General features: G+C 51.9%; 47 protein-coding genes, 3 tRNA genes and 1 pseudogene (1 of these 51 running past the window's edge). 26 read left to right on the top strand and 25 right to left on the bottom strand.

Features of this window, described 5'->3' with window-relative positions:
* The 7 genes from nrdB to AYI96_RS09230 all read left to right on the top strand — a co-directional run.
* Positions 1 to 579, top strand: partial view of a class Ia ribonucleoside-diphosphate reductase subunit beta gene (gene nrdB, locus AYI96_RS09260; protein ID WP_025010421.1) — the 3' portion only. The gene continues 552 nt to the left of window position 1, outside the view; 579 of the gene's 1,131 nt are visible here — the last part of the coding sequence; its start codon lies beyond the left edge, outside the window; its stop codon occupies positions 577 to 579.
* Positions 548 to 883 carry a class I ribonucleotide reductase maintenance protein YfaE gene (gene yfaE / locus AYI96_RS09255; protein ID WP_039032991.1) on the top strand — a complete coding sequence of 112 codons (336 nt, stop codon included), beginning with the start codon at positions 548 to 550 and terminating at the stop codon, positions 881 to 883. Before nrdB ends, yfaE begins: the two co-directional genes overlap by 32 nt.
* Before the next feature lie 98 nt (positions 884 to 981).
* Positions 982 to 2,223 (top strand): glycosyltransferase family 4 protein, encoded by a 1,242-nt coding sequence (locus tag AYI96_RS09250; protein WP_144361489.1) that lies wholly within the window; start codon positions 982 to 984, stop codon positions 2,221 to 2,223.
* A 29-nt stretch (positions 2,224 to 2,252) separates the two neighbouring features.
* Positions 2,253 to 3,110 carry a hypothetical protein gene (locus AYI96_RS09245; RefSeq protein ID WP_039032992.1) on the top strand — a complete coding sequence of 286 codons (858 nt, stop codon included), beginning with the start codon at positions 2,253 to 2,255 and terminating at the stop codon, positions 3,108 to 3,110.
* Between the two features lies 1 nt (position 3,111).
* The gene (locus AYI96_RS09240; RefSeq protein WP_052247922.1) at positions 3,112 to 3,531 is read left to right on the top strand and encodes a hypothetical protein; all 420 of its coding nucleotides are present in this window, start codon (positions 3,112 to 3,114) and stop codon (positions 3,529 to 3,531) included.
* Positions 3,521 to 4,741 (top strand): glycosyltransferase family 4 protein, encoded by a 1,221-nt coding sequence (locus tag AYI96_RS09235; protein ID WP_186300046.1) that lies wholly within the window; start codon positions 3,521 to 3,523, stop codon positions 4,739 to 4,741. Before AYI96_RS09240 ends, AYI96_RS09235 begins: the two co-directional genes overlap by 11 nt.
* Entirely contained in the window at positions 4,741 to 5,706 is a 966-nt protein-coding gene (locus AYI96_RS09230) for a hypothetical protein (RefSeq protein ID WP_144361487.1), read from the top strand. Before AYI96_RS09235 ends, AYI96_RS09230 begins: the two co-directional genes overlap by 1 nt.
* 30 nt (positions 5,707 to 5,736) lie before the next feature.
* Here AYI96_RS09230 and AYI96_RS09225 read toward each other — a convergent pair whose 3' ends face one another.
* Entirely contained in the window at positions 5,737 to 5,928 is a 192-nt protein-coding gene (locus AYI96_RS09225) for a YciI family protein (protein ID WP_083399733.1), read from the bottom strand.
* A 118-nt stretch (positions 5,929 to 6,046) separates the two neighbouring features.
* The gene (locus tag AYI96_RS09220) at positions 6,047 to 8,068 is read right to left on the bottom strand and encodes an FAD-dependent oxidoreductase (protein ID WP_039033038.1); all 2,022 of its coding nucleotides are present in this window, start codon (positions 8,066 to 8,068) and stop codon (positions 6,047 to 6,049) included.
* Between the two features lie 196 nt (positions 8,069 to 8,264).
* Here AYI96_RS09220 and sppA point away from each other — a divergent pair, with 196 nt between their 5' ends.
* Both sppA and ansA read left to right on the top strand, forming a co-directional pair.
* On the top strand, positions 8,265 to 10,118 hold the full coding sequence (gene sppA / locus AYI96_RS09215; RefSeq protein ID WP_144361486.1) for a signal peptide peptidase SppA: 1,854 nt from the start codon (positions 8,265 to 8,267) through the stop codon (positions 10,116 to 10,118).
* Between the two features lie 107 nt (positions 10,119 to 10,225).
* Entirely contained in the window at positions 10,226 to 11,242 is a 1,017-nt protein-coding gene (gene ansA / locus AYI96_RS09210) for an asparaginase (protein ID WP_039032996.1), read from the top strand.
* A 66-nt stretch (positions 11,243 to 11,308) separates the two neighbouring features.
* Here the strand turns inward: ansA and AYI96_RS09205 are convergent, their stop codons facing one another.
* From AYI96_RS09205 to adhE, 6 genes are all read right to left on the bottom strand, one after another.
* Positions 11,309 to 11,590 carry a YeaC family protein gene (locus AYI96_RS09205; protein ID WP_039032997.1) on the bottom strand — a complete coding sequence of 94 codons (282 nt, stop codon included), beginning with the start codon at positions 11,588 to 11,590 and terminating at the stop codon, positions 11,309 to 11,311.
* Positions 11,587 to 11,904: a hypothetical protein gene (locus AYI96_RS09200; RefSeq protein ID WP_039032998.1), complete on the bottom strand. Its 318-nt coding sequence runs from the start codon at positions 11,902 to 11,904 to the stop codon at positions 11,587 to 11,589. The genes AYI96_RS09205 and AYI96_RS09200 overlap by 4 nt, the downstream gene beginning before the upstream one ends.
* 9 nt (positions 11,905 to 11,913) lie before the next feature.
* Entirely contained in the window at positions 11,914 to 13,041 is a 1,128-nt protein-coding gene (locus AYI96_RS09195; RefSeq protein ID WP_071476035.1) for a M14-type cytosolic carboxypeptidase, read from the bottom strand.
* Between the two features lie 135 nt (positions 13,042 to 13,176).
* On the bottom strand, positions 13,177 to 13,857 hold the full coding sequence (locus AYI96_RS09190; RefSeq protein WP_039033000.1) for a response regulator transcription factor: 681 nt from the start codon (positions 13,855 to 13,857) through the stop codon (positions 13,177 to 13,179).
* 227 nt (positions 13,858 to 14,084) lie between these two features.
* The gene (locus AYI96_RS09185) at positions 14,085 to 15,872 is read right to left on the bottom strand and encodes a DUF885 domain-containing protein (RefSeq protein ID WP_144361485.1); all 1,788 of its coding nucleotides are present in this window, start codon (positions 15,870 to 15,872) and stop codon (positions 14,085 to 14,087) included.
* A 470-nt stretch (positions 15,873 to 16,342) separates the two neighbouring features.
* Complete coding sequence (adhE, locus tag AYI96_RS09180; RefSeq protein ID WP_101096539.1) at positions 16,343 to 18,946, bottom strand: bifunctional acetaldehyde-CoA/alcohol dehydrogenase; 2,604 nt, start codon at positions 18,944 to 18,946, stop codon at positions 16,343 to 16,345.
* Positions 18,947 to 19,288: 342 nt separating this feature from the next.
* On the opposite strand from adhE, the gene AYI96_RS09175 reads away from it, so the two are divergent.
* Positions 19,289 to 19,921, top strand: a complete 633-nt coding sequence (locus AYI96_RS09175; protein WP_144361484.1) for a YchE family NAAT transporter — start codon at positions 19,289 to 19,291, stop codon at positions 19,919 to 19,921.
* Between the two features lie 190 nt (positions 19,922 to 20,111).
* Here AYI96_RS09175 and AYI96_RS09170 read toward each other — a convergent pair.
* From AYI96_RS09170 to astE, 7 genes are all read right to left on the bottom strand, one after another.
* Positions 20,112 to 20,199: transfer RNA gene (locus tag AYI96_RS09170), tRNA-Ser, on the bottom strand.
* Positions 20,200 to 20,365: 166 nt separating this feature from the next.
* Positions 20,366 to 22,366 (bottom strand): methyl-accepting chemotaxis protein, encoded by a 2,001-nt coding sequence (locus AYI96_RS09165; RefSeq protein ID WP_039033004.1) that lies wholly within the window; start codon positions 22,364 to 22,366, stop codon positions 20,366 to 20,368.
* 162 nt (positions 22,367 to 22,528) lie between these two features.
* A complete protein-coding gene (nadA, locus tag AYI96_RS09160; RefSeq protein WP_039033005.1) occupies positions 22,529 to 23,596 on the bottom strand; it encodes a quinolinate synthase NadA in 1,068 nt (355 codons plus the stop codon).
* A gap of 167 nt (positions 23,597 to 23,763) precedes the next feature.
* On the bottom strand, positions 23,764 to 25,368 hold the full coding sequence (locus tag AYI96_RS09155; protein WP_144361483.1) for a dihydrolipoyllysine-residue acetyltransferase: 1,605 nt from the start codon (positions 25,366 to 25,368) through the stop codon (positions 23,764 to 23,766).
* 10 nt (positions 25,369 to 25,378) lie between these two features.
* Positions 25,379 to 26,356 carry an alpha-ketoacid dehydrogenase subunit beta gene (locus AYI96_RS09150; RefSeq protein WP_039033007.1) on the bottom strand — a complete coding sequence of 326 codons (978 nt, stop codon included), beginning with the start codon at positions 26,354 to 26,356 and terminating at the stop codon, positions 25,379 to 25,381.
* A gap of 2 nt (positions 26,357 to 26,358) precedes the next feature.
* Entirely contained in the window at positions 26,359 to 27,537 is a 1,179-nt protein-coding gene (locus AYI96_RS09145; RefSeq protein WP_039033008.1) for a thiamine pyrophosphate-dependent dehydrogenase E1 component subunit alpha, read from the bottom strand.
* A 163-nt stretch (positions 27,538 to 27,700) separates the two neighbouring features.
* A complete protein-coding gene (gene astE, locus AYI96_RS09140) occupies positions 27,701 to 28,738 on the bottom strand; it encodes a succinylglutamate desuccinylase (protein WP_071476040.1) in 1,038 nt (345 codons plus the stop codon).
* 330 nt (positions 28,739 to 29,068) lie between these two features.
* On the opposite strand from astE, the gene msrA reads away from it, so the two are divergent.
* Positions 29,069 to 29,548, top strand: coding sequence for a peptide-methionine (S)-S-oxide reductase MsrA (gene msrA / locus AYI96_RS09135; RefSeq protein WP_144361482.1), 480 nt, complete (start codon positions 29,069 to 29,071; stop codon positions 29,546 to 29,548).
* 70 nt (positions 29,549 to 29,618) lie between these two features.
* Here the strand turns inward: msrA and pgm are convergent, their stop codons facing one another.
* Together pgm and seqA are read right to left on the bottom strand one after the other, a co-directional pair.
* Positions 29,619 to 31,268, bottom strand: coding sequence for a phosphoglucomutase (alpha-D-glucose-1,6-bisphosphate-dependent) (gene pgm / locus AYI96_RS09130; protein WP_144361481.1), 1,650 nt, complete (start codon positions 31,266 to 31,268; stop codon positions 29,619 to 29,621).
* A 37-nt stretch (positions 31,269 to 31,305) separates the two neighbouring features.
* Positions 31,306 to 31,860, bottom strand: a complete 555-nt coding sequence (gene seqA, locus AYI96_RS09125; protein WP_144361480.1) for a replication initiation negative regulator SeqA — start codon at positions 31,858 to 31,860, stop codon at positions 31,306 to 31,308.
* A gap of 300 nt (positions 31,861 to 32,160) precedes the next feature.
* On the opposite strand from seqA, the gene AYI96_RS09120 reads away from it, so the two are divergent.
* The 6 genes from AYI96_RS09120 to efp all read left to right on the top strand — a co-directional run bounded on the left by AYI96_RS09120 (position 32,161) and on the right by efp (position 36,008).
* Positions 32,161 to 32,937: an alpha/beta fold hydrolase gene (locus AYI96_RS09120; RefSeq protein WP_144361479.1), complete on the top strand. Its 777-nt coding sequence runs from the start codon at positions 32,161 to 32,163 to the stop codon at positions 32,935 to 32,937.
* A gap of 99 nt (positions 32,938 to 33,036) precedes the next feature.
* Positions 33,037 to 33,258, top strand: coding sequence for a DUF2788 domain-containing protein (locus AYI96_RS09115; protein WP_039033014.1), 222 nt, complete (start codon positions 33,037 to 33,039; stop codon positions 33,256 to 33,258).
* A 14-nt stretch (positions 33,259 to 33,272) separates the two neighbouring features.
* Positions 33,273 to 33,542: a LexA regulated protein gene (ybfE, locus tag AYI96_RS09110; RefSeq protein ID WP_025010403.1), complete on the top strand. Its 270-nt coding sequence runs from the start codon at positions 33,273 to 33,275 to the stop codon at positions 33,540 to 33,542.
* 54 nt (positions 33,543 to 33,596) lie between these two features.
* Positions 33,597 to 34,124, top strand: coding sequence for a flavodoxin FldA (fldA, locus tag AYI96_RS09105; RefSeq protein ID WP_039033015.1), 528 nt, complete (start codon positions 33,597 to 33,599; stop codon positions 34,122 to 34,124).
* A 78-nt stretch (positions 34,125 to 34,202) separates the two neighbouring features.
* The gene (earP, locus tag AYI96_RS09100; RefSeq protein ID WP_144361542.1) at positions 34,203 to 35,399 is read left to right on the top strand and encodes an elongation factor P maturation arginine rhamnosyltransferase EarP; all 1,197 of its coding nucleotides are present in this window, start codon (positions 34,203 to 34,205) and stop codon (positions 35,397 to 35,399) included.
* Positions 35,400 to 35,444: 45 nt separating this feature from the next.
* Positions 35,445 to 36,008, top strand: a complete 564-nt coding sequence (gene efp, locus AYI96_RS09095; RefSeq protein ID WP_039033016.1) for an elongation factor P — start codon at positions 35,445 to 35,447, stop codon at positions 36,006 to 36,008.
* Between the two features lie 82 nt (positions 36,009 to 36,090).
* Here the strand turns inward: efp and AYI96_RS09090 are convergent, their stop codons facing one another.
* Positions 36,091 to 36,708 carry a riboflavin synthase subunit alpha gene (locus AYI96_RS09090; protein WP_144361478.1) on the bottom strand — a complete coding sequence of 206 codons (618 nt, stop codon included), beginning with the start codon at positions 36,706 to 36,708 and terminating at the stop codon, positions 36,091 to 36,093.
* A gap of 33 nt (positions 36,709 to 36,741) precedes the next feature.
* Between AYI96_RS09090 and AYI96_RS09085 the strand changes: the two genes are divergently transcribed.
* The 4 genes from AYI96_RS09085 (at position 36,742) to AYI96_RS09070 (ending at position 41,349) form a co-directional block, all read left to right on the top strand.
* Positions 36,742 to 38,118 (top strand): MATE family efflux transporter, encoded by a 1,377-nt coding sequence (locus AYI96_RS09085; protein ID WP_039033018.1) that lies wholly within the window; start codon positions 36,742 to 36,744, stop codon positions 38,116 to 38,118.
* A gap of 138 nt (positions 38,119 to 38,256) precedes the next feature.
* Positions 38,257 to 38,333: transfer RNA gene (locus AYI96_RS09080), tRNA-Val, on the top strand.
* 11 nt (positions 38,334 to 38,344) lie between these two features.
* Positions 38,345 to 38,421, top strand: a tRNA-Val gene (locus tag AYI96_RS09075).
* 225 nt (positions 38,422 to 38,646) lie between these two features.
* A complete protein-coding gene (locus AYI96_RS09070; RefSeq protein ID WP_144361477.1) occupies positions 38,647 to 41,349 on the top strand; it encodes a bifunctional acetate--CoA ligase family protein/GNAT family N-acetyltransferase in 2,703 nt (900 codons plus the stop codon).
* 73 nt (positions 41,350 to 41,422) lie between these two features.
* Here AYI96_RS09070 and AYI96_RS09065 read toward each other — a convergent pair whose 3' ends face one another.
* From AYI96_RS09065 to dmeF, 3 genes are all read right to left on the bottom strand, one after another.
* Positions 41,423 to 43,048 carry a phosphoethanolamine transferase gene (locus AYI96_RS09065; protein WP_039033020.1) on the bottom strand — a complete coding sequence of 542 codons (1,626 nt, stop codon included), beginning with the start codon at positions 43,046 to 43,048 and terminating at the stop codon, positions 41,423 to 41,425.
* Positions 43,049 to 43,406: 358 nt separating this feature from the next.
* Positions 43,407 to 43,844 carry a MarR family winged helix-turn-helix transcriptional regulator gene (locus AYI96_RS09060; RefSeq protein WP_101096435.1) on the bottom strand — a complete coding sequence of 146 codons (438 nt, stop codon included), beginning with the start codon at positions 43,842 to 43,844 and terminating at the stop codon, positions 43,407 to 43,409.
* Positions 43,845 to 43,857: 13 nt separating this feature from the next.
* Positions 43,858 to 44,946, bottom strand: coding sequence for a CDF family Co(II)/Ni(II) efflux transporter DmeF (gene dmeF, locus AYI96_RS09055; RefSeq protein WP_144361476.1), 1,089 nt, complete (start codon positions 44,944 to 44,946; stop codon positions 43,858 to 43,860).
* Between the two features lie 253 nt (positions 44,947 to 45,199).
* Here dmeF and AYI96_RS09050 point away from each other — a divergent pair, with 253 nt between their 5' ends.
* The 3 genes from AYI96_RS09050 to AYI96_RS09040 all read left to right on the top strand — a co-directional run bounded on the left by AYI96_RS09050 (position 45,200) and on the right by AYI96_RS09040 (position 48,916).
* Positions 45,200 to 47,263 carry a PhoX family protein gene (locus AYI96_RS09050; RefSeq protein ID WP_144361475.1) on the top strand — a complete coding sequence of 688 codons (2,064 nt, stop codon included), beginning with the start codon at positions 45,200 to 45,202 and terminating at the stop codon, positions 47,261 to 47,263.
* Between the two features lie 275 nt (positions 47,264 to 47,538).
* The gene (gene eco, locus AYI96_RS09045) at positions 47,539 to 48,084 is read left to right on the top strand and encodes a serine protease inhibitor ecotin (RefSeq protein ID WP_144361474.1); all 546 of its coding nucleotides are present in this window, start codon (positions 47,539 to 47,541) and stop codon (positions 48,082 to 48,084) included.
* 136 nt (positions 48,085 to 48,220) lie between these two features.
* Positions 48,221 to 48,916, top strand: coding sequence for a tRNA/rRNA methyltransferase (locus AYI96_RS09040; RefSeq protein ID WP_144361473.1), 696 nt, complete (start codon positions 48,221 to 48,223; stop codon positions 48,914 to 48,916).
* 19 nt (positions 48,917 to 48,935) lie between these two features.
* On the opposite strand, the gene AYI96_RS09035 is transcribed toward AYI96_RS09040, so the two are convergent.
* The 4 genes from AYI96_RS09035 to AYI96_RS09020 all read right to left on the bottom strand — a co-directional run bounded on the left by AYI96_RS09035 (position 48,936) and on the right by AYI96_RS09020 (position 55,702).
* A complete protein-coding gene (locus tag AYI96_RS09035; RefSeq protein ID WP_260852980.1) occupies positions 48,936 to 50,390 on the bottom strand; it encodes an efflux transporter outer membrane subunit in 1,455 nt (484 codons plus the stop codon).
* A complete protein-coding gene (locus AYI96_RS09030) occupies positions 50,387 to 53,527 on the bottom strand; it encodes an efflux RND transporter permease subunit (protein ID WP_144361472.1) in 3,141 nt (1,046 codons plus the stop codon). Before AYI96_RS09030 ends, AYI96_RS09035 begins: the two co-directional genes overlap by 4 nt.
* Positions 53,528 to 54,790: an efflux RND transporter periplasmic adaptor subunit gene (locus tag AYI96_RS09025; RefSeq protein ID WP_083399774.1), complete on the bottom strand. Its 1,263-nt coding sequence runs from the start codon at positions 54,788 to 54,790 to the stop codon at positions 53,528 to 53,530.
* 117 nt (positions 54,791 to 54,907) lie between these two features.
* On the bottom strand, positions 54,908 to 55,702 hold the full coding sequence (locus AYI96_RS09020; RefSeq protein ID WP_100143713.1) for a tRNA-uridine aminocarboxypropyltransferase: 795 nt from the start codon (positions 55,700 to 55,702) through the stop codon (positions 54,908 to 54,910).
* Between the two features lie 570 nt (positions 55,703 to 56,272).
* Between AYI96_RS09020 and emrD the strand changes: the two genes are divergently transcribed.
* Both emrD and AYI96_RS09010 read left to right on the top strand, forming a co-directional pair.
* Positions 56,273 to 57,493 carry a multidrug efflux MFS transporter EmrD gene (gene emrD, locus AYI96_RS09015; RefSeq protein ID WP_260852978.1) on the top strand — a complete coding sequence of 407 codons (1,221 nt, stop codon included), beginning with the start codon at positions 56,273 to 56,275 and terminating at the stop codon, positions 57,491 to 57,493.
* 14 nt (positions 57,494 to 57,507) lie between these two features.
* Positions 57,508 to 57,671 (top strand): annotated as a pseudogene (locus tag AYI96_RS09010) (transposase); the annotation flags it as partial.

Here is a 57,671-nt window from a genome sequence, read left to right as displayed (position 1 = left end):
GTCACTACCCGCACCATCAAAAAAGCCCTCTATCTGTGCATGATGTCGGTCAATGCGCTCGAAGCGATACGTTTTTACGTCAGCTTCGCCTGCTCCTTTGCCTTTGCCGAGCGCAAACTGATGGAAGGCAACGCCAAGATCATTCGCCTGATCGCCCGCGATGAAGCTTTGCACCTGAACTCAACCCAGCACATTATCAACCTGATGCAGGGTGGCAAAGATGACCCTGAGATGGGTGAAATCGCCAAAGAGTGCCAGCAGGAAGCTTACGATCTGTTCCTGCGCGCCGCCGAGCAGGAAAAGGCCTGGGCCAAGTACCTGTTCAAGGATGGCTCCATGATAGGCCTGAACGAAACCATTCTCTGCCAGTATGTGGAGTTCATTACCAATCAGAGAATGAAGGCGGTTAACCTGGGCGCACCATACAGTGAGCAGAGCGATCCCCTGCCCTGGATGAAAAACTGGCTGGAAAGCGATGCCGTACAGGTGGCGCCTCAGGAAGTGGAAGTATCATCCTACCTGGTCGGCCAGATAGATTCGGCTGTCGATGACGATGAGTTCTCCGACTTTGACCTTTAACAAAGCCCCTATCGTGCTGCTGCGCGGAGAGCCCTTGCTGCTGTATACCACAGAGCACAGGACTCTCCTGGCAGCGCTTGAAGCCCGTAAGGTGAACATTTTTTCCGAGTGCCGCAGCGGGTTTTGCGGCGCCTGCAAGACCCGGGTGCGCAGTGGCTCGGTCACTTATCTGACCACGCCATTGGCCGAGTTAAAGGCGGATGAATGCCTGCCCTGCTGCTGTGTGCCTACGGAAGATCTGGACTTGGACCTCTCCAGCGAAGGTGCCGACATGCCGCTGCTGCGGGTTAAACATTTGGCCTGAAACAAGCGCAAAAAACGCCGTCAATGGCAGATCTCCTACAGTCAAACAAGCGTTTTTTCGTTGTAAATCCTGCCTGACTCCGGTACTCTGCCGGACTTATGAAATCAGACTCAAGTTATTCATTCAAAAGTCTTTATTGCGCTTTTGACCGCTACCCTCTGCCCAAAGGCGCTTCGACCCATATACGTTATATGGCGTCAACCCTGTTTGCCTTCCAGTCCCCCGGTATGCTCTATCTGCAAGGTGATCCCCAGATGCCTTCCTGGCAGAAAGAAACCCTGTCACTCGGCAGCAATCCCAGCGAGGTAAGCAGTGAGGTCAGTATCGTCAGGCACCAGCTAAACCCAAGTTCGGGCAATAACGTACTTGCCAAGGCGCTGGACTATGCCAATCAGCTTAGGACGCTGCTCAGGCAAAATCGCGATACCCTGACATTGGCGCAGTTTCGTGATCCCTGGGCGGGGGTGCCTTTGCTGGATCATCGCAAGGACAATCCAGCGCTCAAGCTAGTTTATGAGGTCAATGCCCTGCCCAGCATAGAGCTGCCTATTCACCTGTCGCTGCCGCGAAAAACCCTGGCCAAAATCAGCGCCTGGGAGCAGCGTTGCCTGGATGGTGCCGATCTGATTGTGACCCCATCAAGAATCACGGCTGCCGGCCTTGAAAAACGCACTACCACTCCAGTAGTCTATCTGCCAAACGGCGCCGAGTTGCCGCCTGCCGAGCCATTGAGGCAAGCAGAGGATGCGAGGCTACCCAGGCTCATCTATTTTGGTGCTGCCCAGCGCTGGCAGGGGCTTAGGGATCTGCTCAAAGCCTTTGCCTTGGTGCGTCAGCAGTTGGAGGTCGAATTGGATCTCTGCCTGTCACTCGAAAATCGCCAGGCCCGGCAGGTAAAGGCCTGGCTCAAGTCCATGGAACTGGAAGATTGTGTTTCGCTGCATTTTGGGCTGGACCAAGCCAGTCTCAGGCAAAAAATCCAGGCCGCGAGCGCGTCTTTGGCGCCGCTCACGCCCTGCAGGCGCAACATGCTTCAGGGATGCTGCCCTTTGAAAGTACTCGAATCCATGGCTTGTGGCACCGCAGTTATCGCCTCGGATCTACCTGTCATTCGTGAGCTGGTAACCCATGAAGTCCATGGGCTCTTGGTTCCCCCCTCCAGGCCCTCCGAGCTCGCCAGAGCCTGTATTGAGCTGCTCAGTCAACCGGCCAAGGCCAAAGATTTGGGCCTCAAGGGCCAACAAAGGGTGACAGAGCAGTTCCAATGGCAACAGATCTGCACTCAACTCAGCGACTTGTATCAACAGCTGAGCCAAGGCCCCATGCAAGCTACCGCTTAATAGCACCTGTTTAATGTCAAGGAAACGATATGGAAACAGCCATAAACCCTTTTAACGCCCCGCTTCACTACTGGCGAATGCGCAAAGTGTTCAAGCAGTTAACCCCGGTGGAGCAAGAATTTATCCGCACCAGGAAGTTGGATGCAACCCATTCGACCCAGCACTGGTTACTGTTTCTCAAGCGCCTGACCCGATTGGATCGTATGGGCAGCCCATTGAGACGCCAGTTTCGCCGCAGCCGCAATTGGTTAATAGGTTTCACTATTGTCAGCATATTCCTGCCCGTACCTCACCTGGTGGTGTATGCCTTGGTGGGTTTGACTCTGGCCTCGATATTATTGCTTCACAGCTGCAACAATATGGACGTCAACGACAATGTGCGCACCGGCCTTATCAAATTGATGCAGGTACTGGCGATGGAGACCAACAGCGTGCAACTGAAACTGGATCTCGACTCCATACACAAGCGTAAGCCGGCCCGAACCGAAAAGCCTGAGAAAAATACCCAACTGGCCTACTTTGAAGTGCCACTGTTGCAATTCAGGGCCAAACTCAAGGACGGCAATGAGCTGCAACTGCGGGTGGATGATGTTATCTGTCGTCGTAAACGCACCCGTCGCAACGCCCGAGGCAAAGTCAAAACCAAGATCAAGTACAAGGGACGGCGCAGCATTCGCAGCTGCCTGACGCTGAATGCTGAATATTATCATCTACGCCAGGGTAAACTGGCACCAACGAGCAAGGCACAGACTCAAAACGGCATCACCAAGGTGAAATCCAACTCCACCTTTAAATTTATCGGTGAGTCACGTTTGATGGATGCCGAGAATATTCTCAGAACCATCGCCAAGTCCTATCAACAGACCAGTATTCGAGCCAGGGGATAATATGAGTCAGTGTCAGTTAAAAGTCGGTTTTTTCACCCTCAGCCCTTGCGGCCAACCTGCCGTTGGCAGTTGCAGTGAGTGCCAAGCCAGTGTCTGCGAGCATCATCTGGATCCCAAAACCTGTCTGTGTTTCCAGTGCGCCGCCAAACCCTTGAAGGTCGGCAAGGAAGTCTATGAAGATCCACACTCAGGCACCAAGTATGAGCAATTGAGCCTACAAGGCGTTAAACCTGAGGATCCGCTTGCCGGTTTCGCCCTCAAGCAACTGTATCTCGGCAGTGCCTGGTACCAACTGCACACCAAACACGGCAGTTACAATAAAGAGTTTGATGCCGAGGACTTTGCCGCTTTTGAGCTCCCTGTCGACGAAGATGATCAGCAGTTGCCGGATTACGAGTACCGGGATATCTATGACAGCTAACCCCAGGCTACTGTGGCTGACTCAACACTACCCGCCGGCCAAAGGCGGCATGGCATTGTCCTGCGATAGACTGGTGCGCCATTTGCGGCGGCTCGGGGTACATATCACCCTTTATCATTTACGCTCCGGCGGCCTGGAAAAGGAGACCGGCTATTTTGCTGAGCAGGGTTGCGATCACAGCTTTCCCATGGGTACAAACCCGGCGCACTCGCTCAATCTTCTGTGGCACAAGCTGGAAGGTGAATATGATGCTGTCGTTGCCTATGGCTATCCCTTCTCCATGCATGCCGGGCGGGTCTTTGCCGCCTGGCTTGGGCTACCGCTCATCACATTGCTGCGCGGCAATGACTTCGACTTGAGTATTCTCGATCATCGTCGCTATCAAGTGCTGCAGGATACGCTGCAAGCCAGCGCGCTGGTATTGACCGTCAGCGCCGACAAGGCAAAACGGGTCAAAGCCCTGTGGCCGCAAGTCAGAGTGCACAACATGAGTAATGGCCTGGATAGCGAACGTTGGCGACCACTGCCGCTGGATAAAGAGCAAGCCAAAGCCTGGCGTTCCAATAACCTGGAAAATCCCAGTCAGCCTGTGATTGGCCTGTTCGGCCATTTGAAAGAGAAAAAAGGTTTGGCCTTTTTTATCGAGACCTTCAAACGCAGCCCCTTGGTACACAACTGCCATCTGTTGTTGATTGGCGAGCTGGATGAAAGCGCCGCCGAGCTATTGCAAACCCTGCCCGAGGGCAGTTACACCCTGGAGCCGTTTCTTGACAGGTATCAGCTGATAAGCCGTTATCTGGTATGCGACCTTATCGCCATTCCCTCTTTCTATGAGGGAACACCCAATGTGCTGCTGGAGGCGGCGGCGCTCAACATCCCTGTGCTCGGCGCCTGCTGCGGCGGTATGGCCGATCTTATCTTCGACAGCCTGCATGAGCGCGAAAAGCATGTCTTTGATGGCCGTTTGACTGACAGTGACGCAGCAAATAATCTCCGCGGCCAAACGGACTCAGGTTATCTGTTTCATCCAACTTCGGCGGAATCGCTTTTGGATGCGTTGGTGCGTTGGCAAACCGATACCGCTTCGATTCGCGCCGCCAAGAGCCAGGCTTTGTACCAAACAGTACTGAGTCAGTGCAGCGCCGAGGCTGAAGCCGAGCGTTATTTTTCTGTCATCAAGTCTCTGGTCGCTCAAACGGCGAGTCACTGATGCTTATCTATTACGCCCCCGGCGGCGGACTCGGGCACTTGAGCCGGGCACTGAAAGTGCTCGGCTTTATCAAGGCGCAGCAAGCGTTGGTGATCACAAGTCCACTGCCGTTAGCGGTCGACACGCTGCTACCAAAGGGCATTCAACACATAAGTCTGCCGCCCGGGCTTCAAAGCCGAGCCGAACTCAGCGCTTGGCTCAAGCAGTTACTGGCATCGCTCAACAAGCAACAAGCGTGTCGGCTCATGCTGATAGATGCCTTTCCCGGGGGCATTTGGGGCGAGCTTGGTGATATCCCCTTGCCTGGCAAACTTGTCTATATCGCCAGATTGCTCAACTGGAATGTCTATCGCCAGCGTATTGCCCATATTCCCCGTTTTCAGCAAATCTGGTTTTGTGAATGGCCGACCCCGGAGCAAGAGCTGGCGCTCTCCAATCAAACGGGCCAACGCTTCTGGCTGCCGTTACTCGGCGAAGACAAGTCCAAAGGCGCAACCCCAAAGGGTCTTGAAAAGCCTAAACAGACTCTGGTGATCCACTCGGGAAGCCTTGCCGAGCAGGCTTTGCTGCTTGAACACGCCACAAAGGCGGGAGAAACGATAGATATTATTGCGCCGCCGCGCCCGAGCGCCGATGCAGGCTTTAATAACAAACCCCTTGATAGCAAATCCCTTGATAAGCGTGCTCTGAGCGAGTTCAACAACTGCAACAACAAAGAGCACAAACCTGGATTAACCCGGTTGCAGCTGTACCCGGCCTCAGATATTGGCTGGCAGTATCAAAGGGTTATCTGTGGCGGCGGCTTCAACCTGGTAAGCGAATATATCCTTCATCCAGGCGCCCTCTTCGTGCCCCTGACCCGGGCGCTGGATCTGCAGCATTTGCGTATCGACCGCGGCTTGGGTGGTTTTTTACCGCCGCCCGGGTTGAGCTCAATACCGAAAGATATCCTCAAGCGGCTTTGAAACGCTCATTTAGTGTTGAAAGCTTGTCACTCAAGGCTGTGACTCGGCTATCCGGGCGTGAATACGGTTGACCTCCAGCAAAGCCGCACTGCCGTACCAAGCTTTAAGTTCCATAATAAGGCTACCGGCCTGAACCGCAGGATCACTGGCCGTCAAGGCTTCAGCCTCAGCCAAACTGGCAACATCAAAGATATAAATCCCCCGCCACTCGCCGCCATCGATAAAGGGCCCGGCATGCCTTCAGTTAGATACCTTGAACGCCAATTGCTGAATAAGCCACTCTCTACAAAAGAGAAGGCCAAAAGGACTTATTCGCACCTTCCCTAAACCCGGTTAGAGACTAGATCCGCATCGCCAATTCTGCACCCTGACGAATGGCGCGTTTGGCATCCAACTCGGCAGCAACATCAACGCCGCCAATGAGGTGCATTGGCAAGCCGCACTCTTCCAGTTCCGGCAACAGCACACGGTTGGATTCCTGGCCTGCGCAGATCACCACAGTATCCACTGGCAGCAGTTGCGGCTTGTCATCAATCAGTATGTGCAATCCCTGGTCATCAAAGCGCTCATAGCTGACCCCACTGAGCTCTGTCACCTTGTGCTGCTTAAGCACCATGCGATGGATCCAGCCCGTGGTCTTACCTAAGCCTTTACCCAGCTTGCTCTTCTTGCGTTGCAACAAATACAGCTCTCTGGCCGGGGCATGCGCCTGGGCTTGTTTGGCCAGTCCGCCGCGCTCGGCGTAACTTGTGTCTATGCCCCACTGACGATACCAGCGCTCCGGCTCCAGCGTGCTGGACTCCTGCTCGCCGAGGAAATGCGCCAAGTCAAAACCTATGCCACCGGCGCCGATAAGTGCCACCCGCTGGCCGACTTCCACCTCGCCCCGCAGCACCTGTTGATAACTGACCACCTTGGGAGAATCAAATCCGGGCAAGTTGAGCTCTCTTGGTACAACACCACTGGCGACCACCAACTCATCAAAAGCCTCATCCCTGAGCACAGAGGCGTTGAGCGGCGTATTCAAACGCAGGTCCACCTTAAAGTGTGCGAGGCGATTCTTGAAATAGCGTATGGTTTCGTTGAATTCCTCCTTGCCGGGGATCTTGCGCGCCAGGTTAAACTGGCCACCGACTTCATCTCGGGCTTCAAACAAAGTCACCTTGTGCCCCCGCTCAGCGGCGTAGACGGCAAACGCCATCCCCGCCGGGCCCGCGCCCATCACAGCCAGGCGTTTGGGTGACTCAGTCTTGGGGAAATTAATCTCTGTCTCATAGCAGGCTCTTGGATTAACCAGGCAAGTAGCACGCTTGAGCGAGAAGGTATGATCGAGACAAGCCTGATTACAGCCGATGCAGGTATTGATGGCTTCGCTTTGATTGGCCGCGGCTTTGTTGACAAACTCAGGATCGGCCAGGAAAGGCCTGGCCATAGACACCATATCCGCCTGCCCCGAGGAGAGGATCTGCTCGGCTATCTCAGGTGTATTGATCCTGTTGGTGGCCACCAAAGGAACACTGAGTTCTTTTTTCAAACGTTCAGTGACCCAGGCAAAGGCGCCTCTGGGTACGCTGGTGGCTATGGTCGGGATCCTGGCCTCATGCCATCCTATGCCGGTATTGATGATAGTGACACCGGCTTGTTCCAGCGCTTTGCCGAGTTCTATGACCTCCTCAAGGCTTGAGCCCTTGTCGACCAGATCCAGCATAGACAAACGAAAGATAATGATGAACTCGGGCCCGACCTTGGCGCGGATAGCGCGAACAATTTCCAGTGGCAGGCGAATACGGTTGGCAAAACTGCCGCCGTACTCATCGCTGCGCTGATTGACCCGCTCACAGATGAACTGATTGATGAGATAGCCTTCAGAGCCCATCACTTCCACGCCATCATAACCGGCCCGTTTGGCCAATTCGGCAGAGGTGGCATAATCCTTTATGGTGCCACGGATTTGCCGCAAAGACATGGCGCTCGGCGTAAATGGGGTAATGGGTGACTTGACCTTGCTCGGTGCCAGTGAAAAAGGATGATAGCCATAACGACCGGCATGAAGGATCTGCATACAGATCTTGGCGCCGCCCTCATGCACGGCGCGGGTAACGATTTGGTGTTTGCCCACTTGCCAGGGAAAACTCAGCTGACAGGCGTTGGGGGCCAAACGGCCGCGAAAGTTTGGCGCTATGCCGCCGGTGACAATCAAACCCACACCACCCAGCGCCCGCTCCTTGTAGAAGTGTGCCAGTTTCTCAAAACCGCCCTTTTCTTCTTCCAACCCGGTATGCATGGAACCCATGAGTACCCGGTTTCTCAGCTGGGTAAACCCCAGATCCAAGGGTTCTAATAAATGAGGAAAGCCCGACATTAAAACATCCTTTTTAAACAAGTGATTTAAATCAGCATAACCTGAGCCGCCATCAAGCTCAACATAAAGCATGCATTGCGATCTCCCTTCGGCTAAGCCGGTAAAAGCACGCGTATAAAATCACTTACAAATGTGTTTTCCCGTTGCTGTTATTTTCAGTTAGCATTAGCGGAATGCATGGAAAAATGGAGTGGCTATGTCCGCAAAACCCCTGACAACCAAGAATACCCTGATGTTGATCTGGAATGTGATCAACTTCATTCGCAAGCTGGTGTTGAACCTAGTGTTCTTCCCGCTGTTCTTTATCGCTTTGATAGCCGTGGTCATCGCCATGGTCAGCAGTGATGAAGTCCAAGTTGAGGATGGCTCGGCGTTGGTATTGAACCTGGCCGGCGGCATAGTGGATCAGAAACGCCAGATTGACCCGTTAGAGGCGATGTTAAACCAAGGCAAAGGACCCGATGTCAACGGCGAAATCTTATTGAGTGATGTGCTCTATACCATTAACAGCGCTACCAATGACAAGCGGATCAAGGCCCTGGTATTGGATCTGTCCGAGTTGCAATATGGCGGCCTGAGTAAGCTGAGCGCCATAGGCCAGGCACTCAATGAATTCAAGGATAGTGGCAAGCCTGTGGTCGCCATAGGTAACTATTATGATCAGAACCAGTATTTCCTGGCGAGTTTTGCCGATACTGTCTACCTCAACCCAGAGGGTATGGTGGCGGTAGATGGCTTGAGCCGCTACCGTCAGTACTATAAGTCGGCACTGGATAAGTTAAAAATCAAGGCGCACATTTTCCGTGTTGGTACTTTCAAGTCAGCGGTTGAACCTTTTATCCGTGACGACATGTCAGAAGCCGCCAAGGAAGCCAACTCTGTTCTGCTCAACGACATCTGGGGCAGCTATACAGACACAGTGGCAGCCAATCGTGGCATAGACAAATCCAACCTAGGCCTTAATGCTAGCGCTTATTTGGCAGAGCTGGAGCAAGCCGACGGCGATTCAGGCACCATGGCAGTTAACCTCAAGTGGGTCGATAAACTTGCCAGCGCCGAGGACTTCCGCCTGGCGATGTTGGACTTGGTGGGCAAAAGCAAGGAAGGCGATAGCTTCAAGCAGATCAGCTACTATGACTACGCCAAGTTGATGGCACCGCTGCCCGAGTTGGTCCCCTCAGAAGAGATTGGCGTTATAGTGGCCAAGGGCAATATTCTCAACGGCAGTCAACCGGCCGGTGATATCGGCGGCGAAAGTACCTCCGCCCTGCTGCGTAAGGCGCGCTTCGACGACACTATCAAGGCCGTAGTACTCAGGGTCGACAGCCCCGGCGGCAGCGCCTTTGCTTCCGAGCAAATTCGTCAGGAAGTGCTGGCATTGAAGAAAGCCGGTAAGCCTGTGGTGGTCAGCATGAGCAGCATGGCTGCATCAGGCGGGTACTGGATTTCGGCCAGCGCCGACTATATCTATGCCAACCCCACTACCCTGACCGGATCCATCGGTATTTTCGGCATGATAACCACCTTCGAGGACTCCCTGTCTTCCATCGGCGTCAATACCGATGGGGTGGCCACCTCCGACTGGGCCGGTCTTTCTGTTACCCGGTCACTTTCCGATGGCGTCAAGGCGGTGATCCAGCGCCATATCGAACGTGGCTACAAAGACTTTATCTCACTGGTGGCCAACGAACGCAATATGACACTCGAGCAGGTGGATAAGATTGCCCAAGGCCGCGTTTGGTCCGGCAAGAAAGCGCTGGAGCTGGGTCTGGTGGATGAGCTTGGCGATCTCGATAACGCTATCGCCAAAGCGGCCGAATTGGCCGAGCTCGATAAATTTGACAGCCGAGTGATAGAACAGGAACTGACACCTGAGCAACTCTTCATTCAGGAGATGTTCGCCAGTGTCTCAGCTTATCTGCCTCACAGCGTCAAGCAGTCCAGCGTACTGGAAAAGCTGCTGACTCAATGGAGCCAGGTACTGGAAGAGTTTGCCGCCTTTGACGACCCCAACGGCGTCTATCTCTACTGCGATAACTGCAGTTACTGATAATCCTGAAAGCCCGGTTCGCCGGGCTTTTTTGTGCCTTATGCTGTCGGGGTTGATTTGCTATAATCCGGCCTCTCTTTTGCTCCAATGATAAATAAAGCCAGATTATGAACAAAAAAAAGTCCATCTATGTCGCATACACGGGCGGCACCATAGGGATGCAAAAAACCAGTAATGGCTTTGCCCCGGTCGCCGGTTTCCTGACGGAATGCGTCAACTCCATGCCGGAGTTTTTCCATGAAGAGATGCCGACGTTCGTGATCCAGGAATATAGTCCGCTGATAGACTCCTCCAACATGGCTCCCAGCCACTGGCAGATGATAGCCGACGACATTCAGGCCAACTATGACAAGTATGATGGCTTTGTTATTCTTCACGGCACAGACACCATGGCGTTTACCGCCTCGGCGCTGTCTTTCATGCTGCAAGATCTCGGTAAGCCGGTTATCGTCACCGGCTCGCAAATTCCATTGGCGCAGCTGCGTTCAGACGGTCAAACCAACTTACTTAATGCGCTGTATATAGCGGCAAATTACCCAGTTGCCGAGGTTTGCCTGTTCTTCAACAATAAGTTGTTCCGCGGCAACCGTACCACCAAGGCTCATGCCGACGGCTTCGATGCCTTTGCTTCGCCGAATTTCCCCCTGTTGCTGGAAGCCGGGATCAAGATTCGCCTGCGCGCCGGTAAAATTGCTCCGCCCAGCGATAAGCCCCTGAAAGTGGCGCCCATTACCCCTCACCCCATAGGTGTGGTTACCTTGTATCCCGGGATCTCCACCGAGGTATTCAACAACATATTGCAGCAGCCGGTAAAAGCACTGATATTACTGACCTATGGTGTCGGCAACGCGCCGCAGGACCCAGGATTGCTGGAAACTCTCAAGCGGGCCAACGACAAAGGCACAGTGCTTATTAATCTGACCCAGTGCCTGCAGGGAAAAGTCAATATGGGCGGTTATGCCACAGGCAACGCCCTGGCAAAAGCCGGCGTTATCAGCGGCGCCGATATGACCACGGAAGCCGCCTTGACCAAATTGCATTACCTGCTCTCCCAAGGGCTGAGTACAGAAGAGATAAGACGGCAGATGCAACAAAACCTCTGTGGCGAACTCACTTCGGATTGAATTTAATTGATAGTAAAAAGCCCTGTTTATACAGGGCTTTTTTATCATTCGAATCCAGAAACTTAATTAAAGATCAGATTCTTTGAACTCAGCAATGCTCTCACCGCGAAACTGCTTTTTCAGCTGCGCCTTGGACAACTCGTTGAGTTGGCCACCGGCACCTATAGTAAAGTGTTCGGTTTGCTCCAAACGTCTGGCCTGATAGAGCATCACCAGTTGCAGCGTGTTTTCCCGCTGTTCCTCGGTCAGCACAGTGCCATCTTCCCACTTACCTATCTCGGCGGCGCTGCGCAGTCTCTCATAGACCTCAACCGGCATCTCTTCAATCACTTTGTTGATATCTGTCATACACTTTTCCGCTTGTGCAAAATAATACGTACCCGGGTTATCAGGTAACCTACGAAACCGAGCGTAAAGCAGACCGCACCGGCGATGGCTCTATTACCTTCAGCGACTTCGCCACCCCAGAACCAGATAACCACCCCGGCGATAAACAGGGTCAAGGCCAGAAAGCTCTGATTCATCAGTTTGGTCGACTGCTGAATATGGCTAATCCTCGACAGCGACTCGGTGTTGGGTCCCAATTTCGAACTGCAGTGCGGGCAACTGGGTGCCTTACTGGAGATCCGCTTGCGGCATAAAGGGCATTCAACCAGTGCCATAACTGCTCCTTACCTGAGTTTGTCCACGACGGCCAGCATGGCGGTCAAAGAGGCTTCACCCAGGTACAGGCAACGCTCGGGGGACCAGCCCACCAGCGGATCGGCCAGATTATCATTGTCTTTAAATGGCATTTCCAAGGTGTTTGACAGGCAGTTGAAGGTTTCGCCGACCCAGTTGGAACCTATGGTCAGGTTGGCCTTGCCGGGCTCGTCCTTTTCATAGCCATGTTCGCTCTGGAAATCCGGGCTAACCAGCAAGAGCGCCGAGGCAAATTCCTGCTGCAGCTGAGTCAAACGCTCATCCCAACAAGGAATGCCTTCACAGCCTGCCAGGAACACATAAGGCAGACCTTCATCACCGTGGACGTCATAGAAAAGGTCCACACCGGTTTCTTTCATCTTTTGTACCACATGGTACACCTCGGGGCTCTTCTCCAGGCTTGGCGTTTGCCACTCACGATTTAGGTTAACACCGGCGGCATTGGTACGCAGATGGCCGCGGGCGCTGCCGTCGGGATTCATGTTGGGTACAACATAGAAGTTGGCCTTATCCAGCAACTGTTTGGAGACAGGGTCATCCGAGTCCAGCAAACGATACAGCAAACCTTCCACCAGCCATTCGGCCATGGTTTCCCCTGGGTGCTGACGGGCTGTGATCCAGATATTGCGCTTGCTGTTATCGCCGTCACCCACCTTGACCAGCGTCAGATCGCGACCATCCAAGGTCAGACCCAGGTGCTCCAGGCTCACTTCAGGATGCACTTGCACAGCGCTGAGCAGGTCCAGGTGGCGCTCGTAACTGTAAGGTGCAAAATAGGCTATCTGAATCGCATCGGCGTCCAATTCCACATTGATACTCAATTTGCCGTCATCATACTTGGTCGGCAGGCGGAACCAGTGCTGGCGATCATAGCTGGCAACCGCCTGGTAGTTTTCCCAGCCTTTGGGATAAGAAGCGCTGCCGGCGTTGATGATATTGAGGGTGTAACTGTTTCCTACCTGGCCTTCAAAACGGAAATTGAACCACTGGTAGAACTCTCCGCCCTGATCCGGGCGGATCGCCAGTCTGATGTCGTCCTTATTATCAAGACTGATGACCTGAATATTGCCACCATCAAAATTCGCGCTGATCCGCATGATGTTTTCCTTCATTGCTTTTATAGGGTGTGGAGCCGAAAGGCTCGCGCAAGTGGGCTATAGGATAAACCAAATCGGCCGCGCTTGAAAACGCGGCCGACTCTGGCTTGATATTCGGGGAAAAATCAGTGGAGTTTACCAAAGGCTGAAACTGTATCCTTGGCCGCGCACAGTATTAATAAGGCTTCTTGGCAAACGGGTCTGCTCCAGTTTACGTCGGGTGTTGGAGATATGCATATCCAGGTTTCGGTCAAACCGCCCCAACTCTTTTTTTAACACCCGTCGCTGTAGCTCCTGCTTGGTAACCACCTGGCCCTTACGCTCAAACAGATATTTAAACAAACGAAACTCTGTCTGAGTCAATGCCAATTGCTGATCGGCAATGGCTACTGTGTAATCCGTCTCATCAAACTGAATATGCTTATTGAGCGCCAGATCGGTAGGTTCCTGCCCCTTGCTGATATTGATCCTTCTTATGAGCGCCTGAATACGGACCAACAACTCTTTGACGCTAAATGGCTTACTCAAAAAATCATCAGCCCCCAGCTCATAACCTTTAATCCTTTCCTCTTCGCTATCGACAGCCGAAATCACTATCACAGGTGTACTGTCCTTACGGGCAAGTAACATCTCAAAACCATTGAGTTTGGGCATCATTAAGTCGAGCAAGATAACATCCGGGGTAAAAGTGTCGAGTCTCATCAGTGCATCCAAACCATCAGCGGCACAAACAACATCGTGCCCCTCGCCCTCCAGTGCTTCCTTGAGCAAGTCCCTGAACTCCAGGTCATCGTCCACCAATAAAATTTTCGTCATTTTCGTTAACACAATTCTCAAATAAGAACCATTACCATTAACGTTAACATAATTATCCTGACCGAGCCAGAAAAATTCACTGGTTATAGTGATGTAAGGTGCACAGAGTCACATATAACGAGTTATGAAAAAGGGACAGCCGGTCAAACTGTCCCTATAGTCAACTGAACAAATTAAGTTTACCGCCACTGGGCAGCAAACTTTATCCCTGCCTTTTGTTGTCCACCTTACTTGTCTTGCATCAACTGGCTGATGTATTTGACCGGAGCACTGCCATAACTGAGGAAGTTTTCGTGAAATGCCTTGAGCTCAAACGCCTTACCTTGCTGCTGTTTAAGTTCTTCCCTGAGGTCGTAAATTTCACGATATCCAGCGTAATAGCTGGTTAACTGTACCTGGCTCAGCGTTGCCCGGCGCCATTTACCTTCCGCCTCGGCTTGCTGCTGGAAGGCTTCTTCAGTCATCAATTTGATAGCCTGCTCTTCAGTCATCCCCTTGACCTGAATGCTGTAGTCCAGAATGGTGTTACAAATCACCCTGAGGTTCCACTTGTAGTACATCAGCCACATTTCCGGCTCAAAGTTGCCATAGCCCTGTTCCAACATCATACGCTCGGCATAAACGGCCCAACCTTCGACCATGGCGCCGTTACCAAACAGGCTCTTGACCAGGCTCGGTGATTCATTGGAGTACACCAGTTGGGTGTAATGGCCGGGGATAGCCTCATGTATGTTCAGTACCTGCAATATCCAGTGGTTGTACTCGCGCAAGTAACTTTCGGCCTGCTCGTCAGTCATGCCATCGAGGGGAGTCACGTTATAATAAGTGTTGCCGCCCTTTTCATAAGGGCCGGGAGCACTGATGGAAGCACCGGCAAAACCTCGCATATATTCAGGTGTTTCCCTGACCACCAAAGGCTTTTTCGGATCCAGAGTCACCAGATCGTGTTGATTGACAAACTTCACCAGCTCGGGGATCTGCGCCCTCACCTCGTCCACAAAATCTTCCCGCTTTACATGCCGGGCCGAAAGCTTGTCGATCAACTGTTTGATAGCCTTCTTCTCGTCTTGCGGCTTGGGCTCTTGGAAATACTTGCTCCAGAGCTTATCGGTAATTTTCGCCATTTCACCCTGAACCCTGGCCTTATCGGCCAGCGCCTTTTCATAAAGGGCCTTGGCGCTCATACCGGCCTGAATATCGAAGGCAAACTTCTCCTCATAAAGTGCTTCTCCTATCCGAAAACTACGGCTGCCTTCGCGCTTAAGTTGCTGCTCAAGCTGTTTTAGAAACTGGATATGCCCTTCGATGGCTGCCACGGCATTAGCCAGTCTTTGCTTGAACAACGCCTTTTCATCAGCGTTCAGGCCGGAGGCGTTCACCTTGACGAGCAGTTCATCGGACAATACCGTAAAGGCACCCTGATTTTGCATGATGGCCAACTCTGTGTGCTCCAGAGTGGGATTATCTATGTTTTGCTGCGCCGCCCGGTAATAGGCCGGCACATTTTCCAATCGGCCCAATACAGAGCGCAACCTTTGATCCAGAGGTGCAAAGTCCTCATTGATGATTTGCGCAAAACCTCCGGCCACGTTGTAACTGGATGGGTCCCACTGCCAGGACTTGAAGCGTTTGATTTCCCACTCCATGCTGCCGAGGACGTTTTCAATCAAGCGATAGTCAATCAGGTTGGCTGCGGTAAGCGCCGCAAAATCAAAGCTCGCCATCTTGGCTCGCTGCTGCTGAATAAAGTTCAGCGTCACGGTGCGGCTGGCCGCATCCGGTACCAGGAGTTTGGCATCATATTGATGAAAACCATTATAGAGCGCCCAAGTCGGTGCAACTTGCCACAAAGAATCGATAAAACTTTGACTGAATGCAGTAAAGGTTTGGTTCTGATCTTGTTTGACGATAGCAGAAACGTTAGATGCCATCGCCTCTGGCGAGCTTTGGGTTTGACATGCGGACAGACCTGTCAGCGCCAGTGACACCGCCAGGCACAGGGTGAGTTTTTTCATATGATTTCCTTCCCGGCACCCGTATGTTGGAAATTTGAGTTTTTATCGGTTTTTCGGGTGCATAGTTTGCTAGTAAATCATGGAAGCAGGAACTTTTCAGCAATTGTTAGTAAAGAAACATGCTTTGTTACAGTTTGCGAGCTGGCATGAATTGCATGTGACCATAGTGAAGACAACGGTGAAGACAATAGTGAAGCCATTTCAAGCTGCTATGGAAAAGTAACTAATTACAGAAGAAGCATTTCACGCGCGGAAAAACAAAGAGTATCTGGCATAAAGAAGCTTCTTAAACGAGTTTTTATATTGTTTAATTTTAACTTTTTGGGCAACCGGAATATAAAGGATGATTGTGTGCTAGGGCGCCGTGCTTCCATATGGGTTGAACAGAGAGTGTTCAAAATTCTGTGTCACGCTAAAAAATACCGCTCATTGTAAGTGAGCGGTATTTTGCTTCTAGGACAAGGCTATTGTTAGTCGCGGTAAACCTCGCCGTAGAAGCTTGCCAGCAACAGGGCTTTTAACTCACTGATCAGAGGATACCTGGGGTTGGCACCTGTACACTGATCATCAAAAGCATCTTCAGCCAGTTCATCGAGCTTATCCAGAAAATCGGCTTCTGTGACACCGGCTTCCTGAATCGACCCCGGGATCCCCAAAGCCAGCTTCAACTGCTCAATTTTGGCTATCAAACGCTCGACTTTTTCGGTGTCACTCAGCTCGGCGTCTGTCAGCTTGAGATGATCAGCAATGGCAGCATAGCGGCAGAGCGCCTTGGGCCTGTCATACTGGCTGAAGGCGGCTTGCTTGGTCGGCAGGTCGGTGGCGTTGAAACGGATGACATTGCTTATGAGCAGTGCATTGGCCAAGCCGTGTGGCAGATGGAACTCGGCGCCCAGTTTGTGAGCCATAGAGTGACATATGCCCAGGAAAGCGTTGGCAAAGGCGATACCGGCAATGGTGGCGCCGTTGTGCACTTTTTCGCGGGCAATCGGCGCCGCGGCGCCCTCTTCGTAGGCCTTGGGCAGGTGCGTAACCAGAAGATCCAAGGCCTGCAATGCCTGGCCGTCACTGTACTCATTGGCCATCACGCTGACATAGGCTTCCAAGGCATGGGTAATGGCATCTATCCCGCCAAAGGCGGTTAAGGACTTGGGCATGTTCATCACCAGGTTGGGATCCACAATCGCCATGTTGGGGGTCAGTTCATAATCTGCGATAGGATACTTGGCACCTGTCTGCTCATCAGTCACCACGGCAAATGGTGTGACTTCAGAGCCTGTGCCCGACGTGGTGGGGATAGCGACCATCTTGGCCTTGCGCCCAAGTTTAGGGAACTTGTAAATACGTTTACGAATATCCATGAAACGCAGCGCCAGATCGGCAAAGTCCACCTGAGGATGTTCATACATCACCCAGATGATCTTGGCAGCGTCCATAGGGGAGCCACCGCCCAGTGCGATGATCACATCCGGTTGGAAACTCTCGGCCACCTTGGTGCCGGCGCGAACTACTGCTAAGGTAGGATCGGCCTCCACTTCATAAAACACTTCGGTATCCAGCCCCAAGCCCTTGAGGATCTTGACGGTTTCATCACAGTAGCCATTATTGAACAAGAACTTGTCTGTCACTATCAAGGCGCGGCGTTTGTCGGCCAACTCCTCCAGGGCAATAGGTAGACTACCGCGGCGGAAATAAATGGAGGATGGAAGTTTGTGCCACAACATATTCTCGGCCCTCTTGGCGACAGTTTTCTTGTTGATAAGGTGACTCGGGCCCACGTTCTCCGAAATCGAGTTCCCCCCCCAGGAGCCACAGCCCAAAGTGAGAGAAGGTGCCAGCTTGAAGTTATAGAGATCGCCAATCCCGCCTTGAGATGCCGGGGTGTTTATCAGAATTCGAGCTGTTTTCATCCGCTCACCGAAACGCTTGACCCGCTGCACCTGGGTATCTTGATCTGTATAGAGTCCAGAGGTATGACCGATACCACCGAGTTTCACCAAGGCATCGGCCTTATCCAGCGCCTCATCAAAGTCGTTGGCGCGGTACATACCAAGCAGCGGCGAAAGCTTTTCATGGGCGAAGGCTTCGGCTTCGGTGATTTCATCCACCTCACCGATCAGTACCTTGGTCCAGCTCGGTACGCTGAAGCCGGCCATTTCGGCAATGCGCGCCGCACTTTGGCCAACAATGGCGGCATTGAGCGCGCCATCTTTGAGGATAACCTGTTTCACGGCAAGGCATTCTTCGTCATTGAGCAGGTAACCGCCATGATGAGCAAAACGCTCCCGTACTGCTTGGTAGACGCTATCGAGTACCACGACCGCTTGTTCAGAGGCGCATACCACACCGTTATCAAAGGTTTTTGACATCAATATGGAAGCCACCGCGCGTTTGATATCCGCGGTTTCATCAATAACCACAGGTGTATTACCTGCGCCGACACCTATGGCAGGTTTCCCGGAAGAGTAAGCGGCTTTCACCATACCCGGGCCGCCGGTGGCCAGAATAAGATTTATCTTTTCGTGGGTCATCAGGTGATTGGAAAGTGCGACGCTGGGTTCATCTATCCAGCCTATAATGTCCTCGGGAGCTCCGGCCTTAATGGCGGCATCCAGTACTATTCGGGCGGCTGCGACTGTGGATGCCTTGGCTCTGGGGTGCGGGGAGAAGACGATGGCATTACGGGTTTTCAGGCTGATAAGCGCCTTGAAGATAGCGGTGGAAGTAGGATTGGTTGTCGGTACTATGCCGCAGATGATCCCCACGGGTTCGGCAATTGTGATGGTGCCGAAGGTGTCGTCTTCTTCCAGAATGCCGCAGGTCTTTTCATCTTTGTACTTGTTATAGATATACTCGGAAGCAAAGTGGTTTTTAATCACTTTATCCTCCAGCACTCCCATGGAGGTTTCGGCGGCGGCCTGTTTTGCCAACGCTATTCTGGCATCGGCGGCAGCCAGCGCGGCGGCGCGAAATATCTTATCGACTTGCTGCTGACTGAAACCTGCGAATTTCGCCTGAGCCTGGCTGACTCTTTCCAGTAGCAGGTCCAGTTCCTGAGTATTGGTGACTTTCATAATCAGTTTCCCGTAAAAAAATTTAACAAAGGCTCATCTTGGTTAAACTCTCTCACATGAAATAAAATTACATCCAAACCGGGTGGACATCTGTGATCTTGGCCACAGGCATGGCGTTTTATGTAATTCAACAACGTTAAATCAGATTCAAGCATAGAAAAAATCTTTGTATTAGAATCGACTATACTGCAGCTTTGACTGCACTGATATTACGAAAATTTATTCGAAGTTGTGACCAAGTATAGAAAATCTCATTTCTGGGGTTTGTTAACTTAGGGTAGAGTATGCACCGTCTCAAGTTACTGTTTCCCGGTGAGTTCCCTACACTGGAAGGATACGAAATTGGATTTGACCCTGTACGTTAAATTTTTCCTCGGACTGGTGGCCATCATCAACCCGGTGGGCCTGTTGCCGGTATTTGTCAGCCTGACCAGTCACCAGACTGAGGCTGAGCGTAACCATACCGCTAAAATATCCAACTTTGCCGTGGTGGTAATCCTCTTGGTTACCACAGTGGTGGGTCAGTATATATTGAATATGTTCAGTATTTCGCTGTCGGCGTTCCGAATTGCCGGCGGTACACTGATTGCCATCATCGCCATGTCCATGTTGCAAGGAAAGCTTGGCGAGGTGAAACGCAACCAGGAAGAAGACAGAGAAGCCTCGGCGATGGAATCTGTGGCTGTGGTACCGCTGGCTTTGCCTCTAATGGCTGGCCCTGGGGCTATCAGCTCAGTAATCGTCTTTGCCGCCGAGCATAAAGGCCTGGCTAATCTGCTGGCCATGTCGGTGACTGTAGCGCTGTTTGGTCTGCTCAGCTTTGCATTGTTCAGAATGGCTTCGGTCATCAATAAGCTCCTCGGTAAAACAGGGATCAACGTGATCACCCGTCTGATGGGACTCTTGATGCTATCCATTGGCATTGAGGTAATAGCCGCAGGTTTTAAGGGGCTGTTTCCCAACTTACTGGGATAAAATCAAATCGGCTAATGTGTTGATATTATGGATACCCCTCTCACAAACTGTGCCGCAATACGTCAGGATTAGTCGTACAAAGCTAATTTGCTGCAGAAAGGTTGGGAATCTTGACTGCGCAGCCGCTATCATTCAAAGGACTATGCTCAGAAAAGCAAAAACCCGACCATAAGGTCGGGTTTTTTTAATCTGGCGGTGAAGGAGGGATTCGAACCCTCGATACGTTGCCGTATACACACTTTCCAGGCGTGCTCCTTCAGCCACTCGGACACCTCACCGTTTCGATACTTTTTACTGTGGGTATCAACACATCTATCAGGAGTAATATCTCTATCCCCTTGATGGAGCGGTACTTTACGCAAAAGGCGAATGCCGGTCAAGCAAAAATCCGCCTTAATCTCCGTTTGCGTGTTTGATGAGCAAAGGCGATGAAAAATACTTCAATCAGTGTTCATTTAAGCGGAATTTACTTACCTCATCGCTCATTTTGTTGGCGTCTTTAATCAGCAGTTCGTTGAGTTTGCCAAGCTCATTGGCTATATCCTGGGTATTGCGGTAGATATCACTGATCTGCATCGCATTGCGATTCACCTCTTCTGATACGGCCGACTGCTCATGGGTTGCGGCAGCTATCTGTTCATTCATGCTATCAATAACTTCCACGTGTTCAACTATGCGCCTGAGCTCCTCACCGGCGCGGTTTGCCTCATCAACACTGATGCCGGCCTGAGCCTTGCCTTTGGTGATAGCGGCTACCGCTACTTCGGCGCCCTGTTTGAGCCTTTCTGTCATATTACGGATATCTTCAGTGGAAGATTGTGCCCGCTGCGCCAGATTGCGCACCTCATCGGCCACCACGGCAAAGCCGCGGCCCATTTCGCCGGCCCGGGCGGCTTCGATGGCGGCATTAAGCGCCAGGAGATTGGTCTGCTCGGCTATGCCACTGATGACCTCCAACACACTGACAATGCCGTGAATATCTTTATCCAGTTTGGATATTGCATCGGCGGCATAACTAATTTCTTCAGCCAGTTCATTGATGGCCGATGCCGTGCGCCCCACTTCCAGGCTCCCTTCCCTGGCCTCAGTGCTGGCTTGATTGGATGCTTCAGAGGCCCGTACCGCGTTGGAGGCAATTTCCTGTACGGTTGAACTCATCTCTGTCATCGCAGATGCCACTTGCTCTGTCTCGCTGGAGCCAACCGCTACATCGGCCTGCATCTGAGTAGAATGCTGTTCCATCTGTTGTACCACTCCCAGCAAGGTCTTGCTACTGGAGCGAACCCGCAGTATCACCAGCTCAAAGTCGGCCATCATACTATTGAAGGATTCGGCCAGCTCACCAAACTCATCTTTACCCGTATGGGGCAAACGCACACTTAAGTCATAGTGAGCCCGGGCTCGGGTAACGCCCTGATGCAATTCCCGCAAGCTGCCATGCAGATATTTGAGTATGATGCTGGAGACCAGACTGACAATGATTAAACCAAACACCATAACCCCAAGTACTATCCAGGTCTGGTTAGTAGCATTTTGCTGTTTGTTCAAGGTCTCGGCCAGGAGTTTATTCGACAGCTTCTGCTCAAATTCATGTAACAGATTGATGCGTGCTGTCGACTGATTAAACCAGATCTCCGGAGATTGGGACTTGAGATCCTCGGCTTTCTGGCCATAAGCCAATTCCCTCAAGCGAGCGACTTCGGCGACAGCAGCTTGGGTTTGCAATGCCTGTAAATCCTTGCGAGCGGTTTCATCAGCCAAGGCCACAAACCTTTCCTGGTAAGCGTTTTGTTCAGAGACCAAAGTGATAAATTTACGGTAGACACCGGGTTTGAACTCACTCTGTCCGAAGGTTGAACTGAGTACCGCCCGCTCGATACCTGCGCGTTCCTTCATCTGCAAAAACGCCGAAAAAGCGGCGGCCTTGATGGCAATCTGTTGATCGCCGCCCTTCTGCACACTAAGATCGACTATCGACAGCAGTAATTTATTCAGCTCAGTGTAAAATGCCACTTCTTCGGCAACGCTTATCCCTTGTATATCTACCAGATTGCGAATGTCTTGCAAACGGGCAATGCTACTTCTTGCCTTCGTTAAATCGGTAGCAAAATCGGCGGGAAGCTGATGATTATTCAAGAAATCATTAAATTGCTGGAGTTGTTTATCTGTGAGTTGCCGCTGGCCCGGTAGTTTATCGGCAAAACTCTTGCCCTTGGAACCGAGATAACCCGCGCTCATGCCGCGCTCTTTTTGCAGTTCATGTACCAGCGCCGAGTTGACCACCGCCAACTCGCTGAGATCCAGCACCTCTTCCAGACCATTGGCGAGCGACAGTCGATCGCTGAACAATAAAATACCAAATAGGGTTGCCGCGATAAAAGGCGGCAGGATAACCAAGAGAAATTTGTGTTTCAGAGGAAGATTTTCAATCCATTGCCATTTCATTGATGCATCCTTTAAGCAGCTAACTAATTCATTTATTAATATGAAATTTATTTTTCAGCATACGTTGGCAAGTATAGTCGATGCCAATGGATGTCAATGGAAAAAGAGCCTACAAATGTAGGCTCTTTATTGGCTTGTCGAATAAAAAACAGTTTAAGCTATTCAGGCGTTGCCTTTGACCTGCATGTTGAGGGTTTTGGCAAAATCCAACATTCGAGTCAGCGGCACCAAAGCGCCTTGACGCAGCGCTTCATCGACGAAAATCTCATGTTGACTGTTATCCTGGTTTTCCAGCGCGCTGGCAATCGCCTTGAGACCATTCATTGCCATCCAGGGGCAGTGAGCACAGCTGCGGCAAGTGGCACCTTCACCGCCGGTTGGGGCTTCAATCAGGGTCTTGCCCGGCGCTGCCTGTTGCATCTTATAGAAGATGCCTCTATCGGTGGCCACGATAAAGGTATCATTGTCCATGGTCTGGGCAGCTTTGATCAACTGACTGGTTGAACCTACGGCATCGGCCATTTCCACAACACTCGCCGGAGATTCAGGGTGAACCAGAATGGCGGCGTTCGGGTGCAGCGCCTTTAATTGACGCAAGGCGTTGGCCTTGAATTCATCGTGCACAATACACTCGCCCTGCCACATCAACATCTCGGCACCAGTTTGCTTGGCAATATAACTGCCCAAGTGACGATCCGGCCCCCAGATGATCTTCTTGCCTTCGCTGTCCAGGTGTTCCACGATCTCCAGCGCTATGCTGGAAGTCACTACCCAATCGGCCCGGGCTTTGACCGCAGCCGAAGTATTGGCATAGACCACAACTGTGTGATCCGGATGCGCGTCGCAGAAAGCACTAAACTGCTCAATAGGACAACCAACATCCAGAGAACAGGTGGCTTCCAGAGTCGGCATCAGAATGGTTTTTTCCGGGCTCAGGATCTTGGCGGTTTCCCCCATAAACTTAACCCCGGCAACGATGAGCGTTTTGGCGGGATGATCACGCCCAAAACGCGCCATTTCGAGCGAGTCGGAAACGCAGCCACCGGTTTCCTCGGCCAGAGCCTGAATTTCAGGGTCCGTATAGTAATGGGCAACCAGCACCGCATTCTGCTCTTTGAGCAGTTGCTTGATCCTGGCTTTGTATTCGCTTTTTTCCTGTTCAGACAAGGGAACCGGTTTTGGCGGGAAAGGATATTGAATATTTTCTATGCTTGGTGCTACCTGACTCATAACAGACCCAATGCGACTAATACTGTTGGCAATTATACGAAATCTGCCATCAAATCGTAACCACTTTGTGCTCAGGATCAAATAAAGCCATTGCCTTAAGCAGGCAGGAGTAATCTTGCTCCCGAAACACACCTAAAACAAGGCCCCGCAATGCGGGGCCTCCAATCTTATCTCATCGCCAACAGCATTTCCTGCGGCTGCTCGAGATATTGTTTCCACAGATTACAGAAGCGGGCAATGGTGCCGCCATCTATCACTCTGTGATCGCCTGACCAACTGACCTGCATCAGTTTACGAGCTTCCACCTTACCCTTGGCATTAAAGCGCGGCAGGGTTTGCACCTTACCCAAGGCCACAATCGCCACCTCGGGTTTATTGATAATGGGCGTTGCCACAGTGCCGCCCAGCGCGCCTATGTTGGAGATGGAGATGCTGCCATCTTTAAGATCGGCAGGCGCCACTCTACCTGAGCGCGCGGCCTGGGTCAGACGGGTGACTTCGGCAGCAACATCCAGAATCGATTTATCCTGTACATCCTTGACGTTAGGCACCAACAAACCGACCTTGGAGTCGACGGCCATCCCTATGTTGTGACGACCAAGATAAGTGAGTTCGGTACAATCTGCGTTCACTCGGCTGTTGATCACCGGAAACTCGGTCAGCGCCAGCGACATGGCCTTCATAAAGAAAGGCATCATGGTCAGCTTGAGCTCGTCATTGGAGTACTTGGCCTTCATCGCTTCACGAAGGGCGATAAGCTCGGTCAAGTCCAGCTCTTCGCAATAAGTAAAGTGCGGAATGCTGGAGACGGACTCTGTCATCATCCGCGCCATCACGGCACGAACGCCCTTGATAGGCTCTACCCTATCGCTTGCCGTTGCCGCTTTGCTGGCTTGCACTTGGCCCTCTGCCAAAGTTTGGGTTTGGGCTTGTGCCTGAGGAGTCGCCCCCTTGAGGAAACGCTCAATATCCTCTTTATAGACCCGGCCGTTTTTACCGCTGCCAGGCACTTTGGCGATATCGACATCCAGACTGCGAGCCATACGTCTTACCGCTGGGCTTGCAAGTGCCTTGCCCTGGGGCACCATACTGCAGGCGGCGGTTTGCGAGCTGCTCTGGGCTTGAGCCTGTGCTTGAGAGACGGCAGATGCTGAGCCTGATGGAGCACTTGCTGCAGCGGTTTGAGCCACGGCTGCACTACCGGATTCAGCGGCAACTTCAATGGCAAACAGTGGCTGATGCACCTGGGCCAACTGGCCCTTGCGGTAGTGCAGCTTGACAATTTTACCGGCCTTCATCGCCGGGATTTGCACCAACGCCTTATCAGTCATTACATCACAGATAGGTTGATCTTCAACCACAGTGTCGCCTTCTGCGACCAGCCACTCCACCAGTTCGCACTCGACTATGCCCTCGCCGATATCCGGCAGCATAAAGTCTTCCACCTGACTGCTACCGCCAGCCGTAGTGTTAGTGCTAGACGATGCAGCAGTATCGGCGCTGGCTGCAGGTACAGGCGCTTCGCTGTCTGCAGCATCCACTTCCACGGCATACAAAGGCTCATGCACCTTGGCAATTTCACCCTTGGCGTAATAAAGCTTACTGATAACACCCGGGAAAGGCGCAGGAATTTGCACCAGTGCCTTGTCTGTCATCACATCACAAACAGGTTGATCTTCGGCGACGGTATCCCCCTCTGCCACCAACCATTCCACCAGTTCACACTCGACAACACCTTCGCCTATGTCGGGCAAAATAAAATCTTTAATCATCCTGGCTCTCCTAAAAATTCACCGAGGCCTTGATGGCTTCAAAGGTTTTAAGCGCATCCGGCATATATTCTTTTTCATGGATTAAGGGATATGGCGTATCCAGACCACAAACCCGGCTGATGGGCGACTCCAGATACAGGAAACATTCCTGTTGGATGGTAGCGGCAATTTCACCGGCAAAACCACCGGTCAGTGGCGCTTCGTGGTTGATAAGCAATCTGCCGGTCTTTTTCACCGACTCGGCCACGGTTTCCACATCCCAAGGGGCCAGAGTACGAAGGTCGATGACTTCGCAGTCAATACCTTCCTCTTTGGCCATATCGGCTGCTTTCTCTATGATTTCCATCTGCGCGCCCCAGGCCAGCAGAGTGATATCTTTACCTTCACGAACCACTTCGGCTTTACCCAGCTCCAGTTGATAATCGCCTTCCGGCACATCGCCGACAGAGGCGCGGTACAAGCGCTTGGGCTCGAAGAAGACCACAGGGTTGCTATCGCGAATGGCAGCCAGCAGCAAACCCTTGGCTTGGTAGGGGTTACGGGGAACCACCACCTTGAGACCGGGCGTTTGGGTAAAGTAGGCTTCCGGTGACTGGGAGTGGTAATGACCGCCGGCAATGCCGCCGCCATAGGGGGTTCTGAAGGTCAGGCCGCCGACATCAAACTCGTTGCCGCTTCGGTATCTGAACTTGGCTGCTTCGTTGACGATTTGATCGAACGCCGGGAAGATGTAGTCGGCAAACTGGATTTCCGCTACCGGCGTCATGCCGTTGGAAGCCAGGCCGTTGGCAAAGCCGGCAATCCCCTGCTCGGTAAGTGGAGTATTGAAGCAGCGCTCACGGCCAAACTTTTCCTGCAAACCGGAAGTTGCCCGGAACACACCGCCGAAATGGCCTACGTCTTCACCGAAAACCAGCATCTTGTCGTCGGCTTCCATCGCTATGGTCAGGGCATTATTGATGGCCTGTAACATATTCATCTGTGCCACGCTTATGATCTCCCTGCTGTTTTAGGATAGGCTTTCGGATACTTGGCAACATGGGCCTTAAGCTCGGTTAATTGCTGCTTGAGCGCCGCAGTCGGCTGATCAAAAACGTCTTCTATGATGGCTTCTATGGCTGGTGCCGGAACCTTTTCGGCCACTTTTACCGCGGCCAGCACTTCCTCACGATACTTCTCATACAGCTCGGTCTCGTCGCTTTCCTTGAGCCAGCCTTTGTTGATCAGCCACAACTTGAAGCGTTTCACAGGGTCGTGCTGTTGCCACTTGGCTTCTTCCTCTTTGGAGCGATAACCGGATGGATCGTCGGAAGATGAGTGGGCACCCAGGCGGTAGGTCATGGCTTCAATCAGCACAGGCGCGTTGTTTTCAAGCGCGTAAGCTCTGGCTTGCTGAGTTGCGGCCAGAACCGCCAACATATCGTTACCGTCGACTCTGATGGTGTGCATGCCATAACCAACGCCGCGGCTGGCTATGCCGTTACCGGCGTACTGCTCTTCCGTAGGGGTTGAGATGGCGTAGCCGTTGTTACGGCAAAAGAAGATGACCGGCGCTTTATGAACTGCGGCCATATTGAGACCGGCATGGAAATCGCCTTCAGAGGCAGCACCTTCACCGAAGTAACAGATGGCGACATTACGCTTGCCTTGCATCTTCAGCGAGTAGCCTACACCGGATGCCTGCGGGATCTGAGTCGCCAGCGGTGAAGAGATGGTTTGGTAGTTGAGTTCACGGCTGCCGTAGTGAATAGGCATCTGCCGGCCTTTGCCCAGATCTTTCTCATTGCTGAACATCTGATTCATAAACTGCTCTGTGCTAAAGCCGCGATAACGCAGTGCGGCATGTTCGCGGTACTGGGCAAGGATCACATCCTTGTCATCCAGCGCGGCGGCACTGCCGATAACGGCAGCTTCTTCACCGATACAAGTCATGTAAAAACTGATCCTTCCCTGACGCTGGGCGCCCAACATACGTTCGTCCAGGACACGCGTAAAGACACAGGTATCGAATATCTTGCGTGACAGGGCTTCATCTATGACGGGCAATACCGCCTCTTCATAGGTGGTGCCGTCGGCCTGAAGTATTTTGAGTACAGGGATATGCAGCGAGTCCTTGTTCAAAAAACTCACCCGATGCACCGTCTCGTTCATATTTGTTGCGTTGCTCATAGTGTGCTCTTGTTGTCTCTGGGTTTGTCCGGCTCGAAACCGGCCCTACCGATTTTTTCAGTACGCGCCCCGAACATTACGTTAACGTAAACTAGCAAGCAACTCCCACCATGGGTGCTTTGCCAACTAGCATGGGATCGGCGCGTATATATTGGTTTACAATTCAGGCCAATGGCACCTCTTTGGCTTGAACCAGGCAGATTACTGTACGTTGGCCAATGGGCACCTTGGCGTTGGGAAACACCACGGCTTCCGAGTCCTGTTCTACTCGAATATCCCTGCCCGCTTCCCGCGCCAGCACATAACCCTTGGGGAAAGCGCTGAAGTTTTCCACATCACTGGCGAAGGTAAATTCAAAGTCGTCGGCCTGCTTATTGATGACCCTACAGACCTGATAGATATTGACCCGCTCAAGCGCCTGCTCCTCGAGTTCGAGCGATTGTTTGCAGATCAAACGACTCAGCATCTCCCGGGTAGCGATAAAACGTGTCATATCGTTTTGTCCCATGGGGTAAACCTTGCCCAGCTCAATGGTAAAGGCGTCGGCGCCAAACTGATTTGACGAGAAATAGCTGAAAGTGGTTGTGGGTTCGTGATGCAGCAACACGGTATCGACTCCGGCCGCCTCCAGGAACATCAATTGTTCACGGCTGTAAGCCTTACCCGGTCGATAGGGATAGATGGCAAACTTTTCATGTTTGGAGCCGCGAATGGCGGTGTGCAAATCGTAATGGATCCTTTGTCTTGCCCCTTGTGGTGCGTCTTCGAAGAAACGTGTGACATAAGTTTCCAGCTTCTTGGCGCGGATCCGCTCCGGGTTCACCAGCCCGGGGGGATTGGAGTGTTCACCACTGAACAGTCGGTTGAGGTTTTCATCGACAATACGGGTGCCACGGTTAATTGCCGCCGGGTTACCGAATATGAAAAGTACTCGCTGCCCTACCCGTAGCTCTTGCTTCAACAGCGACTTGATAATGCCATTGCACAGCTCGATAGGTGCAGTTTCATTGCCGTGTACCCCGGATGACAGCACAATATCTTTATCACTTTGGTTATCCAGAGGCTCGAACAGCAAGACTCCTGTGTCCCAAATCGCTATCCGGGTGTGGTCGCCAAGCGTGCCGCTAACACTTTCCAGAGAATTGGGGTTATCCAGAGTCAATGACAGGAAGTCAGGATTATCCTTCAAGGCTTGTAACACGAAATACTCCTTCTTATTGCCGCTTTGGCTGTTGTTTCCATTAACGCTGCCTCCTGGGAACTTGTCAAAATGCGTTTGCTTGTTGAGACCAGCGCCAGAGAGCAAGGTTTCATAGTATCACAGCTTAACCTGTTGGCTATGTGACTAAATACCTCGCTTCGCAGGAGTTTTATCAAAACGGCTGTCGCCAAAAGCCACCTCGAGCTGGCCAGGGCCTATTCAAAAGAGAGCTAGCTATATGCACAAGTCAAAATCAGTCAAACACGACACTTGACAGGAAAACTTATTGCGCATAATTTTAGCCATCTGGACATCTGGAAGGTAAATTAAATGGCGGTAGCAACATTCGGTGGCGGTTGTTTTTGGGGAGTAGAGTATTTCTTTCGCCAAGTACCCGGCGTATTAAACGCCAGCAGTGGTTATATGGGGGGGGATGATAGAATCAACCGTTATGAAGAGGTAAAACAGGGCAACAGCGGCCATGCCGAAGTGGTTCAGGTGGAATTCGATGACACCCAGGTTTCATTTACCGAGCTGCTGCAAGTTTTCTGGCGTAATCACAACCCTACCAGCCTAAATCGCCAAGGAGGCGATATCGGCACTCAGTATCGGAGCGTGATTTTTTTTCACAGCAAAGAGCAAAAGGAGCAGGCCGAGGCCTCAAAACTGGCATTAGCTCGTAGTGGAAAGTGGGGACAGCGGCACATAGTGACGGAAATTGTGCCAGTGAAACAGTTTCATCGCGCGGAAGAATATCATCAGGATTATATCCAGAAGAATAACCTGCCCAGTTGCCATCTGGAATATTGATCCCCGGGAATAAAAAAGCGCAGCTGTGTTCACGGCTGCGCTTTTTTACTGAACTGGCAATCTCTTAAGCTCAGTTCGGCTTGCCTTTTAGGGCGCTGGTTATCAGCGCTCTCGCCTGTTCCAATATCTGCTGCAGATGCTGCTCGCTGACAAAGCTTTCGGCGTAAATTTTATAAAGTGCCTCAGTGCCTGATGGTCTGGCGGCAAACCAGCCGTTGTCAGTTAACACCTTAATACCGCCAATGGCACCATCATTGCCGGGAGCCTTGGTCAGTACCGCCTCAATCTTGTCTCCAGCCAAAGTCTCTGCCCCCAAGGTATCTGCATTGAGGGTGGCAAAACGCGCCTTTTGCTTGGGATTGATTGGGCTGTCTATCCGTTTGTAGAAGCAATCACCGTGTATGGCAGCCAGTTCTGCATAACGCTCGGCTGGATTTTTGCCGGTCACGGCGAGGATTTCAGCGGCCAGCAGCCCGAGAATAAAACCGTCTTTGTCCGTGCACCAAGTTGTACCGTTACGTCGAAGGAAGGCGGCGCCGGCGCTTTCTTCACCGCCAAAGGCCAGGCTGGCTTCACTCAAGCCACTGACAAACCACTTGAAACCAACCGGCACTTCACAAAGCTGGCGCCCGTGTGAGGCAACAATCTTGTCTATCATGCCACTGGAAACCAAGGTCTTGCCTATTTGCAGCGTCTGTGGCCAATCGGGTCTGTGTTCCAGCAGGTAATCTATCGCCACTGCCAAAAAGTGGTTGGGGTCCATCAACCCTGTCTCTGGGCAGACTATCCCGTGTCTGTCGTAGTCAGGATCGTTGCCAAGACAGATATCAAACTCATCCATGTGCTTAAGCAAGCCTGCCATGGCAAAAGGTGACGAGCAGTCCATACGGATCTTGCCGTCTTTATCCAGTGGCATAAAGCCGAAACTGGGATCGACCCGATCGTTGACCACTGTGATATTCAGCCCATAACGGTCGGCAATATGTGACCAATAATGGATGCCTGAGCCGCCCAGGGGGTCGACACCTATGCGAATGCCGGCATCTTTGATGGCTTGCATATTTATTACAGAGGCGAGATCGGCAACATAGGGCTCAATAAGATCGGTCTCTTTGATGAGTCCGATACTGGCGGCTACGCCGTAGTTGAGTTTCCTGACCCCTTCCAGCTGTGCCTTGAGATAATCATTGGCTCGCTGCTCAATCCAGGCGGTAATCTCACCTTCAGCAGGCCCACCATGGGGCGGATTGTACTTAATTCCACCATCCTGCGGTGGATTGTGGGACGGGGTAATAATAATGCCATCACTGAGCTCGGCGGCATTTCGGTTTGCGCTAACTATGGCATGGGAGATAACAGGCGTTGGCGTAAAGCCCTGCCTCTCTTGCACCACCAACTTCACATTGTTGGCCAGCAAGACTTCAATGGCTGATATATAAGCAGCCTCGGACAAGGCATGAGTGTCCATGCCCAAATAAAGCGAACCTTCAATCCCCTGAGATTGGCGGTAATCTACCACTGCCTGGGTAATGGCCCAGATATGATTTTGATTGAAACTGCCATTGAAGGAGCAGCCCCTGTGCCCAGAGGTGCCAAAGCTCACTTTCTGGGCAGGGGCATCACAGTTGGGGACAATTCGATAATAATGGCTCATCAGCCGCGGAATATTAACCAGATCCTTCTGTATGGCCCTTTTACCGGCCCGCTCATGAATAGCCAAAATAGTACTCCTTGATGACAGATGTTGATAAACAGATTTACGCTTTAATCGGCAGCGCCAGATCGGCTATCACTTTGGCCTTGTCGCCGTCGCAGCCCATCTTTTCCAGTACTTCGGTCAATATGGTGTGCTTCTTGGCAGTGTTGTTATTGGTGGTTACCCAAAAGCCACTGCTGCCGACTTCTTTGGGGTTGGCCGATTTACTGGCCTTCAATAGCGCTTCCTTCGAGGTGGCAAAGTAAAGACGGTCGCGCCCTTGAACCTGCAGCACCTGCTCAAACCCTTTTGGGTCATGGTTATAGAGGCATTCGAGGGCAAACAAAAAACGGCCAACAGCCCCCTTTTGAGCTTCGATAGCCGCACTGCTGAATAGATTGTCAAAGTCCAGGGTTGACTCGGCCTCGGGTAATGTATTGGGACGATAACCCTGCTCCATGCTTGGCTGGCTGATGTCAGCCGGTGCCTTGGGTTCAACAGCCGTCGCATCCAAGCCCAGCAGTCGACGAAGAATGTCCGATGCACTTTCACCTATCCTTTCGGTTTTCCCGGCAATAAAGCGATACAGTTCCTCATCCACCTCAATATATTTCATGGCCCGATTCCTTTAGTTTCAACTTGTTCTATGTAGCCATCATGACATTGCCGTCACAGCGCCCGTGGTCGCGGCTACGAGATTTGGCTCAAAGTATGCCATAACTCGCCTGCGGGGGAAGGCTGAATCGCGCCAAAATGAGATAATTGGCTTACAAACCTAAGACTTGCACTGCAATTTGTTGAAAAAGCAATCAAAGCGATGTTTAATCCGCATCCATCCTTGTCAAATACCGGCCTTTGTCGCAGAATTTGCCCCCTGCTGAAATACCGGCAACAAACTCACTGTGAAGGGGGCTGTATGCACTTTATCTCGACCGGAAGCGGTAGTCCGGTATTGCTGATCCACGGCTTATTCGGTGATTTGGATAATCTTAAATCGCTCGGGACCCTGCTTGAGCAAAATCACCAAGTGATAAGAGTCGATTGCCCCAATCACGGCCAGAGCGAACATTGGCCGCAAATGGATTATCCAGGGCTTGCAAACGCGCTTGTGTCCCTGCTTGATAAACTGGCGATAGACAAGGTGCACCTGGTGGGCCATTCCATGGGCGGCAAGATTGCCATGGCAACGGCGCTGGCTTATCCGCAGCGGGTACAGTCTTTGACCGCCGCCGATATTGCGCCTGTGGCCTATTTGCCGAGACATGAAAAGGTGTTTGCCGGCCTAAGCAGTATGCCGCTGGATATTAAAGACAGACGTCAGGCGCTGGCACATCTTTTGAACCATGGCATCGACGAGGCGACGGCGCAGTTTCTGCTCAAGAGCTTACGCCGCACCGAATCCGGCTTTGAGTGGAAGATGAATTTACCGGGGCTGATTGACAGTTATCCGGCGATCATAGGTTGGCATAACGGCCCTGAGCGCTGCGACGGCCAACTGAGCTATCAAGCGCCCACCTTGATGATCCGCGGCAGTGAGTCAAATTATGTGACCGCCGCTTACAAAAAAGAGATTGTGACTCAGTTTCCTCAGGTCAAAGCCAAGACCCTTGAGGGGTGTGGACATTGGTTGCACGCCCAGAAACCGGCGATATTCAACCGTATAGTGTCCGACTTCATTGACAGTAACGATTAAAATCCAAGGTCAGGGCGTGGGTAAAGGCGGTAGCAGCCCCCGAACCAATATGCTATATTCGCGCCTCTTTTTGGCTAGGGAACACCGGGAGGCTGCAGCGTGTTGAACCAGTATATGCAACAGATAGAAGCCGTTGGACTGGATCTGTTTTTCGCAGCAATTTTCTTTTTTATCGGTATGGCCATCAGGGATGTACTCAATCAGGGTAACGTGCCTAAGTTTGGTCGCTTTATTGTTTGGTTGGTACTCTTCCTTGGTTGTGCAGGCTTTGTCGTCAAGGGGATAATTCAAATGACCTGGGAAGGCTCAGGTATAGGTTAAACATCAGATTTCAAATGGCAAAAGAAGCAACAGATAGAACAACCATAGACCTTTTTGCCACTGAAAAGCGCCGCGGACGGCCTAGAAGCAACCCTCTGCCCCGCGAGCAGCAGCTCAAGGTGAATAAACGTAACCAGATCATGCGGGATCGGGCGAAAGGTCTGAAACGAATAGAGTTAAAAGTGTCACAAGATTTATATGACGCCTTGAATGAGAAGGCTTTGGCCAGTAACATCAGCCGCAGCCAGTTAATAGAATTGATCCTTCAGGAGCAGCTAGGTTAGCCCCTGTCAGGAAAGATCGAAGTAGATAGCGAACTAGACATTAAAGGAAAGACAATGGCAACTGTAGGTCTTTTTTTCGGTAGCGATACAGGTAACACCGAAGCTGTAGCCAAGATGATCCAGAAGAAACTGGGCAAGAAGATGGTTGAGGTGAAAGATATCGCCAAGAGCACCAAAGAGCAGATCGCCGAATACGACCTGCTGATCTTCGGGATCCCAACCTGGTACTATGGTGAAGCTCAATGTGACTGGGATGACTTCTTCCCAGAGCTGGAGCAGATTGATTTTACCGATAAGCTGGTAGCCATTTTCGGTTGCGGCGATCAGGAAGACTATGCCGAGTACTTCCTTGATGCCATGGGCATGATCCGCGATATCGTTGAAGAGCGCGGCGCAATAGTCATTGGCCACTGGCCGACTGACAGCTATAACTTCGAAGCCTCTAAAGGGCTGGTTGACGACAAGCACTTTGTTGGTCTGGGTATAGATGAAGACCGCCAGCCTGAATTGACCGAAGAGCGTGTCGACGCCTGGGTTAAACAGATTTACGAAGAGATGTGCCTGGCCGAGCTGGAAGACTGATATTCGCTCCCCGGTATGTCTCCGGCGGCCTATATGGCCGCCTTTTTATTGGCTATTACTCAGGAAAATAAAAACAAGATGCAAGCCGACAATCTGCGTCATTGGGATATCTTCTGTACTGTGGTGGACAACTATGGCGACATAGGCGTTACCTGGCGCCTGGCGCGGCAGCTGGCCGGCGAATACGGTATTGAGGTACGCTTGTGGGTCGATGATCTCAACAGCTTCGCGCACATTTTACCTGAGCTAAACCCGGCCCTTGTCAGTCAACACTTTGGTGGTGTTGAAGTCATCCACTGGCGCGCTCCCCTCCCCCTGACCTGGCAACCGGGCGAAGTTTTGATAGAAGCCTTTGCCTGCGACTTACCCTCGGAGGTGCTTACAAGCCTGCCAGAGCTCGCCAAGGCGCCCAAATGGATAAACCTGGATTATCTCAGCGCCGAGAGCTGGATAGATGATTGCCACGGCCTCAGCTCACCGGCACTCAAAGGAGTCAAAAAGACCTTTTTCTTCCCGGGCTTTACCCCAAAGTCAGGTGGACTCATCTGCGAGCAATCCCTATTTAGCGAGCGTGATGCCTGGCAAGCAACGCCTGAGCACGCTTTGGCCCACTTTGCAAAAATGGGGCTGAGTGATATTAGCACTGATGATTACCTCATCAGCCTGTTCAGCTACGAGACCCAAGCCTTGCATGCGCTGCTTAAGCTTTGGCAACAGAGTGAGCGGCGGGTACAATTGTTAGTCCCCAAGGGACGCAGCTTAGGCTGTATCGCGCCTTTGCTTGAGCAATTTAACCAAGACTCCGGACCCAAGGTCGACTGGCAAGATCCCGCCAGTTGGCAAGCCGGTCAAAGTTTCAGCCGCGGCGCACTCAAGGTGCAAGTCCTGCCGATGACAGATCAAAACGGCTATGATCGCCTGTTGTGGAGCTGTGATTTCAACATAGTTCGCGGCGAAGATTCCTTTTTACGAGCACAGTGGGCCGGCAAACCTTTTATCTGGCACATCTATCAGCAGGAAGAGCAAGCTCATCTGCTAAAATTGGATGCTTTTATGGCACGATACTGCGATAATCTGCCTCCCCTTGCCGCCCAAACCTGGCGAACGCTGAATACCGCGTTCAACTGCGGCCAGGGAGATCAAGCCAGCCAAAGCTGGCTGGCACTGAATTCTGCCATGCCGACATTGATACAACACGCAAAAAAATGGCCGGCTGAAGCAATAAATGAAGCAGATCTGGCAAACAGGCTAGTGCTAATGGCCAAAACCGGCTAAGATTCTGCGCTGAATTGAAAAACCGTTTATATAGGAACATACGTAATGAAGACTGCTCAGGAAGTCCGCGCAGGTAACGTTATCATGGTTGACGGCAACCCTATGGTTGTACTCAAGACCGAGTTCAACAAATCCGGCCGTAACGCTGCTGTGGTAAAGATGAAGCTGAAGAACCTGCTGCAAGGTTCCGGTACTGAAACTGTATTCAAGGCTGACGACAAGCTGGAAGATATTCAGCTCGAGCGTCTGGAATGCACCTACTCTTACTTTGCTGATCCTATGTATGTCTTTATGGACTCAGACTTCAACCAGTATGACGTTGAAGCCGAAAACATGGGTGATGCCATTAACTACATAGTTGATGGAATGGAAGAGATCTGTCAGGTCACTTTCTACGAAGGCAAAGCTATCTCTGTAGAACTGCCTACTACTATCATTCGCGAAGTAGGTTACACTGAACCTGCCGCCCGTGGTGATACCTCTGGTAAGGTAATGAAGCCAGCCTCTATCGTAGGTACAGATCTGAAGCTGATGGTTGCCGACTTCGTTAAAGAAGGCGACAAGATCGAAATCGACACCCGCACCGGTGAGTTCAAGAAGCGCGTTTAATTAGAGCGCCCTCCTTTGTAAAAGCCAGCATCATTGCTGGCTTTTTTGTATTTGAGTTATTTCTCGCTTCACCTGGAGTAGCTCAATTATCCGGGTTACGCTGAGCCAGTACGCGCTCAACTGTATCGACTATGGTTTGAGTCTGACTGTCGATTTCAATATTCAGCCAGTCCCCTTCCCGATAATCCTCTAGATTGGTCAATCTGAGAGTCTCAGGAATAAGATGCAGCATAAAGCGGTTACCTTTGACCTTGCCGATTGTGAGACTACAACCATTGATACCGATAAAACCTTTGTAGAAGATGTATTTCAACCAGGCTTCAGCCACTTCCAATTGCATATTGTAATGGCTGTCACTGACGTCCAGTTGCACCAACTGCGCTTGGGTATGTACATGGCCGGAGAGAATATGGCCCCCCAGCTCGGCGCCAAATTTGAGTGACCTCTCTATATTAACCTTGTCACCCACCTTAAGGCCGACAAGATTAGTCACTGCCAGAGTCTCTTCCATTACGTCGAAAAACGCCCTATCATCAGCAAGCTGGGTTACCGTCAGACAAACGCCGTTATTGGCGACACTCGCTCCTATTTCCAATCCCTCACGCAAGGCAGGAGGCAGAGCGACTTCGAGGGTATTTAACCCCGGCTTTTTCTCGATCGCCAGGATTTCACACTTGGCTTGAACAATACCTGTAAACATTTTCTCACTCGCTTAGTTGTTAGGGCTGCTTTCATGAATCACACCGGCTTTCAGGCCAAACGCTTAGTTCAACTGGCTTTGCCTGTGCTTATTGCACAGCTTACCCAGACAATGATGGGGTTTATTGATACCCTGATGGCCGGCAGAGTCAGTGCTGTCGACATGGCAGCCGTCGCTGTCGGAACCAGTCTCTGGCTACCGGCCATTCTGTTCGTTCAAGGCCTGTTACTGGCATTTACTCCCATGTTCGCCCATCATCATGGTGCAAATAACCAAAAGGCGATTCAGCCACTTGCCTTTCAGGCTGCCTATATTGCCATAACAGGTGCCTTGGGTGTGATGCTGTTTCTGGCATCTGCGCCACATATTTTAGATTGGATGGAACTGGAGCCCGAACTCAAGCGCCTGACCATAGGTTATCTTGACGGCATTCTCTGGGGCGCGCCGGCCTTTGTGCTCTATCAAGTACTCAGGGGCTGCAGCGAAGGGATTTCCTATACCCTGCCGACCATGGTCATCGGCTTTGTCGGTCTGGCGGTGAATATCCCCGCCAACTATATCTTTATCAATGGTCACTTCGGCATGCCCGCCATGGGCGGCGCCGGCTGTGGTGTCGCTACCGCTTTGGTATTTTGGGCTATGTTGTTTGCCATGGCCATCTATATGCAGTGGCATAAACGCTTTGCCGAACTGGCGCCTTTCAAGGCATTTCATAAGCCTCATTTACACACCATTGTTGAGATGACCAAGCTGGGCATGCCTATTGCCATGGCGCTATTCTTTGAGGTCAGCCTCTTTGCGGTGATAGCCCTCTTATTGGCGCCTCTCGGTGCCACTGTCGTGGCCGGGCACCAAATTGCACTGAACTTCTCCTCGATTGTGTTTATGTTGCCACTCTCCATTGGGATTGCCGTTTCAATTCGGGTCGGTTATTACCTTGGGCGTGGTCAGAGCGAGGTATCGGCACTGGTGACCAAGGTGGGATTATCCATTGCCTTCTCTCTGGCCATGCTCACTGCGGTGGCAACTGTGGTATTCAGGTATGAGATAGCCCTGCTCTATAACGACAACCCCGAAGTGGTTACTCTGGCAGGCAGCCTGATGCTGATGGCTGCCCTGTATCAACTATCCGATTCAATTCAGGTGGTTGCCGCCGGAGCCCTGCGCGGCTACAAGGATACCCGCAGCGCCTTTTTCATCACCTTGTTTGCCTATTGGGCAGTAGGTATGACCCTGGGTTATGTATTGGCGTATACCGATTTTCTGGTGCCCGCTATGGGGGCACACGGATTTTGGATTGGGCTTATCGCCGGTTTAACCGTAGCGGCTATACTCTTTGCCATTCGCTTGAGATATATACAGAAAAGCGGCAAGCAGTTTGACGTCATCTCAGATGAGGCGACGAATTAAACCAAATACGATCAAAGCCTCGGCAAGTTGTGCAGCAATTCGCCACTCGACAAAAAAATCTGTTTTTTTACTTGCAACTAGCGGCTGCTCGCCCTTAATATAGCGCTCGTTCGAGGGCGACAGCCTGAAAAACACAGTACACCCGTAGCTCAGCTGGTTAGAGCACTACCTTGACATGGTAGGGGTCGGTGGTTCGAGTCCACTCGGGTGTACCAAAATTTGCAATACACCCGTAGCTCAGCTGGTTAGAGCACTACCTTGACATGGTAGGGGTCGGTGGTTCGAGTCCACTCGGGTGTACCAAATCAACCTGCTTAAAGCAGGTTTTTTTATGCCTGAAATTCCCCTTTCCCGCATTCAAATTTGCGTTTCCTCTTGCTCTTGTCTTTTCATTCACGAAAAAAGAGTAAGCACCTCTACTGAATGGTATTTTTTGTAAATCAAGCCCTACTTTTTGCATATTGCTTACTTGCTCAGGCCATGGAATCATGGGGTATAGACCAAAGTCCTTTGTCGACAGGGAAATCCATGAGCCAACGTACTCTGCACACGCTGTTCAAACCCGGTTCCATCGCCGTCATAGGTGCATCCAATCGCGACAAACGAGCAGGCAATGTAGTAATGAAAAACCTGCTTTCGGGCGGCTTTGCCGGGCCGATTATGCCGGTCACTCCCAAATACCATGCAGTGATGGGCGTGCTGGCCTACCCCAATATCGAATCTTTACCGATCAAACCTGATCTGGCCATCATCTGTACCCGTGCCTCCAGCGTGCCGGCAATAGTGGAAACTCTGGCCCAATTTGGCTGCAAAGTGGCTATCATCATGGCTTCAGGCATGGCAGATGAATTAAACGACCAAGGCGAAAACCTGCTTGAACTAACCCAAGGTAACGCCAGACGTTACGGCATGCGGCTCCTCGGTCCCAACAGTTTGGGAATGATGTTGCCACCTTTGGGCCTCAATGCCAGTTTGGCCCATGCAGTCGCGCTGCCCGGCAAGATAGCTTTTGTATCCCAATCAGCAGCCATCTGCACTACAGTGCTCGACTGGGCCAACAACAAAGGGATCGGTTTCTCTTCCTTTATTTCGCTTGGCGATGCCACCGACATAGACTTCGATGAATTGCTGGATTTTCTTGGTCGCGATTCCCGTACCAGCGCCATCATGCTCTATATAGATTCGGTCAATGAGAAGCGTCACTTCCTGTCAGCAGCCAGAGCCGCAGCCCGCCATAAACCTATACTGGTGATCAAATCAGGTCGCAGCGCCGAGGGCGGTAACGCTGCCAAACTGCACACCGGAGGTATAGCTGGTAATGACGCCGTCTACGAGGCCGCCTTTCGCCGTGCCGGTATGCTGCGGGTCACCGACTTGGTTGAATTGTTTGCCGCACTCGAGAGCCTAGCTCACCTCAACCCACTCAATGGTGAGCGTCTGTGTATTCTTTCCAACGGTGGCGGCCCGGCCGTGCTGGCGGTGGATGAACTGGTACTCAAAGGTGGCAAGTTGGCACAATTGTCCGAAGCCACCCTGGAGAAACTCTCTCAGTTATTGCCCTCTACCTGGTCCGGGCAAAACCCGGTGGACATTATAGGCGATGCCGGCGCCGAGCGTTACAGCCAGGCACTGTCGGTATTAATGGACAGCGATGAGCTGGACGCCATCTTGGTACTGCACTCCCCTTCGGCCCTTGGCGAAAGCGTCACCATAGCCGATGCCTTGATTGAAACTGTCAAACAGCACCCGAAACGTAATCGGGTAAGCATCTTAACCAACTGGAGCGGGGAAGATGCCGCTTACCGGGCTCGAAAGCACTTTTCCAAGGCGGGGATCCCAACTTACCGTACACCCGAGGGCGCCGTGCGCGCCTTTATGCATATGGTTGAGTATCGCCGCAACCAAAAACTGCTGCAGGAAGTACCACAATCGATACCGGATTCAATTCCCACGGATAGCGCTACCGCCAGAAGTTTGCTGCAGCAAGCCATTGCCAAAGGCAAACGAGTACTGGAAACTCATGATGCCCGCAACATACTCAACGCCTATGGCTTGGATACTATAGATACTTGGTATGCCAAAGATGCCGCCGAGGCTGTCGCTATTGCCGATAAGGCAGGCTACCCTGTGGCATTAAAAGTGCAATCACCGGATATTTTGCATAAATCAGACGTTCACGGGGTGATGCTGAATCTGACATCGGCAAATGAGGTCAATCAGGCCGCAGCAGCCATTGTCGAGCGGGTCCACACAGCTAACCCAGCCGCTTCGGTCGAGGGCATGATAGTGCAAAAAATGGCGCTTACCGCCGGCGCACAAGAGCTCAGAGTTGCGGTAATAAGCGATCCTGTATTTGGCCCAGCCATCATGCTCGGTGAAGGTGGCTCCGAATGGGAACCCACCCGGGATGCTGCAGTCGCTTTGCCGCCACTGAATATGGCACTGGCACGTTATATGGTGATCCAGGCACTCAAGACCCAAAAGATCCGCGATCGCCACTTGCCCCAAGGCTTGGATATGCGCGCCCTATGCCAGATGTTGACTCAAATCTCGCAGCTCATTATCGATTGCCCCGAAATCGAAAGTTTGGATCTCAATCCTGTATTGGCGGCGGGCGATAAAATTACCCTCTTGGATGTCAATCTGCGTCTGAATCCGGAAGTCACGGATAATGCCGGCCGACTGGCCATTTTACCCTACCCCAAAGAGCTGGAAGAAAAAGCCAAACTGCGTAATGGCCTTGAGGTGATGTTGCGGCCGATACTACCGGAAGATGAACCCAAACATCTGGACTTTGACAACTCGCTTACGGATGAAGACAGATACAAGCGCTATTTTGGAGTACGCTCGCGTATGACTCACGAAGAGATGGCGGTATTGACCCAGATAGATTACGCCCGTGAAATGGCGTTTATCGCCACCATAAGAGATGAAAATGGTGAAGAGGAAACCTTGGGCGCAGTGCGAGCCTCTATCGATCCGGACAACACTGAGGCGGAATTTGCCATGGCAGTTCGCAGTTCTCATCAGGGTATTGGCATAGGCAAGTTGCTGCTGGAGAAGCTAATCAACTACTACCGCACCACGGGCACTCAGGTGTTAACCGGCTTCACCATGTTTGAAAACCGCAATATGGCCAGCCTCGCCAAGAGTCTTGGCTTTACTGTCACCTTTGATATGGAAGAACACCTGATCAAGATGCATATGGAGCTGCCGGGCAAGGAGCCATAGACTCCCCTTATTTAACACCTAAAAACCAATAACCCGGCCAACGCCGGGTTATTGATCATTTGAGCAGACAGTCTCAGCGACGACACAGGGCGATTAAATCCAATTCAGGCAGGTACACCTTGCTGCTGACATCGAATAGCCCTAACAGTGTATCGAACAGGTTGTCGTGGGAAACACGCTTCACCGCAGCTTCCCTTGCCAGGCAGTCATCATTCAGCCCAAGTTGTTGCTTGAACTGATTGGAAAACCAAGCCATCCAAGGCACCCGTGTTTGTTCACTCGGCGCTATGGCATAGGGAGAGCCGTGTAGATACATGCCCTTCTCCCCCAAGGATTCACCGTGATCAGACAGATACATCATGGCGGTATCATAGTCGCCACTGCGGCCCTTTAGCTGCTCGACCACCTGAGAGACGATATAGTCGGTATACAGAATCGTGTTGTCATAGGTATTGGTGAGCTGCTCGCGGCTGCAGTTTTGAATGTCACTGCGCTGGCAATCCGGGGTAAAACGGCGATATTGTTCCGGATAGCGCAGATAATAGGTAGGTCCGTGACTGCCGATGATATGCAACACTATCAAGCGATCCTGACCATTGTTCGGCTGCAACAAGGCTTGTTTGAGTTCATCAAGCAGTACCTGATCCTGACAAAACTGACCGTCGCATAGCTTAGGGTCGGCATTCAGCGCTATCAGCTTGTTTTCCACCCTGTCACACACGCCTTTACAGCCACTGTCGTTATCAAACCACTGCACTTTCACACCGGCGTAGTTGAGCACATCCACAACGGTATCCTGAGCCTTGGCAGCTCGGGAGTGATAATCTTCCCGGCTCATTCGGGAAAACATACAGGGCAAAGACACCGCCGTGGCCGTGCCACAGGAGCTGACATCGCCGAAGATCAGCGGTGAAATCGCCTTGGTGTAGACATTGGTTGTCCTGTCATAACCATAGTATTGATAATTTTGCGCCCTGGCGGTTTCACCGACCACCAGTACCATCAGTCTGGGTTTGGTTGCACCGGCTGATTTTACCTGCTTGGCATCTGTACCCAATTTTTGATATTCGAGCGGCTTTTCCAGGTAGTGCTGATTGATGTATTTGACCGCCGAACCGACAAAATAAGTCGGCACTATGTAACGTTTAATTTCATCATGATTGCGGCCAAAAGCCAGATAGTTCTGCATATAGAAAAAGCCAATCACCACTATGATGAGCACATTCGCTACTATGTATAGCGCCTTGTACGCCAGTTCCTTGCCTATGGGCTTATAGTCAACCTGAATACGATACAAAAGCAGCGCAGGCAGAGCCCCGGTCAACAGCAGGTTTAATATTGATGCCCAGTTCACATAAGTCATGGCTTCTGCGCTGTTGGTTTGAAAAGTGTTTTCAATCATGCCGGTATCGAATACTACGCCATATTTGAACGCGGCAAAAAATACCCCAGATGAACACAGCAGCAACACAATAAAGAAAGGTTTGAGAATATATTTAAAACTGAACAGGGAAAACAGTATCCCCAAAGCTGAGATCAAGAAGATGGGAATGGTCGCCACAAACAAAGGGTCCACATGCGCTTGGTTCTCGAGTCCCTGTTTGACTATAGTAAAAAAAGGCACATTGAACACGGCCACAAAAAACAGTGCCAGTAAAAAGGTCAGGCGATTGACGGAGATGGGATTCAACACACTCATTCCTAAATGACGGTTAAAATTGATGCAAGGCTCAGAAATTTTAACTATTGGTTAACTAAATATTAATATAACAATTTTATCTTAAGGTTCCCTTATCGGTTCCTACATCGCTCATGGGGCCGAATTAAGCTTTCAGACTCTGTGCCAATGGGAAAGTTCGCGATGCACCATACGCTAAAACTGCGGTATAAAAGGTTAAAAGAGTCGCTTGATAACTCAAGAGCCGCTTTGCATGCAAATGTCCCGCAATTGTAAGTTGTGCAAGCTTGATGAGTGTTCGGCGATTATTAATATTCTAGAAAAAGAAAGCGCCCAGAGAAGGCGCTTTGTGGTTTTATATCAGGGTAAACAGTCGCAATTAAAATTCGCTGTTGAGCCGCTTGAAGAACCCAAGCAGTTGCTCCAGCTCGGCGTCACTGAATTTCGCTGTCATCTCACGGGTTAATTGCAGATGCAAGGCATCATGCTCCTTAAACATCAGCTCGCCTTTTTCGGTTAAAGATACCTGAATGGCGCGTCTGTCATTTTCCAGTGATTGACGCTCGGCCAGGCCCGCCTTGACCAAACGTTCAACCTGCACGGTCAAGGTGCCTGTGGTAATACCGAGCTTTTCCGCCAGTTCCTTCATCTTCATAGGGCCGTGAGCGCCCAGGATCTCCACAGTGTGGATCTGCGCCAATGAAGCGCCTTGATCTCTGACTACGCTCTGCTCCCAAGAGGATAGACGCTCATAAAACTCTATGATGGCGTGGTTGATTGACTGTTGCAGCGAATCCTGCCGCTGTTGCTGTTTCATCTATTTTTGCACCTTAATGATGATGGTGATGATGTCCTGTCTCTGTGTGGCTCGCTTGCTCACGCTCATTGGCTCTCGGCGTTGCCGCCTTCTTGCAGTCGGCACACTGATTAACTTCAATGGTCAGGTGATCTATGCGGTTAAAGTCCGCCAGCAACTCATGATAATAGTCGGTACTGTGGGGAGCATGGCTCACCAAAGAGATCATGGCTGCGTGATGATCGGCACTGACCGGCCACACATGGATATCGGTTACCTTGTGATCTTTTTCGGCTTCTATCCGTTCCACCAGCTTGCGACTGAACTCGGCTTCAACACCTGCATCGAGCAACACGGGACTGGTCTGACTGATAAGTCCCCAAGCCCAGCGACTGATGATAACAGCTCCGACAATTCCCATCACGGGATCGAGCCAATTCAAACCAAAATATTTACCGGCCAACAGCGCGCCAATTGCCAATAAGGAAGTCAAGGCATCAGCCAATACATGGAAATAGGCCGCACGCAAATTATGATCTTTGTGTCCGTGGGAATCCCCACTGTCATGGTTGTGGTTGTGGTTGTGGTTATGGTTGTGGTTATGGGCGTGATTATGTCCATGGTTGTGCCCATGACTGTGGCTGTGGCCATGATCGTGACCGTGGTGATCCTTGAGCAAAAACACACTGACGATGTTGACAGTTAAACCTATGATGGCCACCAAAATCGCCTGGTCAAAATGAATATCTTCCGGATACAGGAGTCTGGAGCCGGATTCTATCAGCATTAACAATGCCACTAACCCCAGAGCTATAGCACTGGTAAAACCGCCGAGCACACTGACTTTACCAGTACCGAAGGCAAACCTGGGGTTGTTGGCGTGTTTCCTGGCGTAAGAGTAAGCAAACAGCGTCAGCATAAATGCCGCAGCATGAGTTCCCATATGCCAGCCATCAGCCAGTAGCGCCATAGAACCATATATGGTACCGGCAACAATCTCGGCCACCATGGTGACCACAGTCAGCAAGAGCACCCATTTGGTACTCTTCTCTCCCTGCTCATTATGGTGGGTAAAATTATGCTTATGCTGCCAGCGCGTGGTGGTGTGAAACTCTGAACTCATAGTAAGCCACTCTTATATTTTGATATTCAAACTATTTGACGAGCAAAGCATCCCCCTTTCCTTTCACAATTTCAAGTCTTGAGATTGAAAAAGTCACAAACAACACCAGAGAATTAACAATTTAATTCTCAAAATGGGGGCTATGTCTTATTTGTGTCACTTTAGCGTTATCTGGCTGTCATATGGCGTCATTAGTCTTTGCGTCGCATTTGCAATTCCTATAATGAGATAGAAGATCACGGAGTGAAATCTTATGAGCAAGGCGACTTTCGATCCGACGCAGTTTAATAAAAGTCAGAACGAACCTTTTGCCCAGGTGTTGGATAAGCACCTTTCCCGGCGCAATTTTGTAAAAAGTGGCTTGGGCGTCAGTGCCTTGACTGCATTTGGCGGCTTCGGCCTCGCCGGTTGCGGTTCAGATAACAATAACACCTCTGGCACACCGGATCCTGTGCCCCCTACTCAGGTTCCACCCAGTCAATCCAGCGTGACACTGGGATTTGAGTCAGTTGCCGGTTCTCGCCTTGATGCTGTGGTTATTCCACAAGGTTACCAGGCTCAGGTTCTGGCTCCCTGGGGGACTCCGCTGAATAGTAAAGCCGCCGAATGGCAGGCTGATGGCAGTAATACCGCCCAGGATCAGGCCAACTCCGTAGGTCAAAACCACGACGGTATGCATTTCTTCCCACTCAATGAAGCCGGAACCGATGGCCTCTTGTGTATCAACCATGAATATATTGAGCCAGATGCCCTGCACCCCAACGGTCCAACTGTGGATGCCAATACCGGTTTGAGAACCTTGGTCGATGAAGTCCGCAAAGAGATCAATGCTCACGGCATGACAGTGGTGCGTATCAAACTTGACGGCAGCAACTGGGAAGTGGTCAAAGATGACAAGCATAATCGCCGCTTCACCGGTGCTTCCACCATGGATCTCAGCGGCCCGGTAGCCTATACCGACAAAGTCGTTACCGCCTTCTCCCCCGATGGCAGCCAGACCCGAGGCACTTTGAACAACTGTGGTAACGGTTATACCCCTTGGGGCACTTACCTCACCTGTGAGGAAAACTGGCCCGGCTACTTCGTCAACAAGGGAGAAATGACCTCAGCACAACGCCGTATCGGTGTCAGCAAAAAATCTACCCGTTATGGCTGGGCCGATCTGGCCGGTCATGCCGAAGAGCGCCTGGATGAATTTGCCCGTTTCGATGTCACTCCCAAGGCCAGTGATGCCATATACGACTATCGCAATGAAGACAACGGCTATGGATATATCGTCGAAGTCGACCCTTACAACCCTAATTCCCGCGCAGTTAAACGAACCGCGCTGGGGCGTTTCCGTCATGAAGGCTGCGCTTTTGGCAAGCTGGCCGAAGGTAAACCACTGGTATTCTACTCAGGCCATGACTCGCGCTTTGAATATATGTACAAGTTTGTTTCAGCGGCGCTCTGGGACCCCAAGGATGCCGACAGCAGCAACCGCCTGGCAACAGGTGCCAAGTACATGGATGAAGGTACCCTGTATGTGGCCAAGTTTACCGAAGGTGGCGTAGGTGAATGGTTGCCGCTGACCCTGGATGCCATGACAAAGGACGGCAAGACCCTGGCCGATACATTTGCCAGCCAGGCCGATATCATCATCAACACCGCCGGTGCCGCCGATTTGGTTGGCGCGACGCCAATGGACAGACCCGAGTGGTGTGTAGTGGATCCTTTCACCGGCAGTGTCTATCTGACCCTGACCAACAACTCCAAGCGGACTGAAGCCAATGCCGCCAACCCAAGGCTGAAAAACAACTTTGGCCATATCATCCGTTGGGATGAAGGCGCCAGTGATACCGAGTTTAGCTGGGATATCTTCCTGTTCGGTTCTCCGGCCGACGGTGACGACGCCACCAACCTCTCCGGCCTGACTGAGCTTAACCAACTGGCCAGCCCGGACGGCCTGGCGTTCGATGCCCGCGGTATTCTGTGGATCCAGACAGATAATGGCGCCAAAGAGGTGACTGAGCACACCAACGACCAGATGCTGGCAATAGTGCCATCCAAGATGGTCGATGGCGACGGCAAGCCTTTGACTGTTACCGCCGATAATCAAACCGAGCTGAAGCGCTTCTTCGTCGGCCCCAACGGTTGCGAAGTCACAGGCTTTGCCATCTCGCCGGACTACACTTCGGTATTTGCCAATATCCAGCACCCGGGGAATTGGCCGGTCTCTGCCAATGCCGCCGAGGAAACACCCATAGGCACCAGCATTCGCCCAAGGGCAGCGACCGTGGTGCTGCGCAAAGTCGATGGTGGTGAAGTCGGCATTTAAATAATCCGCAGCGTTCAAACGAACCGCCCTAAACTGACAACGCCCGCCAGGCTGAGCCTGGCGGGCGTTTTAACTCTCAATTACCTGAACCTAAAACAGATACATAACGGGTACTATTTTGATTTGTATGGCAATACAAAATTATTTATGATTTTTTTGAAAATAAATAACCCTTTCTCAGCAGCTGGCCGTTTAACACTACAGAAGCGCAATCATACACAGCGCCAATCCAATAATTGATTTTCGCCCATAGCGGGCCCATAAGGAGAAAACCTATGCTTAAGTCCGGCAAACTGAAACTGGCACTTATCGCTTCCGCTTTGTTATCTGCCCAGGTTTTGGCAGTCAGCCCGCCGCATCCACAGGGGTACAACCAGAACATGATTACCGCAAACCAATTTGATGCCGACAACTATGAGCCACAGGATAGCAGCAAGATGTTCCCCGCCCCCAAAGAAGGCATGGTGCAACACATACTGACTCTGCCCCAATTGGAAAACGAAGATGACTACATGGTTGAAATTCAGGTGGGCCAAACCCAGATGGTTGACTGCAACAAGCACGGCCTGATGGGCGAGCTGAAGCAGATGGATCTCAAAGGTTGGGGTTACACCTATTGGGAGCTGGATGAAATTGGCCCGGGGCGCTCGACCATGATGGCCTGTTTCGATAAGGCCAAGCATCAGGAGTTTGTTCGCATTCCGGGTGAATACAAACTGAGATATAACAGCAAGTTGCCTATGGTTATCTATCTGCCTGAAAATGCCGAGCTGCGCTACCGGGTGTGGCGCGCCGACACTGTGTTCAACTATTCCAAGTAACGCGGCGACTTACCCTCTCTGACTGAACCAATAAAGCTGCAATAGACCTTTTCCCGGCCGGTTGCAGCTTTTTTGCTTTATTCTCGATTGCAGAACCTTATAATCGCTGCAGTTTTCCTTTAGAGCCTTTTTTCGGATGAAACTCAGCTTTGTACTCGTCTCCCCTGCTCGCGCCGCCAATGTTGGCGCCGCAGCCCGCGCCATCAAGACCCAAGGGTTCAGTGAACTCATCGTGGTGAATTCCCAAGCTCATCTGGAAGAGGAAGCGGCCTGGGTCGCCTGCGGCGCCGAGGACATACTAACCAACATCCGTGAAGTGGCCAGCCTGGAGGAGCTCAGAGAAGAGTTTGAGCTTATGGTGGCCACCACAGCAAGAGAACGTGGCAGCCCAAGACACTATTTAAGCCCGGCAGAACTCGGCGAGCAACTGAGTATCCAGCAGGAACAGGTGCAACACGCCGCCATCGTCTTTGGCTGTGAGGCCAGTGGCCTGAGTAACGCCGACTTGGCGATTTGTGACTTACTCAGCTACGTACCACTGGCCACCGAATACCCTTCCCTCAATCTGGCGCAAGCCGTGATGGTCTACTCCTACGCTCTGGGTCAGGCTTTGACCTGTGCCGATGGCCGCCTGGGGCTGAAAGATGCTCAATCGCCGTTGCCGCAACTCAGTGCCCTCAAACAAAAGGCCGCCACTTTGCTGGAGAGGGTCGGTGCCGCCGATGATGCCAAGTTAAGCCTGTGGTTGAATGAAAGCCTCTCTCGCTTAAGTGACAGAGACGCCAAAATGACCCACCAACTGCTGGGCGATATCCTCAAGAAACTCAATTGAACCTACTGTGTTCCCTGGATTAACTCTTCGCCGGTGCGCCGCCACGCAGGGCGCGGTAGAGGGCTATCATAGCCAGCAACTTATCGCGTTTTGACTCGCTCAACGACAGCTCGGCGCTGAAACGTTGGCGCTGGGCATCCATCAAGTCAAGCGAAGTTGCGACGCCGTTCTGGTATCTGAGCCGCGCCAGGCGCACGTATTCAGAGGCTGCATCAAGCAAGCGTTGTTGCTCTATCAGAGCCTGCTGCGTTCTCTGATAATCATTCATCGCATTGCGCACTTCCATATAGGCGTTCAATACCGTGCTGCGATAAGCAAGCATGGCCTGCAGCTGCGCCTCGTTGGCTATCTCATATTCGGCACTTATCTTGCCGGCATTGAAAATCGGCGCCGTGATCCCACCGAGCAGCGACCAGGTGAGTCCCTTGGAACTGAAAAGGTTATCCAGGCTATCGGATCCGCGGCCATATTCGGCGGTAATGGTAAACCCGGGGAAAAAGGCACTCTTGGCGACCCCGACCTCCGCCGTGGCCGCTACCAGGGCCAACTCGCTGGCGCGAACATCCGGGCGGCGCGACAGTAACTGTGAAGGCACCCCAACCGCCAGAGACTCGGGAAACTCGCTACTCACCAGTTTGGGAAGCTCTGGCAAGGGGTGATCGTAAGCTCCAAGTAAGATAAGCAACTGATTGCGCTTGGCCTTGCTGTCATATTCGAGCTGAGGCAAGGTCACCATGGCGGTTTGATATTCCACTTCAGCCTGGTGTACATCAAGACCCGAGATCATCCCGTTGGCCCGCCTGAGTTTAGCCAGTTTCAGTTCCTTGGCGCGGATCTCGGCCGTTTCCCGAGAGATCTTAAGTCTTTGCTCTATATCGGTCAGCTGATAAAAGGCAGTCGCGATATCACTGATAAGGCTGATTTTGGATGCCTCAAGCAGCTCTGCCTGCGACAGCGTATTGGCCAGTGCCGCCTCACTGGCCCGGCGGTTGGCGCCCCAAACATCCAGCTCCCATGAAGCGACCCCCTTGAGATTAACATCTGTCTCGGCACTGGGATCTTTATTGGTAATGGCGCTGCTTAGTGCCCGTTCGGCTTCAAACTCAAGCCCAAGCTCGGGCCACAGAGCCGCATCAACCACCCGCCCTTCGGCTCTGGCGGCTCGCAGTCTGCTTTGCATCATCGCCAGGTCGATATTGTTATTCAGCGCCTGACGAATAAGTACCTGCAACTCGGGATTGAGGAAAAACGTCTGCCACTCATCCTTAACGGCTTCATCGGACTCGACTTGCGGCAGCGCCTTATCAAACTGCGCCGGCATATTGAGCTCAGGGCGCTGATAATCCGGTCCCAGAGTGCAGCCCCAAAGGCCCAAGGAAAGTGTCAGGGCGAGCAGTACCGGTCTAGTGCGTTTACTAAGGACCGGTAGCTTAATCGGTTTCACCGGGCTCATGGTTAATACCCCTGTCTTCATACGCCTTCCTCCGTGGTCGACTTTTGGCTTGCCGAGTCACCCTTAACCTTGGTGCGAACCCAAGCGGCTGTGGTCACAAAGAACAGCGGCACCAGTACAATCCCTATGCTGGTAGCAAGCACCATGCCGCCAAGGATGGGAATAGATACAGAATGACGACTGACAGAGCCGGGTCCGGCGGACAAAACCAGCGGCAAGACACCGAGAATAAAGGCCATGGAGGTCATCAAAATCGGCCTGAAGCGCATTGCGGCGGCTTCCATTGCCGCCTCCAGCCGTGAACGGCCCTCTCGGTGCAGTTGGTTGGCGAACTCGACAATCAAAATCGAGTTTTTGGCCGCCATCCCGATAAGGGCAATGAAGGCAACCTGGAAGAAGAGATTACTCTGCATACCACTGAGCAGTGTTGCCAAAGAGGCTCCCAGCATGGCAATGGGCGCAATAAGCAGCACGGCGACAGGAATGGTCCAACTCTCGTACAACGCCGCCAAAAACAGGAACACGAACACCAAGGCCAGCGTAATGGCGATACTGGTCTGGTTGGCCGAGCGCACTTCCTGGAAGGTGAGCCCTGTCCATTCATACTTGAACTCGGGCGGTAACATGGGCTTAGCCACCCTATCGATGGCTTTTATCACATCACCGGTCGCATACCCGGGCGCCGGAGTGACATTGATGGACGCACTGGAGAACAGATTGTAATGGGTCACAGCCGCGGGCCCCACAGTATATTCATAGTCGGCCAAGACCCCTATCGGCACCATGGCACCATTGGATGACCGGACATAATAATCTTTGATCTGCTGGGGAAACTGACGATAACTGTCTTCGGCCTGTACTCTGACGCGGTATACCCGACCAAACAGATTGAAATCATTGACCGTGGCCGAATCGGTAAAGGTCTTGATGGTACTGTAGAGATCGGCCACATCTACCCCGATAGCCATCGCCTTGGCTTCATTGACCGAGAGGTACAGCTGTGGAATGGATCCCTGCAGCGACATGGCCGCTGCCGCAACCTCAGGTTGCTGCTTGAGCTGCTCCACCAATTCGTTGCTGGTTTCCATCAATCCTTTGAAGTTGGTTCCCGAAGTATCCTGCAGCACCATCTCCACCCCGGAGCCGTTACCCAGACCGGGCACGGCCGATGGCAGATAGAGGTTGAACTCAGCCTGCAATACCTGGCTGAGCTGATATTTAAGCTCTTTCATTACCTTCTGCACTGTGGCCTGATTTTGTTCCCGTTCGGCCCAGGGTTTGAGGATCACTTCAAACTGGCCGTTGGCTTGATTCGACCCAGAGCGGCGGTTTTCCCCGGCCAGGGTAAAAGACCAGGCGACGGCCGGATGGGCCAGCACATGGCGCTCGGCAATCTTGAGCACCTCTTGGGTGCGGTTGACCGTCGCCCCGGCAGGCAGCGTCATATCGATGAAGAAACGGCCCTGATCCTCATCCGGCATAAAGCTCGATGGCAAATGGCTCATGATGTACCAAACCGCCACCACCATGGCGCCAAACACCAGGTAACTGCGCCGCGCATGCTTGTTGGCTAAGCCTACCAGGGACACATATTTGTCGGTCAATTTGGAGAGACGGTTATTGAGCCAGAAGAAGAAACCGCTGTTGGCCGCATCGCCCGGCCGCAACAGCAAGGCGCAAAGTGCCGGGCTCAAGGTCAATGCCACCACAGTGGAGATCAGCACCGCCACAGCAATGGCGACAGCAAATTCACGGTACATAATGCCGGTGATCCCGGCAAGAAAAGACACAGGTACAAACACGGCGCACAGCACCAAACTGGTTGCTATCAAGGCACCGGATAACTCTTTCATGGCGCTGCGGGTGGCCGCCATCGGGCTCATGCCCTTTTCATTGATAAGTCGCTCGACGTTTTCCACCACCACAATCGCATCATCGACCACAATGCCAATGGCCAAAACCAGTGCCAGCAGGCTGACGGTATTAATGGTAAAACCGAAAGCCAGCATGGCGGCCAATGTCCCAATCAGGGAGACAGGTACCGCAATTGCCGGGATCAGGGTCGCCCGCCAATTCTGCAAGAACAGGTATACCACCAGCACCACCAACACCAGGGCTTCGATCAGGGTTTGCACCACCTCATCGATGGATTCTTCAATAAACACAGAAGCATCGTAAAACACCTGCCATTCCATACCGCTGGGAAACTTGGTCGCCAGCTCCGCCATGGTTTCCTTGACCTTACGGGTCACCTCAAGGGCGTTGGCACCGGGCAACAGATACACCTGCAAGATAGTGGCATTCTGGCCATTGAGTTGGGATTGCAAGGTATAAGCCGAGGAGCCGAGTTCCACCCTGGCAATATCACGCAGGCGAATGATGGATCCGTCCGGATTGGCGCGAACTATGATCTCTTCAAATTCCCTGACACTGGACAGCCGCCCACTGGCGGTTATCGGCAAGGTCTGGCTCAAGGCATCACTATTGGGTTGGGTACCCACAGTACCGGCCGGGGTTTCCTTGTTTTGTGCCTTGATGGCGTCAGTAACATCTGTCGTGGTCAGGCTATGACCCGCCATGGCATCCGGGCGCAGCCACACCCGCATGGCATAACTGCGGGAGCCGGTATTCCGGGTACGACCAACGCCGGGGATCCGTCTCAGTGCCGATTCGATATTAATGGAGGCGTAATTGGAGAGGTAAATTTCATCGAAACGAGGATCTTTGGAGGTCAATGCCAGCTTGAGCAGCTCCACCGAGGAATCCTTGGAGACAGAAACACCTTCGGTTTGCACATTGATTGGCAAATTACCCAGAGCCTGCTGAGTCGCGTTCTGCACATCCACTGCCGCCAGATCCGGGCTTGTGCCTACATCAAAAGTGATGGTGACATTGGTGCCGCCAGAATTGGTGCTCTTGGAGCTCATATAGATCATATTGGGCACACCATTGACCTCCTGCTCCAGCGGTGTTGCCACTGACTCTGCGGCGGTTGTGGAGGCGGCTCCCGGATAGGAAGCCGAGATACTCACCTGCGGCGGCGTGATATAGGGATATTGATCCACCGGCAGCTGGAACATGGCTATCAAGCCCAAGAGCACAATAACAATACTGATAACGGCCGAGAACACGGGTCGGCCAATAAAGAACTGAGCCATCTAGTTACGCTCCTGTTCTTTTGATTGCTGCTCCAGTGCCTCCTGCTTTTCCTGCTCGTCGAGACGCTTCTGATACTCTTTGGCATCAAGCGGCTCGGCCAGTTGGCCATGACGCACACGGTGCATGCCTTCGACTATCACACGTTCACCGGCGTTGAGACCACTCTTGACCACCACGCCCTCAGGCCCCTGATGCTCAATCACGATAAAGCGCCGCTCAACTTTATTGTCCGGCATCACCACCATCACATAAACGCCGCCCTGATCCACTTGGGTCGAACGCTGCGGTATCACTATGGCATTGTCTATCTCACTGAGTTTGATCCTGACATTGGTGTATTGACCCGGCAGCAACTCTTTGTCCGGATTGGGCAAAACCGCTCTCACCTCAAAAGTACCTGTACTGGGGTTAACCTGAGGATCGGTGAAACTGACGTTACCCAGATAGCGATATTCACTGTTGTCCGGCAGGGTGATACGTACAAATCCCTCTACCGCCTTGCCTTCAGTCTCGGCTTCCTGTTGCTGGTTGTAACTGGTCATGCGACGTCTGGCATTGAGGTAATCCAGCGCCGACATATTGAAATTGACATAAATGGGGTTCACCTGCTTCACCCGTGTCAGCAAGGATTGCCCCTGGCTACCGACCAAGGCGCCGATATCCACCTCGGAGCGACTGACTAAACCTGCGATCGGCGCCTTTATCTCGGTGTAACTAAGCTCCAGCAGCGCTTCTTCCAACTCGGCGTGGCCGGCGGCCAGAGCCGACTTGGCCTGAGCCAACGCCGACAGCGCATTGTCATAATCCAACTGACTGGCGGCATCCTGTTCATAGAGAGGTTTCAGACGCTTCACATCCCGCTGCGCCTTTTCCAGTATCGCCTGCTGTGACTCAACATTGGCCTTGAGTCGGTTAACCACTGCGTTATACGGCTTGTTATCTATCTTGTATAAGATATCGCCGGCATTGACAGCGCTGCCCTCGGTAAAGAGTCGCTCCTCGACAAAGCCATCGACTCGGGCCCTGACCTCCACATCCAACGAAGCTTTGGTGATACCGACATAATTACCGTAAACAGGCACAGTCGCCTGCTCAACCTCTTCCACCACCACCAGTTTGGGGGTGATGGTCACGGGTTCAGGTTCACAACCGAGCAATAAAAAACCACTGACAATGAGCAGTGGCAATAGTGGAGCAATCGAGTGATTGAAATAACCCTTACGGGCAAACACGGGTTTTAGTGCAGTAACAACTAAGGACATGGCAGCTTCCAACATTCAATGGGCGGTCCTGATGGCTCAACAACCCGGCGTTTGGCGCCAGATTGTTTTATTTCCCAGTGTAAGTGCTTGAAGCTACTTGTCAATTATCATCCCTGGTTAGGGACGATAAGTTATCTGTTCGGAATACAAATCGGCGACCTGGCGGGTAAACTGCTGTTTGAGTATTTGAATTTGTTCTGGCTTATTTTTTACCAAGCGACTGCGGGTTGCCAAACTGCTGCTGATAAAGAGCTTAAACCAGGTATCCAAGGCTTCGGCGCAGCCTTGTTCCCCTAAAGATTGCAGAGTTAATATCGCCACTTCGGCGGTGCCCATCTGAAAGTCGCGGCTGCCCTTTCTAAGCTGATAGCGAGCCAAGGTTTCAGCGCTGAATGACAGCATAGGTAATTGATGCAGATAACTACTCTTGCGAAACATCTTCACCGCCTCACGCCAACTGCCATCGAGCACAATAAACAGCGGCAGCTTGGCTTGCTCGGGCTCTCCCTGATTAGCGAGCACCTCACTCAAAGCCTCAGTCACCACCTCTTGCCCAGGTAAGGCATATTCCCCAGGAAACACCAGGTAGGGTTGATAATCCGGGTTTTCCAGCAAGGCCAAGAGTTGAGGGTCCGGCTGAGTTCGCGACCAGAGAAAGGCATGGGTATCCGGAATGAGGTCGGCTATCAAACGCCCACTGTTGCTGGGTTTCAATACCTCGGCATCATACATAACCAGCGCAAACGCCGCTTTGGAAGGCAACAGTCGCCTGTGCTCACAGGTACAAAAGCTCTGCTCCAACAGACAACGACCGCAGCGAACAAGATTCTTGCCCCTTGATGCATAAGGTTTGGTCGACAGCGACTGACGGTGTTCATAGAGGCGGTGAACCGCGTGAGGTTGAATTGACATGAATATCCCGAATGACAATGACTTAATAGCTAGTTTGTGCCACTGGATTAGGAGTGGTGTTGAGGCAGTGACAGCCGAACCTAATGGCCGGCGCAGTTTACTTTACTGCCGCATCCTGGTTGCAGCAAGCGCTTTAAGCTCACTCTTTCCCGGGGGGAATGCTGGCGGCTTGCCGATAACACGAGTAACAGGCTTGGGATCCAAAAATTAATTTATCAAAGCAGACTGTAAACATCTTATTCCAAATCAATATTCAACTGCTGACTTCAAAACCAATAAAAGCGAAGGTGCGCGGGTTACAGAGATGACTTACTGTTGGCTTTGCCCAAGAATCAAGCTAACAACTGTAAACTAATAATTACACGCTATTGTGCCGGATGAAAAGTTATCAACATCCCTAGTTTTTTCTTGTTTAACAGCGACTTCTGTCATTGAAATTGCAAAATAGCCGAGTATGATAGCGCCCGTCTCGGGGAGACCCCGAGCAGGAAGATGCGCCTCCCTATCCGGCACTCGTCTTTGCGTATCTTCCCAAACGATCTTTTAGTTCTGTATCAAGGTTGTGGAGTATTGACTGTGGTACCTGATGAGAATGTTTCCGGCGTATCCTTGAGCCCCCTGTTAATCATGCTGGTGATGATGGTCGCCTGCGGCCAGATAGCCCAAACCATTTTTGTGCCCGCTCTGCCTATGATGGGTGAGCAATTCAGTGTCAGCGCCGGTCAGTTACAGGCGATTATGGGCACTTATCTGTTGGCCTATGGCCTGCTGCAATTTGTTTATGGCCCGGTATCGGACAGATTCGGCCGTAAGCCGCTGCTGCTTATCGGTCTCAGTCTGTTCGTTGTAGGCGCTATCATTGCCGCCTGCGCCGAGAGCTTTAACACCTTGTTGCTTGCCAGTGCCATTCAAGGCTGCGGCACCGCCAGTGCCGGCGCCCTTTGCCGTTCTATTCCAAGAGATTTCTTCTTCGGTGAAAAACTGGTGCGCTTCAACAGTTACGTGTCCATGGCCGTGGTGTTCTCACCGCTGCTGGCTCCTTTTATTGGCGGGGTGTTGAGTATGCATTATGGCTGGCATGCCGTGTATTGGTTCCTGGCTTTTTTCGGGATCTTTGTGGTAATCACCCTGGCGCTGAAATTCAAGGAATCCCTGCCCAAAGAAAAACGCCAGCCGCAATCTGTGCTCAAGTCTTATGCCTTGGTGCTCAAACACAGAGCCTTTCGCGGTTATCTGCTGTCTTTGGTGGCTACCTTCGCCGGGATTGCCGCCTTTGAGGCTATTGCCGGTATTCTCTATGGTCAGGTGTTGGCCATGAGTCCCATGATGGTCAGCTGCTATTTCGTGGCCCCTATTCCGGGTTATCTTTTGGGCGCCTGGTATGCCGGCAGACAGGCATCACTGCATAAACTGTTTCACCACGGCGTAGCTCTGCTGGGCGCCGGGGCGCTATTTTTACTACTGCCCGGCCTGTCAACTTTGGTGATAGGCTGGTGCCTACTGATTGGCTCTGTGCTCTTCTTTACCGGGGCAGGCATACTGTTTCCGGCACTGACATCGGCAGCGCTTGAACCCTTCCCGCGCCAAGCCGGAGTTGCCGGTGCCCTGCTCGGTGGCCTGCAGAACTTTGCCGCCGGTCTTGCGGCCATGTTAATGTCGCTGGTGCCCATGATGGGACAACTCAGCATAGGGCTTTTGACTTCTTCTATGGTGCTGCTGGTGGTGTTGGCACTCAACTATGCCAGAACCCATCCAGATATTGATGTGCATACGGCTGGAGATCCACTCTAAACTTTGCCACAACAAGTGCGCAAACAAGCCTTGAAACTGTAGCAGATAATGAAGTACTTCCAGCGTTACTGGCTCCCCTAAGACGCAAGCTTAGACAAGTCTCCGCTGACGGGGCTTACGATACCAAAGCTTGTCATAAATTATTGCGACGAAAGCAGGCGAAGCCAACGATTCCACC

This window comes from Shewanella sp. MSW, assembly GCF_007636515.1.
GTDB classification, from domain to species: Bacteria; Pseudomonadota; Gammaproteobacteria; order Enterobacterales; family Shewanellaceae; genus Shewanella; species Shewanella indica.
The sequence above is the reverse complement of the archived record's forward strand: the minus strand, read 5'-3'. Positions and strand labels throughout refer to the sequence as shown.

What these genes read in the sequence shown, in the direction of transcription:
- eco (WP_144361474.1), top strand. Translation starts at nt 47,539, where the DNA reads ATGCTTAAGTCCGGCAAACTGAAACTGGCACTTATCGCTTCCGCTTTG.
- ybfE (WP_025010403.1), top strand. Translation starts at nt 33,273, where the DNA reads ATGGCAAAAGAAGCAACAGATAGAACAACCATAGACCTTTTTGCCACT.
- AYI96_RS09195 (WP_071476035.1), bottom strand. Translation starts at nt 13,041, where the DNA reads ATGCGGATCAGCGCGAATTTTGATGGTGGCAATATTCAGGTCATCAGT.
- AYI96_RS09145 (WP_039033008.1), bottom strand. Translation starts at nt 27,537, where the DNA reads ATGAGCAACGCAACAAATATGAACGAGACGGTGCATCGGGTGAGTTTT.
- fldA (WP_039033015.1), top strand. Translation starts at nt 33,597, where the DNA reads ATGGCAACTGTAGGTCTTTTTTTCGGTAGCGATACAGGTAACACCGAA.
- AYI96_RS09220 (WP_039033038.1), bottom strand. Translation starts at nt 8,068, where the DNA reads ATGTCGGGCTTTCCTCATTTATTAGAACCCTTGGATCTGGGGTTTACC.
- ansA (WP_039032996.1), top strand. Translation starts at nt 10,226, where the DNA reads ATGAACAAAAAAAAGTCCATCTATGTCGCATACACGGGCGGCACCATA.
- AYI96_RS09025 (WP_083399774.1), bottom strand. Translation starts at nt 54,790, where the DNA reads ATGTCCTTAGTTGTTACTGCACTAAAACCCGTGTTTGCCCGTAAGGGT.
- AYI96_RS09185 (WP_144361485.1), bottom strand. Translation starts at nt 15,872, where the DNA reads ATGAAAAAACTCACCCTGTGCCTGGCGGTGTCACTGGCGCTGACAGGT.
- dmeF (WP_144361476.1), bottom strand. Translation starts at nt 44,946, where the DNA reads ATGAGTTCAGAGTTTCACACCACCACGCGCTGGCAGCATAAGCATAAT.
- AYI96_RS09070 (WP_144361477.1), top strand. Translation starts at nt 38,647, where the DNA reads ATGAGCCAACGTACTCTGCACACGCTGTTCAAACCCGGTTCCATCGCC.
- earP (WP_144361542.1), top strand. Translation starts at nt 34,203, where the DNA reads ATGCAAGCCGACAATCTGCGTCATTGGGATATCTTCTGTACTGTGGTG.
- AYI96_RS09065 (WP_039033020.1), bottom strand. Translation starts at nt 43,048, where the DNA reads ATGAGTGTGTTGAATCCCATCTCCGTCAATCGCCTGACCTTTTTACTG.
- AYI96_RS09235 (WP_186300046.1), top strand. Translation starts at nt 3,521, where the DNA reads ATGACAGCTAACCCCAGGCTACTGTGGCTGACTCAACACTACCCGCCG.
- AYI96_RS09165 (WP_039033004.1), bottom strand. Translation starts at nt 22,366, where the DNA reads ATGAAATGGCAATGGATTGAAAATCTTCCTCTGAAACACAAATTTCTC.
- AYI96_RS09200 (WP_039032998.1), bottom strand. Translation starts at nt 11,904, where the DNA reads ATGGCACTGGTTGAATGCCCTTTATGCCGCAAGCGGATCTCCAGTAAG.
- sppA (WP_144361486.1), top strand. Translation starts at nt 8,265, where the DNA reads ATGTCCGCAAAACCCCTGACAACCAAGAATACCCTGATGTTGATCTGG.
- AYI96_RS09060 (WP_101096435.1), bottom strand. Translation starts at nt 43,844, where the DNA reads ATGAAACAGCAACAGCGGCAGGATTCGCTGCAACAGTCAATCAACCAC.
- AYI96_RS09205 (WP_039032997.1), bottom strand. Translation starts at nt 11,590, where the DNA reads ATGACAGATATCAACAAAGTGATTGAAGAGATGCCGGTTGAGGTCTAT.
- AYI96_RS09035 (WP_260852980.1), bottom strand. Translation starts at nt 50,390, where the DNA reads ATGAAGACAGGGGTATTAACCATGAGCCCGGTGAAACCGATTAAGCTA.
- AYI96_RS09250 (WP_144361489.1), top strand. Translation starts at nt 982, where the DNA reads ATGAAATCAGACTCAAGTTATTCATTCAAAAGTCTTTATTGCGCTTTT.
- yfaE (WP_039032991.1), top strand. Translation starts at nt 548, where the DNA reads ATGACGATGAGTTCTCCGACTTTGACCTTTAACAAAGCCCCTATCGTG.
- AYI96_RS09230 (WP_144361487.1), top strand. Translation starts at nt 4,741, where the DNA reads ATGCTTATCTATTACGCCCCCGGCGGCGGACTCGGGCACTTGAGCCGG.
- AYI96_RS09120 (WP_144361479.1), top strand. Translation starts at nt 32,161, where the DNA reads ATGCACTTTATCTCGACCGGAAGCGGTAGTCCGGTATTGCTGATCCAC.
- AYI96_RS09050 (WP_144361475.1), top strand. Translation starts at nt 45,200, where the DNA reads ATGAGCAAGGCGACTTTCGATCCGACGCAGTTTAATAAAAGTCAGAAC.
- AYI96_RS09245 (WP_039032992.1), top strand. Translation starts at nt 2,253, where the DNA reads ATGGAAACAGCCATAAACCCTTTTAACGCCCCGCTTCACTACTGGCGA.
- AYI96_RS09155 (WP_144361483.1), bottom strand. Translation starts at nt 25,368, where the DNA reads ATGATTAAAGATTTTATTTTGCCCGACATAGGCGAAGGTGTTGTCGAG.
- adhE (WP_101096539.1), bottom strand. Translation starts at nt 18,946, where the DNA reads ATGAAAGTCACCAATACTCAGGAACTGGACCTGCTACTGGAAAGAGTC.
- msrA (WP_144361482.1), top strand. Translation starts at nt 29,069, where the DNA reads ATGGCGGTAGCAACATTCGGTGGCGGTTGTTTTTGGGGAGTAGAGTAT.
- AYI96_RS09085 (WP_039033018.1), top strand. Translation starts at nt 36,742, where the DNA reads ATGAATCACACCGGCTTTCAGGCCAAACGCTTAGTTCAACTGGCTTTG.
- AYI96_RS09030 (WP_144361472.1), bottom strand. Translation starts at nt 53,527, where the DNA reads ATGGCTCAGTTCTTTATTGGCCGACCCGTGTTCTCGGCCGTTATCAGT.
- AYI96_RS09040 (WP_144361473.1), top strand. Translation starts at nt 48,221, where the DNA reads ATGAAACTCAGCTTTGTACTCGTCTCCCCTGCTCGCGCCGCCAATGTT.
- efp (WP_039033016.1), top strand. Translation starts at nt 35,445, where the DNA reads ATGAAGACTGCTCAGGAAGTCCGCGCAGGTAACGTTATCATGGTTGAC.
- AYI96_RS09020 (WP_100143713.1), bottom strand. Translation starts at nt 55,702, where the DNA reads ATGTCAATTCAACCTCACGCGGTTCACCGCCTCTATGAACACCGTCAG.
- seqA (WP_144361480.1), bottom strand. Translation starts at nt 31,860, where the DNA reads ATGAAATATATTGAGGTGGATGAGGAACTGTATCGCTTTATTGCCGGG.
- AYI96_RS09240 (WP_052247922.1), top strand. Translation starts at nt 3,112, where the DNA reads ATGAGTCAGTGTCAGTTAAAAGTCGGTTTTTTCACCCTCAGCCCTTGC.
- AYI96_RS09090 (WP_144361478.1), bottom strand. Translation starts at nt 36,708, where the DNA reads ATGTTTACAGGTATTGTTCAAGCCAAGTGTGAAATCCTGGCGATCGAG.
- AYI96_RS09190 (WP_039033000.1), bottom strand. Translation starts at nt 13,857, where the DNA reads ATGACGAAAATTTTATTGGTGGACGATGACCTGGAGTTCAGGGACTTG.
- nadA (WP_039033005.1), bottom strand. Translation starts at nt 23,596, where the DNA reads ATGAGTCAGGTAGCACCAAGCATAGAAAATATTCAATATCCTTTCCCG.